Annotated in this window: 47 protein-coding genes, 3 pseudogenes and 1 riboswitch; of the genes and pseudogenes, 27 read left to right on the forward strand and 23 right to left on the reverse strand. The window is 68.2% G+C overall.

The window, feature by feature from the left end:
* Nucleotides 1-7: 7 nt before the first annotated feature.
* The 4 genes and pseudogenes from NS2_RS13965 to NS2_RS13980 all read right to left on the reverse strand — a co-directional run.
* Nucleotides 8-118: pseudogene (locus NS2_RS13965) on the reverse strand (hydroxymethylglutaryl-CoA lyase); the annotation flags it as partial.
* A complete protein-coding gene (locus NS2_RS13970) occupies nucleotides 115-1,332 on the reverse strand; it encodes a CaiB/BaiF CoA transferase family protein (protein WP_033090909.1) in 1,218 nt (405 codons plus the stop codon). The pseudogene NS2_RS13965 and the gene NS2_RS13970, both read right to left, overlap by 4 nt.
* 275 nt (nucleotides 1,333-1,607) lie before the next feature.
* Nucleotides 1,608-2,558: a TauD/TfdA dioxygenase family protein gene (locus NS2_RS13975; protein WP_036550773.1), complete on the reverse strand. Its 951-nt coding sequence runs from the start codon at nucleotides 2,556-2,558 to the stop codon at nucleotides 1,608-1,610.
* Nucleotides 2,559-2,683: 125 nt separating this feature from the next.
* Complete coding sequence (locus tag NS2_RS13980) at nucleotides 2,684-3,454, reverse strand: deoxyribonuclease IV (protein ID WP_033090911.1); 771 nt, start codon at nucleotides 3,452-3,454, stop codon at nucleotides 2,684-2,686.
* 225 nt (nucleotides 3,455-3,679) lie between these two features.
* Between NS2_RS13980 and NS2_RS13985 the strand changes: the two genes are divergently transcribed.
* The 8 genes from NS2_RS13985 (at nucleotide 3,680) to NS2_RS14020 (ending at nucleotide 13,801) form a co-directional block, all read left to right on the forward strand.
* Nucleotides 3,680-5,548 carry a serine/threonine-protein kinase gene (locus tag NS2_RS13985; protein ID WP_033090912.1) on the forward strand — a complete coding sequence of 623 codons (1,869 nt, stop codon included), beginning with the start codon at nucleotides 3,680-3,682 and terminating at the stop codon, nucleotides 5,546-5,548.
* 76 nt (nucleotides 5,549-5,624) lie between these two features.
* Nucleotides 5,625-7,346, forward strand: coding sequence for a serine/threonine-protein kinase (locus NS2_RS13990; protein ID WP_033090913.1), 1,722 nt, complete (start codon nucleotides 5,625-5,627; stop codon nucleotides 7,344-7,346).
* A 100-nt stretch (nucleotides 7,347-7,446) separates the two neighbouring features.
* Nucleotides 7,447-8,220, forward strand: a complete 774-nt coding sequence (locus NS2_RS13995; RefSeq protein ID WP_045439987.1) for an ABC transporter ATP-binding protein — start codon at nucleotides 7,447-7,449, stop codon at nucleotides 8,218-8,220.
* A complete protein-coding gene (locus tag NS2_RS14000) occupies nucleotides 8,220-10,751 on the forward strand; it encodes an ABC transporter permease (RefSeq protein ID WP_230464146.1) in 2,532 nt (843 codons plus the stop codon). Before NS2_RS13995 ends, NS2_RS14000 begins: the two co-directional genes overlap by 1 nt.
* A 100-nt stretch (nucleotides 10,752-10,851) precedes the next feature.
* Entirely contained in the window at nucleotides 10,852-12,021 is a 1,170-nt protein-coding gene (locus NS2_RS14005; RefSeq protein WP_045439990.1) for a serine hydrolase domain-containing protein, read from the forward strand.
* A 78-nt stretch (nucleotides 12,022-12,099) separates the two neighbouring features.
* On the forward strand, nucleotides 12,100-12,600 hold the full coding sequence (locus tag NS2_RS14010) for a hypothetical protein (protein ID WP_036550768.1): 501 nt from the start codon (nucleotides 12,100-12,102) through the stop codon (nucleotides 12,598-12,600).
* Between the two features lie 148 nt (nucleotides 12,601-12,748).
* The gene (locus NS2_RS14015; protein ID WP_143161446.1) at nucleotides 12,749-12,976 is read left to right on the forward strand and encodes a hypothetical protein; all 228 of its coding nucleotides are present in this window, start codon (nucleotides 12,749-12,751) and stop codon (nucleotides 12,974-12,976) included.
* Between the two features lie 492 nt (nucleotides 12,977-13,468).
* On the forward strand, nucleotides 13,469-13,801 hold the full coding sequence (locus tag NS2_RS14020) for a hypothetical protein (RefSeq protein WP_033090917.1): 333 nt from the start codon (nucleotides 13,469-13,471) through the stop codon (nucleotides 13,799-13,801).
* Nucleotides 13,802-13,853: 52 nt separating this feature from the next.
* On the opposite strand, the gene NS2_RS36010 is transcribed toward NS2_RS14020, so the two are convergent.
* On the reverse strand, nucleotides 13,854-13,994 hold the full coding sequence (locus tag NS2_RS36010) for a hypothetical protein (protein WP_155239206.1): 141 nt from the start codon (nucleotides 13,992-13,994) through the stop codon (nucleotides 13,854-13,856).
* Between the two features lie 241 nt (nucleotides 13,995-14,235).
* The gene (locus tag NS2_RS14025) at nucleotides 14,236-15,024 is read right to left on the reverse strand and encodes a DUF4254 domain-containing protein (RefSeq protein WP_306455144.1); all 789 of its coding nucleotides are present in this window, start codon (nucleotides 15,022-15,024) and stop codon (nucleotides 14,236-14,238) included.
* Nucleotides 15,025-15,056: 32 nt separating this feature from the next.
* Here NS2_RS14025 and NS2_RS14030 point away from each other — a divergent pair, with 32 nt between their 5' ends.
* Nucleotides 15,057-15,902, forward strand: coding sequence for a helix-turn-helix domain-containing protein (locus NS2_RS14030; RefSeq protein WP_033090919.1), 846 nt, complete (start codon nucleotides 15,057-15,059; stop codon nucleotides 15,900-15,902).
* A gap of 31 nt (nucleotides 15,903-15,933) precedes the next feature.
* Nucleotides 15,934-16,161 carry a DUF397 domain-containing protein gene (locus tag NS2_RS14035; RefSeq protein WP_033090922.1) on the forward strand — a complete coding sequence of 76 codons (228 nt, stop codon included), beginning with the start codon at nucleotides 15,934-15,936 and terminating at the stop codon, nucleotides 16,159-16,161.
* A gap of 1 nt (nucleotide 16,162) precedes the next feature.
* Here NS2_RS14035 and NS2_RS37450 read toward each other — a convergent pair whose 3' ends face one another.
* The 6 genes and pseudogenes from NS2_RS37450 to NS2_RS36790 form a co-directional block, all read right to left on the reverse strand.
* A complete protein-coding gene (locus NS2_RS37450; protein WP_230464151.1) occupies nucleotides 16,163-16,633 on the reverse strand; it encodes a hypothetical protein in 471 nt (156 codons plus the stop codon).
* A 184-nt stretch (nucleotides 16,634-16,817) separates the two neighbouring features.
* Nucleotides 16,818-17,486, reverse strand: a pseudogene (locus NS2_RS37455) (serine/threonine-protein kinase); the annotation flags it as partial.
* Nucleotides 17,487-17,644: 158 nt separating this feature from the next.
* On the reverse strand, nucleotides 17,645-18,808 hold the full coding sequence (locus NS2_RS14045; RefSeq protein ID WP_033089241.1) for a VWA domain-containing protein: 1,164 nt from the start codon (nucleotides 18,806-18,808) through the stop codon (nucleotides 17,645-17,647).
* Between the two features lie 133 nt (nucleotides 18,809-18,941).
* Entirely contained in the window at nucleotides 18,942-21,287 is a 2,346-nt protein-coding gene (locus NS2_RS14050) for a DUF5682 family protein (RefSeq protein WP_052086702.1), read from the reverse strand.
* Nucleotides 21,284-22,378, reverse strand: coding sequence for an ATP-binding protein (locus NS2_RS14055; protein ID WP_033089240.1), 1,095 nt, complete (start codon nucleotides 22,376-22,378; stop codon nucleotides 21,284-21,286). Before NS2_RS14055 ends, NS2_RS14050 begins: the two co-directional genes overlap by 4 nt.
* 2 nt (nucleotides 22,379-22,380) lie before the next feature.
* Nucleotides 22,381-25,488, reverse strand: coding sequence for an SWIM zinc finger family protein (locus tag NS2_RS36790; RefSeq protein ID WP_036546790.1), 3,108 nt, complete (start codon nucleotides 25,486-25,488; stop codon nucleotides 22,381-22,383).
* Between the two features lie 188 nt (nucleotides 25,489-25,676).
* Here NS2_RS36790 and NS2_RS14065 point away from each other — a divergent pair, with 188 nt between their 5' ends.
* Nucleotides 25,677-25,967, forward strand: a complete 291-nt coding sequence (locus NS2_RS14065; protein WP_033089238.1) for an Rdx family protein — start codon at nucleotides 25,677-25,679, stop codon at nucleotides 25,965-25,967.
* On the opposite strand, the gene NS2_RS14070 is transcribed toward NS2_RS14065, so the two are convergent.
* Nucleotides 25,964-26,188, reverse strand: a complete 225-nt coding sequence (locus NS2_RS14070) for an FmdB family zinc ribbon protein (protein ID WP_033089237.1) — start codon at nucleotides 26,186-26,188, stop codon at nucleotides 25,964-25,966. The genes NS2_RS14065 and NS2_RS14070 overlap by 4 nt on opposite strands.
* Before the next feature lie 165 nt (nucleotides 26,189-26,353).
* On the opposite strand from NS2_RS14070, the gene NS2_RS14075 reads away from it, so the two are divergent.
* Nucleotides 26,354-27,871, forward strand: a complete 1,518-nt coding sequence (locus NS2_RS14075; protein WP_033089252.1) for a carboxylesterase/lipase family protein — start codon at nucleotides 26,354-26,356, stop codon at nucleotides 27,869-27,871.
* 10 nt (nucleotides 27,872-27,881) lie between these two features.
* On the opposite strand, the gene NS2_RS14080 is transcribed toward NS2_RS14075, so the two are convergent.
* The 3 genes from NS2_RS14080 to NS2_RS14090 form a co-directional block, all read right to left on the reverse strand.
* A complete protein-coding gene (locus NS2_RS14080) occupies nucleotides 27,882-29,180 on the reverse strand; it encodes a cytochrome P450 (protein ID WP_033089251.1) in 1,299 nt (432 codons plus the stop codon).
* 131 nt (nucleotides 29,181-29,311) lie between these two features.
* Nucleotides 29,312-30,028: a TIGR03089 family protein gene (locus NS2_RS14085; RefSeq protein ID WP_033089250.1), complete on the reverse strand. Its 717-nt coding sequence runs from the start codon at nucleotides 30,026-30,028 to the stop codon at nucleotides 29,312-29,314.
* Nucleotides 30,016-31,389, reverse strand: coding sequence for an LCP family protein (locus NS2_RS14090; RefSeq protein ID WP_155239209.1), 1,374 nt, complete (start codon nucleotides 31,387-31,389; stop codon nucleotides 30,016-30,018). The genes NS2_RS14085 and NS2_RS14090 overlap by 13 nt, the downstream gene beginning before the upstream one ends.
* 328 nt (nucleotides 31,390-31,717) lie before the next feature.
* Here NS2_RS14090 and rfbD point away from each other — a divergent pair, with 328 nt between their 5' ends.
* From rfbD to NS2_RS14125, 7 genes are all read left to right on the forward strand, one after another.
* A complete protein-coding gene (gene rfbD, locus NS2_RS14095; RefSeq protein WP_231992933.1) occupies nucleotides 31,718-32,638 on the forward strand; it encodes a dTDP-4-dehydrorhamnose reductase in 921 nt (306 codons plus the stop codon).
* The gene (locus NS2_RS14100; protein ID WP_045438302.1) at nucleotides 32,635-33,555 is read left to right on the forward strand and encodes a glycosyltransferase family 2 protein; all 921 of its coding nucleotides are present in this window, start codon (nucleotides 32,635-32,637) and stop codon (nucleotides 33,553-33,555) included. Before rfbD ends, NS2_RS14100 begins: the two co-directional genes overlap by 4 nt.
* 59 nt (nucleotides 33,556-33,614) lie before the next feature.
* Nucleotides 33,615-34,706, forward strand: a complete 1,092-nt coding sequence (manB, locus tag NS2_RS14105; RefSeq protein ID WP_033089236.1) for a mannose-1-phosphate guanylyltransferase — start codon at nucleotides 33,615-33,617, stop codon at nucleotides 34,704-34,706.
* Between the two features lie 104 nt (nucleotides 34,707-34,810).
* Nucleotides 34,811-35,407, forward strand: a complete 597-nt coding sequence (locus NS2_RS14110) for a Uma2 family endonuclease (RefSeq protein WP_033089235.1) — start codon at nucleotides 34,811-34,813, stop codon at nucleotides 35,405-35,407.
* A 43-nt stretch (nucleotides 35,408-35,450) separates the two neighbouring features.
* A complete protein-coding gene (locus NS2_RS14115; protein WP_033089234.1) occupies nucleotides 35,451-36,029 on the forward strand; it encodes a TetR/AcrR family transcriptional regulator in 579 nt (192 codons plus the stop codon).
* A gap of 47 nt (nucleotides 36,030-36,076) precedes the next feature.
* Entirely contained in the window at nucleotides 36,077-37,558 is a 1,482-nt protein-coding gene (locus NS2_RS14120; RefSeq protein ID WP_033089233.1) for a phytoene desaturase family protein, read from the forward strand.
* Nucleotides 37,559-37,574: 16 nt separating this feature from the next.
* Nucleotides 37,575-37,976: a hypothetical protein gene (locus NS2_RS14125; protein WP_033089232.1), complete on the forward strand. Its 402-nt coding sequence runs from the start codon at nucleotides 37,575-37,577 to the stop codon at nucleotides 37,974-37,976.
* Here NS2_RS14125 and NS2_RS14130 read toward each other — a convergent pair whose 3' ends face one another.
* The 5 genes from NS2_RS14130 to NS2_RS14150 all read right to left on the reverse strand — a co-directional run bounded on the left by NS2_RS14130 (nucleotide 37,977) and on the right by NS2_RS14150 (nucleotide 43,286).
* Nucleotides 37,977-38,903 (reverse strand): cation diffusion facilitator family transporter, encoded by a 927-nt coding sequence (locus NS2_RS14130; protein ID WP_033089246.1) that lies wholly within the window; start codon nucleotides 38,901-38,903, stop codon nucleotides 37,977-37,979.
* A gap of 69 nt (nucleotides 38,904-38,972) precedes the next feature.
* Complete coding sequence (gene manA, locus NS2_RS14135; protein ID WP_033089231.1) at nucleotides 38,973-40,202, reverse strand: mannose-6-phosphate isomerase, class I; 1,230 nt, start codon at nucleotides 40,200-40,202, stop codon at nucleotides 38,973-38,975.
* On the reverse strand, nucleotides 40,202-41,413 hold the full coding sequence (locus NS2_RS14140; protein WP_033089230.1) for a hypothetical protein: 1,212 nt from the start codon (nucleotides 41,411-41,413) through the stop codon (nucleotides 40,202-40,204). The genes manA and NS2_RS14140 overlap by 1 nt, the downstream gene beginning before the upstream one ends.
* A gap of 73 nt (nucleotides 41,414-41,486) precedes the next feature.
* Nucleotides 41,487-42,863 (reverse strand): phosphomannomutase/phosphoglucomutase, encoded by a 1,377-nt coding sequence (locus NS2_RS14145; RefSeq protein WP_033089245.1) that lies wholly within the window; start codon nucleotides 42,861-42,863, stop codon nucleotides 41,487-41,489.
* A gap of 24 nt (nucleotides 42,864-42,887) precedes the next feature.
* Nucleotides 42,888-43,286, reverse strand: a complete 399-nt coding sequence (locus NS2_RS14150; RefSeq protein WP_096490703.1) for a DUF3499 domain-containing protein — start codon at nucleotides 43,284-43,286, stop codon at nucleotides 42,888-42,890.
* A 233-nt stretch (nucleotides 43,287-43,519) separates the two neighbouring features.
* On the opposite strand from NS2_RS14150, the gene NS2_RS14155 reads away from it, so the two are divergent.
* Complete coding sequence (locus NS2_RS14155) at nucleotides 43,520-43,999, forward strand: metallopeptidase family protein (protein WP_071812126.1); 480 nt, start codon at nucleotides 43,520-43,522, stop codon at nucleotides 43,997-43,999.
* 57 nt (nucleotides 44,000-44,056) lie between these two features.
* On the opposite strand, the gene NS2_RS14160 is transcribed toward NS2_RS14155, so the two are convergent.
* On the reverse strand, nucleotides 44,057-44,317 hold the full coding sequence (locus NS2_RS14160) for a WhiB family transcriptional regulator (RefSeq protein ID WP_167659837.1): 261 nt from the start codon (nucleotides 44,315-44,317) through the stop codon (nucleotides 44,057-44,059).
* 599 nt (nucleotides 44,318-44,916) lie between these two features.
* On the opposite strand from NS2_RS14160, the gene cofD reads away from it, so the two are divergent.
* The 4 genes and pseudogenes from cofD to NS2_RS14180 all read left to right on the forward strand — a co-directional run bounded on the left by cofD (nucleotide 44,917) and on the right by NS2_RS14180 (nucleotide 48,527).
* On the forward strand, nucleotides 44,917-45,876 hold the full coding sequence (gene cofD, locus NS2_RS14165; protein WP_033089243.1) for a 2-phospho-L-lactate transferase: 960 nt from the start codon (nucleotides 44,917-44,919) through the stop codon (nucleotides 45,874-45,876).
* On the forward strand, nucleotides 45,873-47,237 hold the full coding sequence (locus NS2_RS14170) for a coenzyme F420-0:L-glutamate ligase (protein WP_033089227.1): 1,365 nt from the start codon (nucleotides 45,873-45,875) through the stop codon (nucleotides 47,235-47,237). Before cofD ends, NS2_RS14170 begins: the two co-directional genes overlap by 4 nt.
* Before the next feature lie 26 nt (nucleotides 47,238-47,263).
* Nucleotides 47,264-47,783, forward strand: a pseudogene (locus NS2_RS14175) (NUDIX hydrolase).
* Between the two features lie 50 nt (nucleotides 47,784-47,833).
* Nucleotides 47,834-48,003: riboswitch (FMN riboswitch) on the forward strand.
* Nucleotides 48,004-48,080: 77 nt separating this feature from the next.
* Complete coding sequence (locus tag NS2_RS14180) at nucleotides 48,081-48,527, forward strand: 6,7-dimethyl-8-ribityllumazine synthase (protein ID WP_033089226.1); 447 nt, start codon at nucleotides 48,081-48,083, stop codon at nucleotides 48,525-48,527.
* Nucleotides 48,528-48,607: 80 nt separating this feature from the next.
* Here NS2_RS14180 and NS2_RS14185 read toward each other — a convergent pair whose 3' ends face one another.
* Nucleotides 48,608-49,948 (reverse strand): cation:dicarboxylate symporter family transporter, encoded by a 1,341-nt coding sequence (locus NS2_RS14185; protein WP_033089225.1) that lies wholly within the window; start codon nucleotides 49,946-49,948, stop codon nucleotides 48,608-48,610.
* A 105-nt stretch (nucleotides 49,949-50,053) separates the two neighbouring features.
* Between NS2_RS14185 and NS2_RS14190 the strand changes: the two genes are divergently transcribed.
* From NS2_RS14190 to NS2_RS14200, 3 genes are all read left to right on the forward strand, one after another.
* On the forward strand, nucleotides 50,054-51,610 hold the full coding sequence (locus NS2_RS14190) for a sensor histidine kinase (protein ID WP_033089224.1): 1,557 nt from the start codon (nucleotides 50,054-50,056) through the stop codon (nucleotides 51,608-51,610).
* A complete protein-coding gene (locus tag NS2_RS14195; RefSeq protein ID WP_228102638.1) occupies nucleotides 51,607-52,320 on the forward strand; it encodes a response regulator in 714 nt (237 codons plus the stop codon). The genes NS2_RS14190 and NS2_RS14195 overlap by 4 nt, the downstream gene beginning before the upstream one ends.
* Nucleotides 52,321-52,565: 245 nt before the next feature.
* Entirely contained in the window at nucleotides 52,566-53,723 is a 1,158-nt protein-coding gene (locus tag NS2_RS14200) for an alkane 1-monooxygenase (RefSeq protein ID WP_033089223.1), read from the forward strand.
* The last annotated feature ends 4 nt before the right edge of the window (nucleotides 53,724-53,727 follow it).

Consider the following 53,727-nt stretch of genomic DNA (forward strand, 5'->3'; position numbering starts at 1 on the left):
AGTATTAGGGCACGCCCAGCGCGAGCAGACGGCGCGCGATCTCCACCTTGCGCTCGGTGGGCAGCACCTTCCCGGTGAGCTGCAGCCCGTCGCGCAGTGTCACATCCCGCAGACTCATGAGTTCGCCTCCAGCGCATCGATTTCGGCATCGGTCATGCCGAGCAGTCCGGTGAGCACCTCGCGGGTGTGTTCGCCCAGGTCGGGTCCGACATTGCGGATGGGCAGCGACTGCCCGCCGATGACCGGGACGATGCCGGGGAACCCGACCTCCTTGGGCTCGGGCTCGCCCACGTCCACCCGGAAGGGCTGGATCATATTGCGCGCCTTGTACTGCTCGTCGTCGACGATATCGGCGGCGGTGTAGATGGGCCCGCACGGAATCGCGGCCTCCTCGAGCACCTTCAACGCCTGTTCGCGGGTGCGCAGCCGGGTCCACTCCGCGATCGAGGCGTCGAGCCGTTCGCGATTGCGCCAGCGCCCGGCATTGTCCTGGAGTTCCGAGTCGGCGGCCAGGTCCGGGCGCTCGATGACGGCCATGTAGCGCTGGAAGATGGCGTCGCCGTTGCCGCCGATGATGATGCTGTAGCCGTCGCTGGTCGGGTAGGCGTTGCTGGGCGCGATGCCCTCCATTCGCCCGCCGACCCGCTCGCGGTTGATGCCGTAGGCGAGATAGTCGGGCACCAGTGATTCCATGACCGACAGGATGGACTCGTTGAGCGCCACGTCGATGATGCGCTGCTCCAAGGGAACCCGCGCCACCCGCTCCCGCTGGAACAGGGCCATCACGGTCCCGAACGCCGCGTAGATCCCCGCGATCGAGTCGCCGATCGAGACGCCCACCCGCACCGGCGGCCGATCCGGATCACCGACCAGCTCGCGCAGCCCGCCGACCGCCTCGGCCACGGCCGCGAATCCCGGCCGCTGTGAGAGCGGCCCGGTCTGCCCGTAGGCCGAGATCCGCGTGATCACCAGATTCGGATTGACCGCGTTGAGCACCTCCGGCCCGAGTCCCCACTTCTCGAGCATCCCCGGCCGGAAGTTCTCGAGCAGCACATCGCACTGCTCGATCAGCTCGAGCACGATCTTGCGCCCCGCCTCGCTCCGCAGATCCAGCGTGATCGACTTCTTGTTCCGGTTGACGGTCCGGTACAGCATCGAGGTATCCCCGCCGTACAACCGCCAATTTCGCAGCTCATCACCGCTTTTCGGCCGCTCCACCTTGATCACCTCGGCCCCGAAGTCGCCGAGCATCCGCCCCGCCGTCGGCGCGGCGACGTAGTTACCCAGCTCCAGAACGCGCACGCCATCGAGCGGCCGAATCGCTGTGTCCAATTTGCCCTCCGCTTCGCTACGGGCGGGTTCGCGGCCCTGGAGGTCTCGTTCTTCCCTCCCTCCGCTCCTCCGCTTCGCTCCCCCGCTCCGCTCAGTCCAGAACGAGACGGGCCGCGAACCATTATGGTGCAGCACACAATGCCGTCGGTTGGAGGGCTCAAGGGCGACAAAGTGTGTGAAAACGACAAAGCCGGTGCGACGGACGAGAGAGGTGTCCGTCGCACCGGCCGGGCCGTCGGTCACGGTGTGCGTAAGTGCACCGCGACCAACGGGACTCAGGCGGCGCGGGGTGCGACCTGCTCGATGATCGAGTAGTGCTCGGCATTGCCCGTGATGACGGTGCTGGGGTTGCCGTGCACGTCGACCGGGACGTCGCCCGCGAGGGTGATGCGGGTGAGGCGGCGGGGTTGGCCGTCGTAGTCGTCGATGGCGTAGTGCTGGGTGGCGCGGTTGTCCCAGATCGCGACGTCGCCGAGCTGCCAGTTCCAGCGGGTGGTGTTCTCCAGGCGGGTGACGCGGTTCTGGAGGAGTTGGAACAGGGCCTGGGATTCGGCGGCGGAGAAGCCGACGAAGTTCTTCACGAAATGGCCGAGCAGCAGGGCGCGTTCGCCGGTGACCGGGTGCACGCGCACGACCGGGTGCTCGGTCTCGTAGTAGGAGGATTCGAATTCCTCGCGGTAGGCCTTGATGTTCGCGGTCACCTGCGAGTTCTCGCCCCGCGCGACCTCGGTGCGGTCGGCGGCGTAGTCGTAGGCATTGGTGTGCCGCGCGCGCAGATTCTCGACCAGCGCCTTCAGCGGCTCGGGCAGCGAGTCGTAGGCGGCCACGGTGGAGGCCCAGGTGGTGGAGCCGCCGTAGGGCGGCAGGTGCACCGCGCGCAGGATGGACGCCTTCGGAATCCGGTCCACGAAGGTGACATCGGTGTGCCAGCTGTTGGCGCGCCCGTATTCGGAGTCGATGGGCAGCGTCTTGACGCCCTTGGAGGTGACCGTCGGGTGCGGGGTGGTGGGCGCGCCGAGCAGCCGCGCGAATTCGTACTGGCCGTCCTCGGTCAAGTGCTCCTGGCCGCGGAAGAAGATCACCTTGTGCTCGTGCAGCGCGTCCTGGATGGCCTGGACCGTCACCGAATCCAGGTCGCCGCCCAGCCGGACGCCGTCGATCCGCGCGCCGATCTTGCTGCCCAGCCGCACGGCGGTGATTTTGGAAGTTGCGTAATCGACGGACATGCAATGCCTTTCGCCGGGTTGGTGTGGGCCTGTCGCCCGATGGAGTGGCCCGGATTCGAACCACCCCAAGGACACCAGCGCCGCGCCCGCCGAAACAGGTTCAGGATCAGCCGGATCGCAAAGGATCAGCCGACGTGCTCGCGCAGGTAGGCCAGATCCTCGGCGACACCTTCCGCGGGCGTCTCCAGAATCACCGGCGCGCCCGCGGTCCGACATACCTCCGCCAGCAGCTGCGGATCGATGGTCCCGTCGGCGAAGTTGGCGTGCCGGTCGGCCCCGGAGTCGAAGGCGTCGCGCGAGGAGTTCAGGTGCACCAGGTCGATGCGCCCCGTGATCGCCTTGATCCGCTCCACGATCCCGACCAGTTCCTCACCGCCCGCCCAGGCGTGGCAGGTGTCCAGACAGAACCCGGCCCTGAAATCCCCGACCGCGTCCCACAGTCGCCCGATATCGTCGAAATACCGTGCCATGGCGTGGTTTCCGCCGGCGGTGTTCTCGATCAGGATGGGCACCGCGAACCCGCCCTTGTCCTGCTGCCGCTCGAACAGCTTGCGCCAGTTGACGAAGCCCTCGACCATCTCGGCATCGGAGCGCACGTGCCCGCCGTGCACCACCAGCCCGAACGCGCCCAGCTCGGCGGCGGCCTCGGCCTGCTGTGCCACCGCGTTGCGCGAGGGCATGCGCAGCCGGTTGTTCAGGCTGGCCACATTGATCTGATACGACGAGTGCACCACCACGTCGATAGCGCTGGCCTTGATCTCCTCGGCCTTGGGATGCGGGGCAGGCTTGTCCCAGCTCTGCGGATCCACCACGAACATCTGAATGACATCGGCCCCCAGCTTCTCGCCGAAGCCGATCGGGTCGCTGTCCTCGCGGACGTGAGCTCCAATACGCATTGCGCCAGCCTAGCCCCGGCCACCGACAGGTTGGGCGGGTCACCTGCGACGACAAGCAAACGTTCAGTGTTGCGTTAGCGGACGATGCGTAGATAGTTCGGTAGGCCGCGAATCGGCTACAGTTTCGGTGTTTTCGGGTCGGCCCTTGCACGATCCCGCCGATCGTCTGTAGTACCTCGCGCGCTGGTGGGTCCTGGCACGCGGAGTGGAGAGTGGGAGATCGTCATGCTGTCCGAAGGTGACGTTTTTGCTGGGTATGTCATCGAACGGCAGCTCGGTCGGGGTGGCATGGGTTCGGTGTATCTGGCCAAGCATCCGCGGCTGCCGCGCCTGACGGCGCTCAAGCTGCTGAATCGGGAGATGGTCTTCGACAAGGAGGTCCGCGCCCGCTTCGAGCGTGAGGCCGACCTGGTCGCCCAGCTGGACCACCACAATATCGTCACCGTCTACGACCGCGGGCTCGAGGACGGGCAGCTGTGGATCTCCATGCAGTACATCGACGGCATCGACGCCGCCAGCGTGAATCCGCAGACGCTGCCGCCGGAACGGGCCGTGCAGATCGTCTCCGAGATGGCCGACGCACTCGACTACGCGCACCGCAACGAGGTGCTGCACCGGGACGTGAAGCCCGCCAATATCCTGCTGGCCCGCTCCACCGGCGGCAAGGGCGAGCGGGTGTACCTGACCGACTTCGGCATCGCGCGGCTGCGTGACGACAGCGGTCACCTCACCCAGACCGGCACCTTCACCGCGACCCTGGCCTACGCCTCGCCCGAGCAGCTGACCGGGTCCGCGCTGGACGGGCGCTCCGATCAGTACTCGCTGGCCTGCACCCTGTTCTGGCTGTTCACCGGCAACGGGCCGTTCTCGGCCACCAATCCGGCCGCCGTCATCCAGGGGCATTTGCAAAGCCCGCCACCGCTTTTGGGGACCACGCGGCCCGGGCTGCCGCCGACGTTGGACCTGGTGATCGCCACGGCCATGGCCAAGCGGCCCGAGGACCGCTTCGCGAGTTGCAGCGATTTCGCGGCCGCGGCCCGGCGCGCCCTCGCGAATCCGAGTGCGCCCGCCATGCCGCTGGTCGGCCGGACCGCGCCGCCGATGCCGGTGGCACCGATGCCGACCGGCGGCGGTATGCCGACCGGGATGCCGATGTACACCGGCGGGCAGATGCCGACCGGGGCGCCGATGCCGACCGGTCTGCCGCAGACCGGCGCACCCATGCCGACCGCAGCACCCATACCGACCGCGGTGCCGCGCCCGCAGACCGGCCCGGCCATGCCGTATCCGGCTCCGACGCAGCTCAATCCGGTCAATCCGGCCCCGCCGAAGCCGGTGACCGGCAATTACACCGGTCGCGGCACCAACCAGTACACGCAGCCGCCGTCCTACGCCTACCAGGCTCCGGGGCAGCCCCAGCCGCCGCAGCGGCCGCCGGTCGCGCCGGTCGCCGCGCATCGGTCCGGGCCGCCGAAGAAGTCCAATACCGGGCTGATCATCGGGATCATTCTCGCGGTGGTGGTGCTGCTCATCGTGGTGGTCGCGGTGGTGGCCGCCGCGGGCAAGGGCAAGTCCGGCAATACCAAGAGCGCGCCCACCATCTCGGCGGTCCAGGATCCGGGCGCGGGTGGCGACAAGCAGATCGACTGGGCCGCCGCGGCCAAGGAGTTCCCGAAGCTGCTGCCCGCCACCAAGACCGGTGGCAAGGGCTACAACGGCGCGACCTGCTGGGTGGCCGACTCCCCGGTCTCTTCCGATGCCACCGACGGCACCCCGGACTTCGGCGACTGGACGGTGCAGTGGCGTTGCTACGGCGGCAACAACAACAGCGACCCCTTCTACCGCGTCTTCGCCTACTCCTCGGCCACCGACGTGCAGTCGGTGCTCAGCGGGCTGACCCCGGACAACAAGTCGACCGACGCCAACGGCGGCAAGTCCTACACCAACTACCAGCTCAGCGATGACAGCCACCCGCGGCTGGTGACCGCCTTCACCAGCGACAACAAGCGCACCCAGTACCTCATGTACACCGACGGGATCAGCGGCAGCATGGACTCGGTCCTGAAGTGGTGGAAGAACGCCCCCTTGAACTGAGTTGACCTGGCCATATGACAGCCCCGCGCCGGGCACGTAGGGTCGCGAACCGAAGGAGTCGGTCGAAAGGGTCTTTGTGCTGCGAGTCGGGGAAGTGTTCGCCGGGTACGAGATCGAACGCGAACTCGGCCGGGGCGGCATGGGATCCGTGTACCTGGCGCGGCATCCCCGACTACCCCGGCTCATCGCGCTGAAGCTGCTCAATCGTGAGGCGTTCGACGATATCGAGGTGCGGCGGCGGTTCGAGCGCGAGGGCGATGGGATCGCCCGGCTGGACCACCCGAACATCGTGCCGGTCTACGACCGCGGCATCGATGACGAGCAGCCGTGGATCGCCATGCGCTACATCGACGGTCCGGACGCCGCCCAGCTGGAGGCCGCGAATCTGCCGCCGCACCAGGCGATCCGGATAATTGCCGAGACCGCCCGCGCGCTGGATTTCGCGCATCGCCGGGGTGTGCTGCACCGGGATGTGAAGCCCGCCAACATCCTGCTCGAGCGCGTCGATGCCGAGGAGCGAGTCTTCCTGGCGGACTTCGGCATTGCCCGGCTGCGCGACGACGCCACCAAGCTCACCCAGACCGGGTCGTTCACCGCGACGCTGACCTACGCATCGCCCGAACAGCTTTCGGGGCAGCCGCTGGATCCGCGCTCGGATCAATACTCGTTGGCCTGCACGCTGTTCCGGCTGCTCACCGGCAATGTGCCGTTCACGGCCGAGCATCCGGTGGGCATCATCCACGGTCACCTCAATCAGGCTCCGCCGCCGGTCAGCGGGTTGCGGCCCGGACTACCGCAGGCGCTGGACGCGGTCCTGGCCCGTGCCCTCGCGAAATATCCCGAGGGACGGTTCGATTCGTGCACCGAGTTCGCGAATGCCGCTCTGCAGGCGCTGGAACATCCGGCGGGGGTGACGCAGGTCGTGCCCCACGCGCCGTTCGCGCCGCCGCCCGCCGCGACCATCAACGCGCCGTTCGAACCGAACTCTATTCCGGGACAGCGTCATTCCGGAACCGCCCGCTACACCGCGCAGGCCCCGGTGGCCACGCAGGCCCCGGTGACCGTCCAGGCCCCGGTGACCGCGCCGCGACCGGTTCCGCCTCCGCCACCGCGGCGCAAGAAGCGCTCGAAGCTGCGCGGCTGCCTGCTGGGCCTGGCGCTCGTCGTGGTGTTGCCGCTGCTGGCGATCGCCGTCATCGTCTCCGTGCTCGATGAGAACGCGAGCACTCGCACCCCCTCGACGACGGCCGAAGCGCCCGCCCCGATCACCACCGACGAGTCGACGCCGACCGAGACCACCGACCCGGCCGCCGGAGTCCCGGAGCACTCGGGGGCCGACGCCCAGATCCTGAGCCGGCGTTTCCCGCAGATGCTGCCGCAGGCCGACCCGAACGCCGACATCAACAACGGCACCGGCTACCAGGGCGCGGTCTGCTCGACCTACGAGCATTCCCTGCCCGACAGCGGCAACGGCGATCCGGACCTGGGCAATTGGGCCGTCGCCTGGAACTGTGTCGGCGGTGTCGGCCGCCCGACCTACCGCTTCGTCATGTACCGCTCGGCCGCCGACGCCGAGGACGCGCTGAACGCGCTGTCCGGCTACAGCCGCACCGACATCAAGGTGCACGGCACCACCTACACGAACTACCAGATCAGCGGCAGCGGCCTGTTGCGCCCGCGCCTGGTGACCGAGTTCCACTCGCAGGACGGCAAGCACGCGTTCCTCATGTACAGCACCGGTTTCCTGGCCACCGACGATCAGCTGCTGGATTGGTGGAAGTCCGCCCCCGTCAATTGAGGGCTGTGCGCGCGGGCGAATTGTGTGGACTCTGTGAGGAGACAGTCATCAGGGACATCCCGGATGGCACGACTCCCAGAACCTCGACACACTGGACATCATGACTTCGAACGTCTCGGATTCCGTGACCCTGGAGCAGGGCGCGAACGCCGTCGCAGCCCGCGCCACCGACCTGGTGAAGACCTACGGCTCCGGCGATACACAGGTCCGGGCGCTGGCCGGGGTGACGGTGGAGTTCGCGAGGAGCGAGTTCACCGCCATCATGGGTCCCTCGGGCTCCGGCAAATCGACCCTCATGCACTGCCTGGCCGGGCTGGACTCGGCCTCCGGCGGCGCGGTCCACATCGGTGACACCGATCTCACCCGGCTCTCGGACAAGCAGATCACCGCGCTGCGCCGCGACCGGATCGGCTTCGTCTTCCAGGCGTTCAACCTGGTCCCCACCCTGACCGCGCTGGAGAACATCACGCTGCCGCTGGATATCGCGGGCCGCAAGCCCGACGAGGAGTGGCTGTCCACCGTGGTCAAGCGGCTCGGGCTGGGCGACCGGCTCAGCCACCGGCCCAGCGAGCTGTCCGGTGGCCAGCAGCAGCGCGTGGCCTGCGCCCGGGCGCTGGCGGGCAAGCCGGAGATCATCTTCGGTGACGAGCCGACCGGCAATCTGGACTCGCACTCCTCGGGCGAGGTGCTCAGCATCCTGCGCGCCGCGGTCGACGAATTCGGGCAGACCGTGGTGATCGTGACCCACGATCCGCGCGCGGCCTCCTACGCCGACCGTGTGGTCTTCCTGGCCGACGGGCAGATCGTGGACGAATTGCGGGAGCCCACCGCGGAATCCGTGCTCGACAAGATGAAGTCGCTGGAGACGCTCTGATGTCTGCCTCCCCGATGCGCAAGGTCGCCTTGCGCAATCTCGCCGCGCACAAGGTGCGATTGGTGCTGACCGTGCTGTCGGTGGTGCTGGGCACCGCCTTCATCTCCGGGTCGTTCATCTTCACCGATACCTTGCAGAGCACCTTCGACGGCATCTTCGCCTCCCAGGCCAAGGGCGTGGATGTGCGGGTGGCGCCCAAGGAGCCGCAGTCGCTCGGGGTGCCGAACGATGTGGTGGACAAGATCTCCCGCATGGACGGCGTGAAGACCGTCGCGCCCAGCGTGAACGGTCCGGTCGTGCTGCTGAAGGACGGGCATGCCGTGCAGACCGGTGGCGCGCCGACCATCGGGCAGTCGTATCTGCCGCCGGGGAAGGCGGTGGCCGAGCCGGACAAGTACATCGCGGGCACGCCGCCGACGCAGCCGGGTGAGATCGCCATCAACAAGGGCGGTGCGGATCGGGCCGGGCTGAAGGTCGGCGATAACACCAAGGTGCTGGTGCCGTCCAAGGGCAATATCGATGTCACCGTGTCCGGTATCTACGACCTCGACGCCTCCAATACCGGCGGCTTCATCGCGCTCCAGTTCGACGACACCCAGGCGCGGCAGTTGTTCACCGACGGACTGCATGTCGCCTATGTCGACATTGCCGCGAATCCCGGTGTGCAGGCCGATGATCTGCGCGATCAGATCAAGAAGGCGTTGCCCGACGGCTACAAGGTGCAGGACGCCGAGCAGGTGCGCGACGACTTCAAGCAGCAGCTCGGCAATGCGCTGAAGTTCATCAACTACTTCCTGCTGGCCTTCGGATCGATCGCTTTGATCGTGGGCACGTTCATCATCTACAACACCTTCTCGATGCTGGTGGCGCAGCGGCTGCGTGAGCTGGCGCTGTTGCGGGCGGTGGGGGCCAGTCGCGGGCAGATCTCGCGGTCGGTGGTCGGTGAGTCGCTGATCGTCGGATTGATCGGCAGCGCACTGGGTCTGGCGGCCGGTGTCGGGCGGGCGTTCGGGCTGTCCGGGCTGCTGAACGCGTTCAAGCTGGGGCTGCCGACCGGGACCATGGCGCTGGAGCCGCGCACGGTGCTGGTCGCCATCGGCGTCGGGACCATTGTGACGGTGCTCAGCGCGTACGCACCGGCGCGGCGGGCGGCCAAGGTGCCGCCGGTGGAAGCCATGCGCTCGGAAGCCAATTCGTCGGGTGAGTCGCTGCGGGTGCGCACCATTATCGGTGCGGTGCTTGCAGTGGCCGGTGTGGTGCTGGTGGTGCTCGGGGCGCGCGGCACCGGTGGCACCGCGGCCTCGGTGGTCGGAATCGGCGCTGCCGCATTGATTCTCGCGGTGCTGTTCGCTTCACCGGCGCTGTCGCGGCCGGTGGTGGGCGGGCTCGCCGTGCTGGTGCGGCCGTTCGGTCCGGTCGGAAAGATGGCGCGCAACAACGCGATTCGCAATCCGCGCCGGACGGCGGCCACGGCCTTCGCGCTGACGCTGGGTTTGATGCTGGTGTCGGCCATCGGCATGCTGGGCGCTTCGGCCAAGGCGAGTGTCAGCGATCTGGTCGACAAGGGTGTGAAGGCCGATTACATCCTGGCGGGCCCGCCCGGCGGGATCATCGGTGTGCCCCTGGCTGCCACCGACACCATCGAGCAGGTGCCGCAGGTCAAGGATGTGGTGGCGTTTCACGGTGTGGCGCTCAAGGTCGACGGCAAGCAGGTCATCGGCACCGCGCCCGAGGGGCCGATGAGCAAGGTGCTCAACTACACCATGCGCCAGGGCACCGACCAGCTCGGCGACGACGACATCATGGTCTCGGAAACCTATGCCTCCGACTATGATTGGAAGCTCGGCGACAGTGTCGAGGTCACCAGCCTGGACTTCAAGAAGTACAAGGTCACCGTGGCGGGCATCTACAAGGACACCCAGTTGCTGCAGAACCTGGTCGTGCCGATGGCGCTGTACCAGAAGACCGTTCCGGTCAGCTATCAGAGCAGCTTCATCGTCCTGGTCGCGGCCGCGCCGGGTGCCGACCTGCCCGCCATGCGCACGAATCTGGAGAAGTCCACCGAGCAGTACGTGATCGTTCAGGTCCAGGACCGCAACGACTTCAAGGGCGCCCAGGGCCGCCAGATCGACACCCTGCTGGCCATCCTCTACGGCCTGCTGGCCCTGGCGGTGGTGATCGCCATCCTCGGCATCGTCAACACCCTGGCCCTGTCCGTCGTGGAGCGCCGCCGCGAAATCGGCATGCTCCGCGCGGTCGGAATGCAACGACCGCAGGTTCGTCGCAGCATCTACCTCGAATCCATGCTGATCGCCATCTTCGGCGCGATAGTCGGCGTCATCCTCGGCATCGGACTCGGCGTGGGCTTCCTGAAAACCCTTGCGGAACTGGGTATCGCGACCATTGCCGTGCCCTGGGGTCAGATCGTCCTGATGCTCTTCGCCTCCGGCATCGTGGGCGTCCTGGCAGCCCTGTGGCCCGCGATCCGCGCGGCCCGCACGCCCCCGCTGGCGGCCATCGTGGACGTGTAAGTCCTTGTCGCACTGGGGGATGTCCTGGGGGACATCCCCCAGTGCGATTCCGGGCCCGCGCCCGATGCCTCGAACCGGCTCGCGAATTTAGCGTTTGATCATGACTTCGACGCTGCGCACGCATCTCGCCCTGGCGCTCGGCATCGCCACCCTGCTCACCGCCGCGGCCTGCAACCTCGACGACGAGCCGTCCGCTCCCTCCGCCGCCGAGCAACTACGCCAGGACACCGAGGCCATCCACGCCCTCGGTATCAGCGGCGTCCAGGCCCGCGTAATCCTGCCCGACGGCCGGGAATTGGTCGCCACCAGCGGCACCGCCGACCTGACCACCGGCGGCCCCGTCTCCTCCGACGGCTACTTCCGCATGGCCAGCACCTCCAAAACCCTTGTCGCCGTCGTCATCCTCCAACTGGCAGCCGAAGGCAAGCTTTCCCTCGACGACACCGTCGCCCACCGGATCCCGAACCTGGTGCAGGGCAACGGAAACGACGGCACCCGCATCACCCTCCGCCAACTCCTTCAGCACACCAGCGGAATCCACGACGACCTCCCCGGCTACACCACCCCGGACGAGTACTACCAACAGCGCTACAACACCTACACCCCCGAACAACTCGTAGCCCGAGCCATGACGCACGCCCCCGACTTCCCACCCGGCGAGGGCTGGGGTTACTCCAACACCGCCTACATCCTCCTCGGCATGATCATCGAACGAGTCACCGGCAACCCCGCCCATCGGGAGATCGAAGACCGCATCCTCCACCCCCTCTCGCTCGACCAAACCCATTGGCTCGGAACCTCACCCACCCTCCCCACCCCCCACGCCCGCGCCTACCAACTCTTCACCCCCGAAACCCGCACCGACGTAACCGACCAAATCCCCCTCGCCCCCGAAACCCTCTCCTGGGTCACCACCACCCGCGACGAAAACACCTTCTTCCGCGCCCTCCTCTCCGGCCGCCTCCTCCCGCCCTCCCAACTGACCGAGATGAAGCAAACAACCCCCGTAACCGGTGACCTCCAACAGTTCTGGTCCAATGGCCGCTACGGCCTGGGCCTAGCCGAACGCCCCCTCGCCTGCGGCGGCACCTACTGGAGCCACGAAGGCGGCGACGCCGGCTACATCACCCTCAACGGCGTAACCCCCGACGCCACCCGAAGCGCCGTCGTCTCCATGTCCGAAGCCCTCGGCGACACCCCCACCCACATCCTCACCCAAGAATCCACCGCCTCCACCCTGATAGACCACGCCCTCTGCGGACTAGAGTGAGATCAACTCGGGAGGGGTGGATCGACTGCGCCGCTTTACTTCTCGATGCGTCGGCGAAAGTTGATCGGAGGAACGGGAATGAGGCTGAGCCGCATCATCGGGGCGGTTGCCGGGGCTGTTGTGGTGGGGTTGTCCGTCCCCGCGGTATCGGAGGCCTATCCCAATCTCTATGAGGGCCTGGAGATCGGCGGGTGCGGGTCGTACGACGCGGTGGGCAAGGTCGGGGCACCGGTCGCGTGCGATTCGGTGGCCGCCCAATACCGGCTGATCGAGCAGTATCAGCTGACCGCGGACACCCAGGATCAGCGGTGCGGACCACACGCCACCCTCCGCTACCACCACCGAACCGACGAGGGATTCCGCCTCGCGCTGTATTGCTTCACCTACAACATGACCATCGGCAGCTGCTGGGACCTGACAAATGTGAACGACCCACATCGCCTCGACTGCGCAGCGGGATCACCCGCCAGCGAGCGCATCACCGACATGATCGACGGCGTCACCACCGAAAACCCCTGTCCAAAAAAAGCGATCGTCTACCCAAGACTCGACATGACAGTATGCGTCGCCCCCAACTGATCCAGGTCCATCCGAGAGCACTCGGGAGTTGATACAGCGCGAACGCAGTCCGCCCGAGCCGAGCCGATCTGAAGCCAGCTGAACGTCCACGACTGCCGATGACCGCTCACCGGGTGCAGCCGATTGCGCGGCGATCCAGGGTGTGCTGATGGCCGAGTGGATCAGTGTGTACTGCCGCGAGCAGATCCTGCTGGATGTCGATGAGATCCGTCGGTGGATCGAGATGTCGGCTGCGGATTCCACATCCATGGGCGCGGTGCTCGGCGAGATAGTCGCGCTGGAGCTCGCCGCAGCAGGCGACGGCCTCGTCTGGTTCTTCGGTAAGGATTGGGTGTCACCCGAGGACCGCGCTGCAACCGTATGGACCAGCAGCTAACACCGGCAACCTAATTCGTCTGCCCAACCGCACTGATCCGCGCAGGTCACGCCGATCGCCCCGCCTGCACGGCACACCGGAAGTCCAAATCCCCCCACCGACCTATCGTCGGCAACGCACAGACCTGCCGAATGCCGAGTGGCACAAAAGTCGCGACGAAATCAGACGAAAGCCCCAGCATTGTGCCACTCGGTGATGAGGGGAAGGTTGTTGCTGGTGATTGTGGGCGCGGAGCGGCACTCGGCGCGACGGATGGTGGGCCGAGGGCAACCGACGCACTGGCGGGCGGGTGTGGGGTGTGCCTGAAGTTGTTGGCGGGGCTCGGGTGGTTCGAGTATGTATGAACGGCAGGCACTTTCACTTCTCTTGGGGGATATCGATGATCGAAGGCGTTCTGGGCGCGGTTAACGCTGGAACCACATCGATTTGCTGGTATCGGATAGTCGTAACCGAGGTTCGCAGTGCCACCAGCGAAAGCATCAAGGGGGAATCATGAAGCAGTACAGCGTATTTGGGTTGGGCGTCACTCTGATTATGGCGTCGGGACTGTTTGCTGCCCCGCCCGCACTCGCGCAGGAGTTCGCTCCAGGTGTCAACTGTGTGGCGCGCATGTGCACCAACGAAACCGATGATCCGTATCTGGTGCTTTGGCAAGTTACCTGCCTGAAAACCTCGCCTTCTCCTGGGGAGACCACTGGCATTGCGACCACCGTCACGGACCAGTTCAGCGAGACTGTCCCAGCGCACGCGACGTTGTCGGTTGACACGGATTGCAAACAGGGTGTGACGCTGTCGTATTTCATCACCGGAGTGCAGGTGGCGTAGGGCTTGGCTGCGGTGATTGATCGGCTGTTTCCGGCAGGGGATCGGTTCTTGGTCAGGTGAGGAGGGTTAGGCCCAGGATGATGGACCAGATCAGGCCGGGGAAGGCTGCGATGCGCTCCCAGAGGCCGAAGGTTTCGTGTCCGCCGACGCCGGTGAGGAGTAGGGCGAGTGCGGTGATTGCGGTCGCGCCCATGGTGATTCCGAAGTTGGCCAGGATCGGGGGGGTGGCCTGTGCGTCGCATCGCCAGCGCGGTGAGGATGGTGGCGAGTTCGCCGGTGGGAATCGAGATCATCGCGCCGGTCAGGTGAAGTGCGGTTCTGGTGTGTTCGGGAAAGAGGCCGACCATCGTCGGCCCGATTCTGAGATTCCCCGCGATTTACCGTACAAGGGATGTGCTCTGTGCGGCAGTGGTCGGGACCGGGCCCGGCCGGCATCACGGCGACGGTCTGTGAGATCTGCGGTGGATGGCGGGGGTGCTCGAGGGGCGGGGGCGGGTTGTCGCTGAGCGGCTTTCGCGTTCCAGGCGCGCCGTGATTGTGGCTACTGTGCACCGGGACTGCGGGAAAGTGTTGCTGTGGGCGGGTTTTGGGAGGGTGGGGAGGTGGTGGAGTAGCCAGGCGCAGAGGGCTGCGGTGGCTGCGCCGGTGAGGAAGGGGAGGAGGAGGGCGGTCATGGGGTGCTCCGGGGTGGCTCGGGGTGGGCGGGCAGGCGGCGGCGGCCCGAGGAGACTTCGAAGGCGAGGTCGGTGTATCCGATTGTGAGTTCGGCCAGGCGGTGCCAGGCGGTGCCAGGCGGTTTGGAGTTCGAGGTCGGTGAACTCTGGGCGCAGGGCGGCGTGGGCGGCTACGGAGAGTTCGGCGAGGCGGTCGACGACTGTGCCGATGGTTTCGGTGTGGAGGAAGGCCGCGGCGGCGGGGTCGGGGGTTGCGCCCGCGATCCAACGGTCGATTTCGTGCACCAATCGTGCTCGGCAGCAGTCGATTTCGGCGGTGTAGCCGGAATCCGCGGTTGATCGCGCCTCGTGCAGGCTGGCCAGTTCGTAGGCGGCCAACAGGATTGGGTGGGGCTCGTGGATGGCCCCGGAGCAAGCTTCGAGAATTAGGTCCTTCGACGGCAACAGCGTCATGGTGACCACTCCGGAATGAGGACTATGCCAACGGCTGAGGAGTTCAGTTTTCCTCGAGTTGTGCAATATTGCAAGGGATTTGCAATGTAGAATCATGCTGCTGGGCGCAACGCGGTGGAGGGTGTGAGATGGCGGGGAAAACAGGACCGACCCTTCGGTCACAATGGCTCGGGCAGCAGCTCCGCCGCTATCGGGACGAAGCTGGCATGACCTTGAAGGAAGCTGCGGCGTACCTGAAGCGGGACTCCTCGACGGTCAGCAGATTCGAGGCCGGGCTGTATCCGCCGCGCGAGGACGATGTGCGGGAGCTGTTGACGCTCTACGGCGTAGCAGACGGACGTGTGCGTGAGGCGCTTCAGAAGTTGAGCCTCGAAGTGTGGCGAAAGGGTTGGTGGGAGGGTTATGCCCAGGACATCGACCCTTCGATCGTGGATTACGCGTGGCTCGAGGCGCGGGCCGCGGAGATCAAGTCCTTCAACGTGGTTGTGGTGCCCGGTCTCCTGCAGACACCGGCCTATGCCGAGGCTGTGATCCGCGCCGTTGACCCGGACTCCGATGACGCGCAGGTCGATCGCTGGCTCGAGGTCAGGATGATTCGCCAGCAGGTGCTCACTCGACCGAGGCCCGTTCGCCTTACTGTCATCCTGGATCAATCGATCCTGCGCCGTCAGATCGGCGGAGCCGAGGTTCACGCCGAACAGCTTGCGCACCTTGCGAATATGGCTGACCGGTCGAATGTCACGGTCCGTCTACTACCCGAGGCGATCGGCGCGCACGCGGCTCCCGACGGATCCTTCAAGATCTTCGACCTGCCCGATCCGTATCCGACGCTGGCCTGTGTCGAAACGCCAGCGGGCGTCATCTACGTGGAAGCAGATGGAATCCAACGATTCACAGCGGCCTTCGATCGCCTCCGCGAGGTTGCCCTGAGCCCGGACGATTCCGCCGCTGTCCTGCGCGAGCAGCGCCGTTGAGATTGAAACGCACGTGCTTATGCTGGGTGTCATGAAGTACGAGTCTGAATGGCGGAAGAGCAGTCGCAGCGGAGACGGCGGTGGCGGCAACTGTGTCGAGGTTCTGCTCGCTGACGAGGCCGTGCTGATTCGCGACAGCAAGTATTTGCGGGATTCTGCGAACGATCCTGCCGCGCAGCCGATCATCGGGGTCTCCGGGGTGGAGTGGGATGTGTTTTTGGCTGGGGTTCGGGCGGGGGTGTTCGATTCCGGCCTGTGAATCAGAGGGGCAGGCGGAATGGGTTGTCGCTGATCGGGGTTTCGGGGGGCAGGTAGGCCGAGGTGACGATGGTGTCGGGGGGCTGGGGGGCGTCTGCCTTGGATTTGCTGCTCTTGATGATTACCGCGATCACGATGATGACGATTACCAGGACCGTGACGATGGCGGCGATCAGCCAGGCTGTGGTGTTGGAGTTCTTTTTCGGGGGTGTGTAGGTGGGGGGTCGGGATGGGTAGGACGGGGGCTGGTTGTAGGTGGGGGTTTGGTTTGTGAAGGGTTGGGGGGTGGGCTGATTCGGGTAGGCGGGGGTTGAGACGGGTTGGTTCTGGATCGGCTGGTTGGGGTAGGAAGGGGCCGAGGTGGGCGGGACGGGGTAGGACGGGCCCTGGTTGGTGTAGGCGGGACCCACCAGTGGGCGCGCGGTGGACGGGGTGGGGTTCGGGGGTTGTTGGATTACCGGCTGGGGGCGCACCGGCGTCGGCGGGCGTGGGGCGACGACCGGCTGGGGGTGCGCGGGAGTGGGTGGGCGCGGTGGGGTGGGGGTGCGGGGAGCCTGGAGGGCTCGTTCGGCGGCTGTCGCGAATTCGACGCAGGAGCCGGTAGCGGTCGGCGGGGCGTTTGGAGAGGGCCTTGGCGAGGACGGCGTCGATGGCCGGGGGGAGGGCCGCACGGCGGGGGCTGGCCAGCGGTGGCGGTTGCTGGAGGTGGCCGCGGATCACGGCGGCGGGGCGGGTGCCCTCGAAGGGGACTGCGCCGGTGAGGAGTTGGAAGAGGGTGCAGGCCAGGGAGTATTGGTCGGAGCGGCCGTCGAGGGGGCTCCGGTGAGTTGTTCGGGGGGAGGCGTAGGCGAGGGTGGCGGTCACCGTGCCGGTTTGGGTGAGGTGGCCGGTGTCGTCGCGGAGGCGGGCGATGCCGAAATCGGTGAGGTAGACGCGTTCGCCGGCGCCGGTTTTGGAGGAGGAGCGGGCCAGCAGGATATTGGCGGGTTTGACGTCGCGGTGCAGGACGCCCAGGCCGTGAGCGTAGTCGAGGGCCTTGGCGGTTTCGGTGATGATCTGGGCGGCGCGCAGCGGGGGCAGCGCGCCGGGGCTGATCGAGGAGGCGTTGACGCCGTCGATGAACTGCATGGAGATCCACAGCTGTTCGCCCTCGTCGCCGCGGTCGTAGACGGTGACGATATTCGGGTGGTCGAGCCGGGCGACGAGATCGGCCTCGCGGATGAAGCGGGCGCGAATCTCGTCGTCGGCGAACATCTCCTGATTGAGCAGCTTCAAGGCGGTCATCCGAGGCAGCCGCGGGTGCTTGGCCAAATACACCGAGCCCATACCGCCGCGGCCGAGCTCGCGTTCGATGACGTAGCCGGCGAACACATCACCAGAGCGCAAAGTTCAGCACCCGCTTCCCGAAAACAAATCTGTCGCGAGATGAAATCCGCTGGCAGCCTATCAGCGTCCCATGCTGCTCAATTGTCGCCGAGTTGGCGTCAGCCCGCGTTGCGATGCGCCCAAGCCTGCACGTCACCGCGGTCCAGCGCCACCGCCAGCAGGTCGGGAAAGCGGTCCGGCGTGCAGGCGAACGCGGGCACGCCGAGTGCGGTCAATGCCGCCGCATTGTCGCGATCGTAGGCCGGGGCCCCGTCGTCCGACAGCGCCAGCAGCACCACCACCTGAACCCCCGCCTCCTTCATGGACCGGATGCGCCGCAACATCTCCGCGCGCACCCCGCCCTCGTACAGGTCCGATATCAGCACGAACAGCGAGTCCGCGGGCCGGGTGATGAGCGACTGCGAGTACGCGATGGCCCGATTGATATCGGTGCCGCCACCCAGTTGCGTCCCGAACAGCACCTCCACCGGATCCGACAGCTTCTCGGTCAAATCGACCACGGCCGTATCGAACACCACCAGCGAGGTGCGCAGCGACCGCATGGACGCCAGCACCGCCCCGAACACCGAGGCGTAAACCACGCTCGACGCCATGGAACCCGACTGGTCGATGGCCAGCACCACATCCCGCTTGACCGCCTGCGCCTTGCGCCCGTACCCCACCAGCCGCTCGGGCACCACGGTCCGATACTCCGGCAGGTGATTCGCCAGATTCTTGCGAATGGTCCGGTCCCAGTCGATATCCCGCAGTTTGGGCCGTGACACCCGCGCCGCCCGATTCAACGCGCCGCCGACCGCCGCCACCGTCTGCGCCGCGATCCGCCGCTCGATCTCCTTGACCACCTTCTCCACCACCATGCGCGCGGTGGCCTTGGTGGTCTCCGGCATCACCCGGTTCAGGCTCAGCAGTGTGCCGACCAGATGCACATCCGGCTCGACCGCCTCCAAAAGCTCCGGCTCGAGCAGCAATTCGGTGAGATTCAGCCGATCCACCGCGTCCCGCTGCATCACCTCGACCACGGTCGACGGGAAGTACCGCCGGATATCACCCAGCCAGCGCGACACCTGCGGCGCGGAACCGCCGAGCCCGCCCGAGCGCCGCCCGCTCCCGCCCGGCCCGCCGGAGTCGTAGAGCGCCCCCAGCGCCCGATCCATGGCCTGATCGTCGGCATTGCCGAGCCCGCCACCGCCGAGCCCGGGTTCGCCCGCGCTGCCGAGCACCAGCCGCCAGCGCCGGGCCTGTGCCTCGTCGATCTCGCTCATGACATTCCCCTCGAACCGTTCCAGTCGTATCCCGCCCTGAGCGGCGAGAAACCCTGCGCCGCCTTCGATTCGGCAGCGCGCTTCCCGCGCGCGCCGCCGTGTCGGACCCGAGTTCGCCCGCCGCGATCCCGAGTCATCCCGCCACTCCGAGGATCTCGGCGGCCGCCCGCATGGCGAGCAGGCCGCGGGCGGGGTCGTAGTCGGCGCCGCCCGCGGCCGGACCCGATGGCGCGCCGTGGCGGACCGCCTGGCCGATGGCCTGGCGCTCACCGGATTCGAACGCGCCGAAGGTCCGGCGCAGCAGCGGGAGTGTCGCCACGAACTGCGCCTCGTCGAGGCCGCACAGCCAGTTGTCGATGAGTGCCAGCATGTTTCGGTCGTGCACCAGCAGCAGGCCGCGACCGCCCAGGAAGCCGTCGATCCAGGACGCCTTGTCGGGGGCCGTGCGGCCGACCGACAGGGCCGCCGATAGCCGACGACCGGATTCCTCGGAATCGATGCGCTCGGCATCGCAGAGCAGGCGGACGGCGCGCCCGACGATGCCGCCGTTGACATCGTCGCGGTCGGCCAGCGTCTCCAGGGTGGACAGCCAAGTGCCGGTGGCCCATTCGTTGTCTCGGGCCGCGAGCGCCAGGTGTACGGCGTCGATCTGGACGCGCAGCGCGTTGGCGGCGTCGGTGTCCAGGCCGGTGACAGCGCCGGGTAGTCCGGCGCAGGCGCGCACGAGCAGGCTGTCCGCCACCCGGGTCAGGGCGGCGCTGTCGGTGCCGCGCACGTCGCCGTAGCGCATGATGCGCAGCAGGCCGGGTAGCGCGGACAGCAGGTGCGTGACGTCGTGATCCAGTGCCGCAACCGATTCCAGCCGCGCGATCAACCCGTCGGTGGCTCCGCCCAGATCCGCGAGCAACGCCTCCTCCAGCACGGAAGCCACCTTGCCGACGGTCGCGTCCGGATCGGCCGCGGTATCGAGGACTTTCGCCTCGGCCGCCGACCGCAGCGTGGTGCCCCAGCGCGACGCCTCCACGATCGAGATGGCGAGTTCGGGCAGCCAGCGCAGCGTCCAGGGCTCCCGGAAGGTGCCGGTATTGCGCACCTGGCCCTCGGTCAGCTTCCCCCACCCGATGCCCAGCAGCCGAAGCCGGTGCAGCAGCTGCGATCTCGCCAGCCCGCCTTCGGTCCGCAGATCCAGGTCGAGGGTCTTCTCCAGGGCCTGCTGCTTCAACCGCAGCGTTTTGATCTGCGCCCGCAGATCGGCCTCCAGAGGCACGGTCGGCGTCCCGTCCGGCACCGTCCCCATCGCCTCGCCGACCACAAGTTCGGTGCTGACCAGCCGAAGCATGGTCTCGTCCCCGTCACACAGCACCGCGCGGGTGGCCTCGGTGACCTCCGACAGCCCGGCCAGCGGACGGCCGCGCAGGGTCGCGAGAGTGTCTGCCAGCCGGACGGATTCGATGATGTGCGCGCTGGACACCGGCAGATCGTGGGCGCGCAGCGTGCCCGCCACCTTGGTGAGCCAGCGCGCGATCGGCTGCTCGGTCTCGGTGAACAGGTGGTGATACCAGCCCGGCGAGGTGACGCCCGCACCGTAGCCGGACGAACTCGCCAGCCGCGAATGCGTCCACGGCACCCAGGTGAGCGTGGCTTTGACCTTGGGCAGGCCCTTCAGGATCCGGGCATCGGCGACCGCCGGACCCAGCTTGCCTTCCAGTGCGGGCGCGTGCCACGCACCGCACACCACGGCCAGCCGGGTCGCACCGTCCTTCAACGCCTTTCGCATGACCTGCCGCATGTGCGCCTCGCGCCGCAGCGTGTGCGCGTCCACCGTGATCCGCGCCGAGGCCGCGTCCAGCTCGTCCAGCTCATCCTCCGCTGTCCCGGACCCCTCGACCGGAACAACGGAATCGGACTCCTGATCGGCGTGTCCGCCGTCCAGGTGCTCGGCGTGCTCGCGCAGCGCACCCATGGCCTCGTTGACGGCGGCGAAAATATCGGCGTCCGACGAGGATTCGACGATCGCGTCCCACCAGCGCTCGGCGTCGTCGTATCCCGCCGCCGAGGCCAGAATTCCCAACGGGTCGGTCCGATCGCCCGGCTCGTCCTCCACGGCCAGCGCAACCGCCGCGGGCAGATCGCAGAACCCCACGGACACACCGTTTTCCGTCGCGTACCGCAGCGCCACCCATTCGGGCGAGAAGGTCGCGAAGGGCCAGAACGCCGCCTTGGCGGGCTGATCCGGCTGGTAGGCCAGCAGGGCGACCGGCGGCGACATCCCCTCGGCCGCAAGATATCCGACCAGCGGATCCGCGTCGGAAGGTCCCTCGATCAGGATGGCGTCGGGCCGGAACCGCGCCAGTGCCAGCGCCAGCGACCGCGCCGAACCCGGCCCGTGATGGCGGATCCCGAACACCCGGGTCTCGGCCGGTCCGGCGGTCTCGTTCGACACCGTGGCCCCGTTCGACACCGCGATCGCCGTGGTCATCCGTTCACCTCGCGGCAGGCCCGGTAGAAGTCGGCCCACTCGCTGCGCTGGCGCACCACGGCCTCCAGGTATTCGGTCCACACCACCTGGTCGGCGACCGGATCCTTGATGACCGCGCCCAGCACCGCGCCGGCGATATCGGCCGGGCGCAGCACCCCGTCGCCGAAGTGTGCCGCCAGCGCGATGCCATTGGTGATCACCGAGATCGCCTCGGCCGTGGACAGCGTGCCCGACGGCGACTTGAGCTTGGTGCGCCCGTCCTCGGTCATGCCCGAGCGCAGCTCGCGGAACACCCGCACCACGCGCCGGATCTCCTCGGCCGCGGCGGGCACGGTGGGCAATTCCAGTGCGGTGCCGAGCTGTTCGACCCGCCGCGTCACGATGGACACCTCTTCGTCCTCGCCCGCCGGCAGCGGCAGCACCACCGTATTGAAGCGCCGCCGCAGGGCCGAGGACAGCTCGTTGACGCCGCGGTCGCGGTCATTGGCGGTGGCGATCACATTGAAACCCTTGGCCGCCTGCACCTCCGTGCCCAGCTCGGGCACCGGCAGCGTCTTCTCCGACAGCACCGTGATCAGCGCGTCCTGCACATCCGAGGGAATGCGGGTGAGCTCCTCGAGCCGGGCGATGGAGCCCAGGCGCATGGCCGTCATGATGGGCGAGGGCACCAGCGCGGCCTCGCTCGGCCCCTCGGCCAGCAGCCGGGCATAGTTCCAGCCGTAGCGGATGGCCTCCTCCGCGGTGCCGGAAGTGCCCTGCACCAGCAGCGTGGAATGCCCGGCGACAGCCGCCGAAAGATGTTCGGACACCCACGTTTTGGCGGTACCGGGGACGCCGATGAGCAGCAGCGCGCGATCGGTGGCGAGGGTCGCGACCGCGACCTCCATCAGCCGCCGGGGCCCGACGTACTTGGGCGTGATGACGGTCCCGTCGGCCAGCGTGCCACCCAGCAGGTAGGTGACCACCGACCACGGCGACAGCTTCCAGGAGGGCGGACGCGGCCGATCGTCGGCGGCGGCCAGGGCCTTCAGTTCGTCGGCGAAGGCCTGTTCGGCGTGCGGGCGCAGCAGGGCGTCCCGTTCCTGAGTCATGGTCACTGCAACTCCTCGAGCATCGTCTTGCGTTCAATGAGGTCGTGGGCGAGCTGGTCGAAAGCCTGCTCCCAGTAGGGATCCCCGCACTTGCGGGCAATGCCGGACACGGTCGCGGCCACCTGCGTCGGGAAATGGGCGGACGCCGCGCGGAACAGCGTCCGATACGAGCCGGGCACCAGGCTGGGCGCACCCGGCCGGTCCGCGCTGAGCTGCGCGCGTTCCAGCAGCAGCCGCAGCACATGCTCGGCCAGCTGCCCGGGCCACGGATGCGGCATGGCGCGCAATAGCGATTCGATCTCCGCCAGCCAGCTGGAATCCAGGCCGCGCAGGTGGCGGATCTGTGCGCCCTCGGGTTGCAGCGCGAACAGCTCGCGCAGCTTCTCGGTGTCGGCGTCGCGGGCATTCGTTCCGGAGACCGCGCCGAACAGCGCCGCCGCCCACTCCGGATTCCGTTGCGCCAGTACGGCATCGGTCCAGCCCGCGAACATCGGACCGCGCACCGACTTGGCCATGGAAGCATGCACCGCCGCCTCCGGCGATCCGAGCAGCCGCTCCCAGTGCCGCAGCGGCGTGGCCGCGACCACCCGGTGCAGCCATTCGGTCGACAGGTCCGGCGCGCCGTCGGCGCGATAGGCGGTGTAGCCGAACGAATCTCCGACCCCGTCGCGCCGGGCCGCGTCATCGAGCACACCCGGCCCGGTGGTGACCAGCTGCGGCCGCACCAGCCGCGGCCCGAAGCTCAGCCAGGCCCCGGCCCGCTCCGCCATTCGTGCCGCGAAGGCCGAATCCGGTAGTTGCCCCAGCAGATCCGCGGCCAGCCGCCGCACCTCGGCCCGCCGATCGTCGAGCGCGATCTCCAGCAGCGCCTCATCGTCGATCGAGAGCCCATCGGCCAGCACGGCCAGCAATTCCGCCTTGCCCGGCCCGGACTCCTTGCCCCAGGATCCGGCCAGCGCCTCCCGCGCGGCCGCCGGATCGCGCTGCCGCAACTGGGTGAGCCACCCGCGCCGCTCGGCGGCCCGGCCGTGCGACCACACGCTCTCGTCATCGGCCGCGGCCCGCACCAGCGAACGCCAGCCCGGATGCTGCGCGGCCAGCCAGCGACCTCGCGCCCCCGCCAGCCGCAGCAGCGGTTCCCGATGCGGCGCAAGCGCCTTCGCCCGCTCCAGCAGCACACTGACCAGCCCGTCGGCGGCCCGGAAATCCCGCGGCGCGACCAGCGCGAACCACTCCTCCAGGAACGCCGAATTGTCGGCCAGCATGTCGAACAGCCGGGCCCCGGCCGCCGCGGGCAGCAACGGCCGCTCGTCATCGGACGCGACCTCGCTCCGCTCGGCCCGGTCCGCGCTGACCCCGCCACGCGCGAAACAATCTTGCAGCGCAACGGATTCCAAGAGGACTGCCGCCACATCTCCGGTCAGCCCGGCCGCGGCGGATCGAACCGACGCCGTGAGCCCGCCGGTATCGGCTCCTCGCCGAGCCGTACCGACCAGCGCGGTCGAAACCAGCTCGCCGCTCCCGGCATCCTCGACCCCGCCGCGCAATGGAATCGGATTCCCCTGCGCGACACCGACGTCGACCATGCTCCCGGCGGCCAGCGCCGCGACCGGCACCAGGCCGTCCACGGTCCACTCGCCGAGCACGGTCACCGGATATCCGCCCGAGAGCCCGAGCAACCGCCAGGGTTCGCCCTCGGTGGTCGATATCGGCAGCGCTCCACCCCCGGATTCCACTACATACCAGTTCTTTTCGCCCCGAACCGGAACGACCTCGGCGAGCAGCACCGGCCACGACCGCAGAAACGGGTCGGCCCCCAGTGCCCGAGCCTGCTCCGCCAGCGCGTCCGCGATACCGCCCGGCCGCCGCGCGGTCGCCCCGTCGGCGGTTGCTCCCGTCATCCGGGCTGCGCCACCGCGATCCGCTCCGGTCATCATGGCCTGTTCTGCATCGGAATCCACGGTCCCAGAAGCGATCTCGGCCACCTCCGCACCGGAATGACGGGCGAGGTCCGTGCTTTCGCCGTCGCCGGAGCTTCTGCCCGGGTCGTTCGCCGAGTGCTCGTCGGCGTGCATCCCCGTGGTCTCGCCGGTGGCGGCGGAGTTGTGCAGCGGAATGGTGGTGAAGGGCTCCGGCGTGCCGTGGCGCTCGCCCCAGAGGGCGCGCAGGGCGGCCGCACCGGGGTAGTAGTGCACGTCGGCATCCACCTGGAAGCCCGGGGCCGGGGTGTCGTTCGGGAAGGCGGGGCTGCCGTAGTGGTGGTCCACCAGCAGGGCCCAGCGGCCGGAGGTGCGGGCGCGCAACCAGACTCGGCGGGTGTAGAGGCCGTCCTCGGTGGTGGTGCGGACGCCCAGGACCAGCCAGTGGTCGCGGACGGCGGGCTCGGTGCGGACCGTTTCCGCCGGGGTGGGGTAGCCGATGTGGGTGCGCACGCTGGCCTGGAGCTCGGGGGAGAGCGTGTCGAGGCGGGCGTGGGCGGTGGCCAGCAGGTGCAGGCGAGCGTATTCGCGCAGCAATAACCGAGGCCATTCGGAATGGGTGGCGGCGAGCGGTAACTGGCGAATTGTCGAAGCAATTCCAGGAGCCTGCGCGTCGACCATTCGGGCGGCCACCGTTTCGAAGGCGCGCATCGAGCGGTCGGACTGCGCGAGGCCGGTGCGCACCTGGTCGGTGAGCCAGGTGTCCAGGTCGGCCAGGCCCGCGGTCACCCGGGCGCGGCGCTGGTCGGCGGTGGCCGTTCCGGAGCGGGCGGGCTTGGCCTCGGGCGCGGCCTTCTTCGCGGCCTTGGCGGCACGGCCGCCCAGCCAGTCGGCCGCGAAATCCGCGACCTCGGCCGCCTCGGCGACCTCACCCGCACTCCACGACAACAGCAGTGACAGTGCGTGTTTGCACGGAAACTTGCGACTTGGGCAGGTGCATTTATACGCGGGCCCCGACAGATCCACGATGGTCTGATACGGCCGGCTGCCGCTGCCCTGGCACAGTCCCCACAGCGCGGTGTCGTGAATTCCGGTGCCGCTCCACTTGCCGCGCAGCTTGCGGGCGGCGGTCAGCGACGCGGCGTCCGGTGCGAGCGAGCCGATGTGATCGGCGGTCCAAGCGGTGGTCATCCATCCCCCTTCCTCGGTTGATAAAAGTTGTATCCGAGGGCACCGACAGATTTCGGGCCCGCACGGCCCCTCAGGAAATGCCGAAAAGTAGCCAGCAATGTGAATCTGGAATTGCCGATATTTCGCTGAATGCGTTCGAAGAGCGTCGAATTGCGCGATATGACGCGATCGGCGGTAGGGTCGCGGGCATGTCCCGCGTCGCGATCGAATACTGCACGCAGTGCCGCTGGCTGCTGCGTGCGAGCTGGATGGCCCAGGAGTTGCTCAGCACCTTCGGCACCGACCTGTCGGCGGTGGCACTGATCCCCGGCGAGGGCGGGATCTTCCGCATCACCGTCGACGGCGAGCAGATCTGGGAACGTAAGGCGGACGGCGGATTTCCCGACATCGCCATCCTCAAGCAACGGGTCCGCGACCGCGTGGCCCCCGGCAGGTCGCTGGGGCACGCGGACAAGAAGGACACCGAACCGGCTGATTAGCCGCAGCAGCCGCCCCCGCAGCAGCCGCCACCCGACGGGGCGGGCGCGGGAGCAGGCGAGGGCGAGGACCCGCCGCGCGTCACCGTCCCGAAGGTGGTGAGCAGTTTCACGGTGTCGGCATGCCCGGCCGGGCACGCCGCGGGCGCGGACGCCTCGGCCATCGGGCGGGTCAGTTCGAAGGTATCGCCGCAGTCACGGCACCGATACGCGTAACTCGGCATGCCGACAGCCTAAACGACGTGGCGCGGCGCGCGGTCCGCTATCCCGCGGCCGGGCGCGCTCCAGTCGGTACCCTCGATTTACGAAGTACGAGGAGGTCTGGTGTGAGCACTCGGTTCTTCGACACACCGTCGGGAAGCAATGACACGCCGTCCGGCCGCGCGGGCGTGCCGGTCGCGAAAACCGGATCCGGTGAGGTTGCCGGATCGCTGGACGGCCGGATCGCCGTGTGGCGCGGCATTCCCTACGCCGCGAGCGTCGGCGGCCCCAATCGCTTCCGCACGCCGCAACCCCCGCTGGCCTGGACCGGCGTCCGCGACTGCACCGACTTCGGCGATGTCGCGCCGCAATCGCCGGGCTTCGTCCCCGTCGACGGCAGCCTGCGCATGGGCGAGGACTGCCTGTGGCTCAATGTCTGGGCCCCCGCCGATCCGAGCGACGAACTCCGCCCGGTCATGGTGTGGCTGCACGGCGGCGCGTTCTGCCTGGGCACCGCAGCCCAGGCCATCTACGACGGCAAACGGCTGGCCGAGACCGGCGATGTGATCGTGGTCGGAGTCAACTACCGGCTGGGTGCGCTGGGCTTCCTCGACCTGTCCTCGCTCGGTGACGAATTCGTGCCGAATCTGGGCCTGCACGACCAGATCGCCGCCCTGCGCTGGGTGCGCGACAATGCCGCGGCCTTCGGCGGCGACCCGGGCAATGTCACCGTCTTCGGCGAATCCTCCGGCGCGGGCTGCGTGACCGCGCTGCTCACCTCGCCGTTGTCGGCGGGCTTGTTCCACCGCGCCATCGCCCAATCCCCGCCCGCCACCACGGTTTTCGGCCCCGAACGGGCCGCGCTGGTGGCCAAGCGCTACCTGGAACTGCTCGAAATCACCCCCGATCGCGCGGTCGAACTGCTCACCATGCCCGTGGAGCGCATCATCGCCGCCGCGGGCACCCTGCTCGACGAGGTGCCGCTGCGCGAACCCGGCCGCCTGGCCGCCGCGCCGGTGGTGGACGGCAACCTGCTGCCCGCCTACCCGAGTGAGCGCTTCCAGCAGGGCCGTTCGCATCGGGTGCCGCTGATCATCGGCACCAACCGGGACGAGGCGTCGCTGTTCCGGCTGTTCCGCTCGCCCATCATGCCGGTCACCCCGGACGCGGTGAACGAGATGCTGCGGGGGGTGGCCGCCGAGCATCCGGGCCTGTCGCCGGAGCGGCTGGCCGAGATCGCCGCGGCCTACGAGGCGACCACGGCCCGCGGCGCGCTCACCATGTCCACCGACGCCGCCTTCCGCATGCCCTCGCACTGGGTCGCCGACGCGCACTCCGCGCACTCGCCGACCTGGATGTACCGCTTCGACCACGCCACCCCGATGCTCAAGGCGGCCCGGGTCGGTGCGGGGCACGCCACCGAATTGCCCTATGTCTTCGGCAATTTCGGCTCCTTCGAATACGACCCCACCTTCTGGCTGGGCGGACGCAAAGCGGCACAGGACGTTTCGGGCCGCATGATGCGCCGGTGGCTGGCCTTCGCGGGCTACGGCGTTCCGGCCGCCATCGACGGCTCCAAGCACTGGCGGCCCTACGACGCCGCCGCCCGGCCGACCCTGGTCATCGACGCGGTGGACCGCATGGTCGACGACCCGGACCGGGACCGCAACTCCATCTGGGGCGACGACGTCGTCGGCTTCTACTGACCGTCGGCCGCTATCGAACGGTCGCGGTGGCCCGATGCCCGAGCCGCGCGGGCATGTGCGCGTACCCGTGCAGGGTGTAGAGCGGACGGCGTTCGGGCGCACCGGCCAGGGCCAGATCGGGGAAGTTGTCGAACAGCGACCGCAGCGCGTGGACGCCCTCCATCCGGGCCAGGCTGGCACCGAGACAGGTGTGGATACCGCTGGAGAACGTCAAGTGCTCCTTGGCGTTCGGCCGGGTGATGTCGAACCGGTTGGGGTCCTCGAACTTGCGCGGATCCCGGTTCGCGCCCGCCAGCGACATCACCACCACGGTGCCCGCCGGTAGTTTGGTGCCCTCGATCTCGGTGTCGCACAGGGCGATTCGCGCGGTCATGGTGACCGGCGGATCGAAGCGCAGGATCTCGTCCACGGCCTGCGGCCACAGCTCCGGATCCTCCCGCAGCCGTGCCAATTGCTCCGGGTGCGAGAGCAATTGGACGATGCCGTTGCCGATCAGATTGACCGTGGTCTCGAAGCCCGCGCCCATGAGCAGGCTCGCGGTGGCCTTCAACTCCCGGTCGTCCAGATCGCCCGCGGTGACCAGGCTGGAGAGGATGTCCTCGCCCGGCTCGCGCCGCAACTGCGCCAGATGCCGGTCCAGATAGTCGTCCATGACCCCCATGGCGAGATAGGCGTCGCGCCAGGTCCGCCAGGAGATGCCGATATCCAGCAGCGGGCTGCCCGCGTCACCCCAGGCCAGGAACTCGTCGCGCTTGTCCTGGGGGAAGCCCAGCATTTCGGCGATGATGGCGATCGGCACCTGCGGGGCGAAGCTCGCGATCAGATCGGCGGAACCGTTCGGCGGCAGCGCGTCCAGCAATTCGGCGGTCACCGACTCCACCCGATCGCGCAGTCGGCCGATGGCCCGCGGGGTGAAGGCCGCCGACACCGACTTGCGCAGCCGCGTGTGCTCCGGCGGATCGATCATCAGCATGGACGGCGGCTCCACCGGATTGGGTGGCGTCTGCGCCTTCTTCAGCCGCGCGCGCAGCCACTCCGGCATATCGATGCCGTCGGGACCGAATGCCCCGAATCGGCTGTCGCGCAGCATCATCCGGATGATCTCGTAGTCGGTGGTCGCCGACGAGTAGGTGCTGTGCACCAGTCGGCCACGCGCGCGCAGCGCCTCGATCTGCGGGTAGGGATCCCGCAGCGCCTCCGCCGTGGCGATCAGGCGCGCGAACGGATTGTCGCGCCGCGCCTGCAACCGCAGGAACCACCGTGCGCCGCCCTGCTCGACCGCCCAGCGTGCCCAATACCGTGGACTCATCATCGCGAGACTCCCTCGTCGTCGGATGATTCCACGGTACGGAAACCTTTGGGAGGGCAAAACATCCCGCGGAGGGAAACCGGACTCCTACCCAGGTAGGAAACGGGCAACCCCCGGGGCCGCTGCCACTGCTACCGGCGCTCGGTGGTGACCCGCTCCGAGGCGACGCGACGTTCGTGGGCGGCCGGGTCGGGATTGGCCACCTGCACCAGCGAGGCTCCCGCCGCGAGCACGGCCACGAATCCGTCGATCAGCTCGGCCGGGGTCTGCCACGACCCGGTCGACAGCACCCGGTCCTCGCCGGTGAACCCTTGGCGTGCGGCCGATTTGCGGGCCTCCTCCAGCACCTCCGACACCGAGGAGCCGTCCAGCGCGCAGCCGATGCCGCCCGGCCGGAACTGGTCGCCGTGCACCCGCACCGAGGTCGCGTAATCGGTGATACCGACCGGAAGGTCCCGCACCGGCATGCCCATCGGATCCAGCGACAGCGCCGCCACCTCCGCGATACCGCCCGCCTCGTCGATCCGATCCGCGGTCACCAGCGCCAGCTCCGCGTCCTGATCGGCGTGCAGCACCACTTCCACGCCCGCCCACCAGCAGCCCAGCAGTACGGCCGCGGTCTGCCAGTGCGCGGGCAGCAGCACCGCGACGCGCGCGCCCGAGGACAGGCCGAACTCGTCGCGAATCATATTGGCGGTCTTGGCCGCCCAGGTGGCCAGCGTCAGCGCGGATAGCTCGATCCGCGCGCCGGTGGCGTCGTCGTAGAAAGTGATGCGCGGGCCCGCGGGATCACGGGCGAGGATGGGGTCGAGTACCGCTTCGGTGAGGGTCTCGTTCAGTTCACGCATTTCGGTCCATTCGTACCGGCGTCGATGGGTGGGGCGGGCGGCACCGGCGTCGCCGTCGTACTGCTTCCGGAGAAGTCGAACGTGGCGCTGCCCGTCGCCGAACCCGGACCAGCGTAGTCACTCGCCAGCACCACGCGGATCGCCCCCTCCGGCAGTCCGGATTGCGCCATCACCGGCAGCCCGCCCAGCGCCTGCGCCACCGCCCGCGCCCCGGCGTCGCCGCCGGACGCGGCCAGCACCCGGCTGCTCTGGATCGGCCCGCCGATCCAGTTGTCCACGGTGCCGGTGCGGAATCCCTTGGCCGCCAGCGCCTGCGCCGCCTGCGCGGCCAGCCCGCCGGTGCCGCTGGCGTTGTACACGTCCACGGTGACCTTGGCCGGATCCACCCCGCCGTCGTTCTCGTCCTCGCCGACCGCCTTGGCCACGAACTGCTGCACCGCGGCCGGATCCACCCGCACCACCGATTCGCCGTTGTCGGTCCAGCCGTTGAGGTCCTTGACCGGAATGGTCTCGAACTTCACCTCGCCGCCGGACAGGTTCTGCAACTGGTGCAGGAAGCTCAGCACGTCCCAGCCGTCGTCGAGCACCACCGTGCGGCCCACCGCGTCGCTGAGCTCCTTCAAGCGGGTCGGGCTGGTCAGCACCTTGGCGCTGAGCACCTGGCGCACCAGCTGCGCCATGTACACCTGCTGACGCACGATGCGGTCCAGATCCCCGCGCGGGAGATCGTGGCGCTGGCGCACGAAGCTCAAAGCCTGTGCGCCATTGAGCTTCTGCGGCCCGGCCGGGAAGTCCGCGCCCGAGAGCGGTTCGTTCACCGCATTGTTCAGGCACACGTCGACCCCGCCCACGGCATCGGTGAGCAGCACGAAACCCAGCAGCCCGACCTCGGCGTAGTGGTCGACGGTGATGCCGGTGAGGTTGGCCACGGTCTTGATCAGGGCCTGCCGCCCCGCGAGGGTGGCCTGGCGATCGGCCTCGGCCGGGGCCACGCCCTTGTCGATCAGCTTCTGCTGGGTGGTCGCCTTGGTGACGCCGTAGGCGGAGTTGATCTTTCCCATGCCCAGGCCCGGAATGTCCACGTAGGAGTCGCGGGGAATCGAGATGGCCGTCGCCGAACTGCCGTCATTGGGCACCCGGATGAGAATGATGGTGTCGGTGTTGAGCCCGCCCTCGCCGTCGTCCCCGGCGTGCAGCATGGCCAATTCGTCCTGGGTGAGCGGATTTCCGTGGGCGTCGGTGCGGGAGTCGATGCCGACCATGAGGATGTCGGTCGCCCCGTCGGCCTTGTCGCCGCCCAGGCCCAGATTGCCGATCCGCTCGATGCTGGACACCAGCTGATCCACGCTGTGCCAGCCCATCCCGGTCACCGCGAGCACCAGCACCGAGACCACCGCCACCAGCACCCGGCCCGGATGGACGCGGCGACGCGGGTGGGACGAGGGTCGCGGCACGGATGCCCAGGAACTCTCCGGCAACCGACTGTCCTTTCCGAAGCTCGGCCTGAAGGGACCCCGATGAGCGTGTTCACATGGAACGGGAGGCCCCCACCATGCAGGCTAGTAGTGGTAACCAGTATGTTGCCGTAGCGGGCTCAGTGAGTCGTGCGACCCCCGCCCGGAACCGTCGGAATCCCCAGGTCGCGACGAGACGGCGCGGTCGCCGGGGTGGCGTGCCACACTGACAGCCGTGACCGACCATGACGTGAGCTCGACCACCGGCCGATCGCACCCGGATCGCGCCCGGCTACTGGTGACCGGAGCGCACGGGCAGCTCGGACGGGCGCTGACCGTGCTGGCCCCGGACTCGATCGGCTATTCCCGCGGTGAACTCGACATCACCGACGCCGAGGCCGTGCGCAAGATCGTGAATCCCGGTGACGTGCTGATCAACTGCGCGGCCTACACCGCGGTCGACCGCGCCGAGTCCGAGGTCGAGGCCGCCTCCGCCGTCAATGCCACCGGCCCGCGGGTGCTGGCGCAGGTCTGCGCCGAGAACGGGGCCCGGCTCGTGCACGTCTCCACCGACTACGTGTTTCCCGGCACCGCGGCACAGCCGTACGAGCCGGACGATCCGACCGGTCCGTCCACCGTCTACGGCCGCTCGAAACTCGCTGGGGAGCAAGCCGTTCGGGAGTTCGCGCCCGACGCGCACATCGTGCGCACCGCGTGGGTCTACACCGGGCACGGCACCGATTTCGTCGCCACCATGCGCCGCCTGGAACGCGAGCGCGACACCATCACCGTCGTCGACGACCAGCTCGGCTCGCCCACCTACGCACCCGATCTCGCGGCGGGTCTGCTCGAACTCGCCACCGGTCTGCTGGAGGCGAACCCCGCGTTCGCCGCCGGGCGAATCTTGCACGCCACCAATGCCGGACAGGCCACCTGGTTCGATCTCGCCCGGGCCGTCTTCGCCGGTCTGGGCGCCGACCCGGACCGTGTACAGCCCTGCGGCACCGAGGATTTCCCCAGACCCGCACCGCGCCCGGCATATTCGGTCCTTTCGGGCAAATCGTGGGCCGCCGCGGGTCTGACGCCGCTGCGGCACTGGAAGCTGGCACTGAACGACGCACTGGCCGCCATCTCCGACTATCCTGGGCCCCCGTGAGCCCCTCGGATTCTGTCGACCAGCCCCCCGCCGCGGCGAAAAAACCGCAGCTGGCCGTCGTCACGGTGACCTACTCGCCCGGCGAGCACCTGGAACACTTCATCAGCACGCTGGCCACCGCGACCGGTGAGAAGCCCCAAGTCATCCTGGCCGACAACGGCTCGGTCGACGGCACGCCGGAACTGGCCGCCGAGGCCAATGCCCACGTGCGGCTGCTGCGCACCGGCGGCAATATCGGCTACGGCGGCGCCATCAACCGCGCGGTCGCCGAGCTCGACCCGGACATCGAATTCATCGTCATCGCCAACCCGGACGTGCGCTGGGGCACCGACTCCATCGACGAACTGCTGGCCGCCGCCCGCCGCTGGCCGCGCGCGGGCGCATTGGGCCCGATGGTGCTCGAGCCGGACGGCAGCCGCTACCCGTCCGCCCGCTCGGTGCCCGGCATCGCCGACGGCGCGGGTCACGCCATCCTGGGCAGCGTCTGGCCGGGCAACCCGTGGACCCTGCGCTACCGCCAGGACAACGAGGCGGCCTCCGAGCGTTCGGTCGGCTGGCTGTCGGGTTCATGCCTGCTGGTGCGCCGCGCCGCCTTCGACTCCATCGACGGCTTCGACTCTCGTTACTTCATGTACATGGAGGATGTCGACTTCGGTGACCGCATGGGCAAGGCGGGCTGGCACAATGTTTTCGTGCCATCCGCGGAGGTCACGCACGCCAAGGGGCACGCCGCGGGTCGGCACCCGGAAACCATGCTCCCGGCGCATCACGCCAGCGCCTACCGCTTCCAGGCCGACCGGCATCCGCACTGGTGGCAGGCTCCGCTGCGGGTCGCGCTCAAGGCTGGACTTGCGATCCGCTGCAGGCTTGCGGTTCGATCCGCACTGCGTGAACGTGATCGAAACGACGCCGTTTAACACGCGGCCGTTTAACATCGCTGGCGCGCATTCCTGACAACCTCACAACAGGGGAGAAAATGGCGAACAGCGGTAGTACCGCCGGGTCCACGGACGCGGTGATCCTGGTCGGGGGCCAGGGCACCCGACTGCGTCCGTTGACCTTGTCCGCCCCCAAGCCGATGCTGCCCACGGCCGGACTGCCGTTCCTGCAGCACCTGCTGGCCCGCATCGCCGACGCCGGCATCACCCACGTGGTGCTCGGCACCTCCTACAAGGCGGAGGTGTTCGAGGAACACTTCGGCGACGGCTCCGAGCTCGGCCTCGAACTCGAATACGTCACCGAGACCGAGCCGCTGGGCACCGGCGGCGGCATCCGCAATGTGCTGCCCAAGCTGCGCGCCGACACCGTCATGGTGTTCAACGGCGACGTGCTCGGCGGGACCGACCTGGGCGGGGTGCTCGACACTCACCTGACCTCGGGCGCGGACGTGACCCTGCACCTGGTGCGGGTGAGCGATCCGCGCGCCTTCGGCTGCGTCCCGACCGATGCCGACGGCCGCGTGACGGCATTCCTGGAGAAGACCCAGGATCCGCCGACCGACCAGATCAACGCGGGCTGCTACGTCTTCCGGCGCGAGTACATCGAGAAGATCCCCGCGGGCCGTCCGGTCTCGGTCGAGCGGGAGACCTTCCCGTCGCTGCTCGCCGAGGGCGCGCACATCCAGGGCCACGTCGACACCTCCTACTGGCGCGACATGGGCACCCCCGAGGACTTCGTGCGCGGCTCGGCGGATCTGGTCCGCGGCATCGCCCCGTCCCCGGCCTTGCCGGGCCAGCGCGGCGAATCCCTGGTCCACCCCGGTGCGGGAGTCGCCCCCGGCGCGCTCCTGATCGGCGGTACCGTGGTCGGCCGCGGCGCCGAGGTCGGCGCGGGCGCACGTCTCGACGGGGCCATCCTCTTCGACGGCGCCCGCGTGGAAGCCGGTGCCACCGTGGAACGTTCGATCATCGGCTTCGGCGCCCGCATCGGCCCGCGCGCCCTGGTCCGCGACGCCGTCATCGGTGACGGCGCCAATGTCGGCGCCCGCTGCGAACTACTACGCGGCGCCCGCATCTGGCCCGGCGTCGACATCCCCGACGGTGGCATCCGCTTCTCCACCGACGTCTGACGACACCGCGAACGGCCGCTCACTCCTGGGAGTGAGCGGCCGTTTCGCCGTTGCAGCTGCCATAATTGTCGCGTCACCCGATCACCTGCGTGGAGTGAGGACAGATGACCGCCGATCCGATGCCGAAGGGCGATCGCTCGCTGGCGGGCTGGCCGGTACCACCTCCGGACGGGTATTTCGCGGAGGATCTCGACCACATGCATGAAGTGCCCGCGCATACCGAGTTGATCGATGGGGGCCTCGTATTCGTGAGTCCGCAGGCGATGTTCCACATGTGGGTCATCGGATTTCTGGATCGCGAACTGATTGCGCAGGCACCGGAACATCTACGCGTATGCCGGGAAATATCGGTCACGTTGGGTCCTCGGCAACGCCCAGAGCCCGATGTGATGGTGGTGTTGGCCGACTCGATCATCGGGCCCAGGCAGACTTCATTTCGGCCCGAAGATGTTCTTCTCGCTGTCGAGGTGGTGTCACCGGACTCCATCGAGCGAGACCGGAAGCGAAAGCCCTTGCTGTACGCCGAGGCGGGGATCCCCCACTTCTGGCGAATCGAGAACTGCGACGATCGCGCGGTGGTCTACATCTATGAACTCGATCCGGCTACAAAGGTTTACGAACCGGCGGGCATCTTCCACGATCGGCTCGAGGTCAGTGTTCCATTCGCGATCAGTCTCGATCTCACCCAAGCGGTACGGTGAAGGAACCATCGGTAGATTGTCTAGCGGTGCTAGAGTTTTCGGTATGAGTGCCATTCAGGCTCGCAAGGAACGCGAGCGTGCGGAACGGCGGCAGCGGATCGTCGATACCGCGCGTGAGATCGCCGAGACCGACGGGTGGGACGCGGTGACCGTGCGCAAGCTCGCGGAACGGATCGAATACAGCCAGCCCGTGCTGTACAGCCACTTCGCGGGCAAGGACGCCATCGTCTCCGCGGTCGCCGAGGTCGGTTGCGCTGAATTGGCCGTCATCACCCGGGAACTGCGGGAATCGGCCGATACCCCCGAGGCTGCGCTGCGTGCGGTGGTTCAGGGCTATCTCGATTTCTCGCGCGACTCCGCCGCGCTCTACGACGCCATGTTCGTGCTGCACACCGACCTGAAATTCGGGCCGGACGCGCCGCAGGCGCTCAAGGACGCCTTCCGTGAACTGCTGCTCACCTTCGCACCCTTCGCGCCGCCGCACGATCCCGAGACCTTCACCGAGGTCGCCTGGAGCACCCTGCACGGTCTCGCCACCCTGGATCGGAGCGGTCGGTTACGGCCGGACTTTCGCGACGGGCGACTGGAAATACTGATCGCGCAATGGGTTCGCGGTGAGTGATCGCACGGTTGCCCCGGACCGGGAGCGGACCGGCCTAGGCTGAACCCATGGCTGACGCTGTGGTGGTCGGATCGGGTCCCAACGGGCTTGCGGCGGCGGTGATCTTGGCACGGGCGGGGCTCGAGGTCGAGGTGTACGAGGCCGGGGACACCGTCGGCGGCGGGTGCCGCACCGGTGCGGTGACCCTGCCCGGGTTCCACCACGATCTGTGCGCGGGGGCGCATCCCATGGCGGTGGCGTCGCCGTTCTTCCGGGCCTTCGATCTGAAGGCGCACGGGGTCGAATTGCTCACGCCGCAGGTGTCGTACGCGCATCCGCTCGACGGCGGGCGGGCGGGGCTGGCCTGGCTCGATCTCGAGCACACCGCCGACGGCCTGGGGCGCGACGGGAAGTCGTGGCGGCGGTTGTTCGGTCCGCTGGTGCGCAAGTGGGAGGACCTGGTCGGGCTGATCATGTCGGATCTGCGGCATCCGCCGATCGATCCGGAAATGCTGCTGCGCCTGGATCCGGGCATCGAACTGCGGTTGCTGCGCCGCATGCTCGAGCAGTCGACGGCCCTGTGGAACACGCGTTTCCGGGAGGATGTCGCGCCCGCCCTGCTGACCGGCGTTGCCGCGCACGCCATCCGGCCGCCGCGCAGCATCGCGGGCGCGGGTGTCTCGCTACTGCTCGGCACGCTGGCGCACGTCGGCGGCTGGCCGGTGCCGCGCGGCGGCAGTCAGGCCATCGTCGATGCCCTCGCCGAGGATCTGAAAACCCATGGCGGGCGGATCTTCACCGACCACCGCATCGACTCGCTCGACGATTTCGCCGATGTCCGGGCCGTCCTGCTCGACACCGCCCCGGCCGAACTCCAGCGCATCGCCACGCTGCCGGCGCGATACAACTTCGCGCTCAACAGGTTCCGTTACGGCGGCGCGGCCTGCAAGGTCGACTTCGCGCTCGCGGGGCCGGTGCCGTGGCGGGCGCACGGCTGCGAGCGGGCGGGCACGCTGCACCTGATCGGCAGCCGCGCCGAGGCGGTCGCCGCCGAAAACGCCGTCGCCGCGGGCAGACTCGCGGACCGGCCGTACGTTCTGGCCATCCAGCCCGGCGTCGTCGACGCCACGCGCGCGCCCGAGGGCACGCACACCTTCTATACCTACGCCCACGTCCCCAACGGATCCACCGAGGATATGACCGAGGCCATCACGGCCCAGGTCGAGCGCTTCGCGCCGGGCTTCCGCGACCTCATCCTCGCCACCCATGTCCGCACCGCGGCCACCATGCCCGCCCACAACCCCAACTACATCGGCGGCGATATCTCCGCGGGCGCGATGACCTTGCGCCAGACCATCTTCCGTCCGGCCCCGCGCTGGAATCCGTACTCGACCCCGCTGCCGGGCGTCTACCTGTGCTCCGCCGCGACGCCGCCCGGCCCGGGGGTGCACGGCATGAACGGCTACCACGCCGCGCGCCACGCCCTGCGCAAGGAATTCGGTGTCATGACCGACCCGCTCGAACTCCTCACCGACCACTGGCGCATCTGATAGCTAGGCTCACCGCATGGCGGGTTACTCGGGTACGCCGTTGCCGCGCAAGCTCGGGATCAAAGAGGAGAGCCGCGTCCTGCTGGCCGGGGCTCCGCAGGATTTCGAGCTCGGCGAGCTTCCGGTGGGCGTGGAGCTGCACCGTCGCGCCGGAGCCGGACCCTACGACGTGATTCTCGGGTTCTGCCCCGACCGGGCCACCATGGTCCGCCGCTTCGCGGCCTGGCGCGGGCGGACGGCGATCAATGGCGGTCTGTGGCTGGCCTGGCCCAAGAAGGCCAGCGGCGTCCCCACCGATCTCGGTGAGAACGCCGTGCGCGAATACGGCCTGGCTCAGGGCCTGGTCGACAACAAGGGGATCGCGGTCGACGACATCTGGTCGGGCCTGCGGTTCGTCATCCGCCTGCGCGATCGCTGATCAGTGCTGAACCGGCTGTGTCCGGTACAGATCCGGTTCCAGATAGATGACCCGGGCGGCGGGAACCTCGGTGCGAACGCGGGCCTCGGCGGCGTCGATGGCGGTCGCGATATCGGCGATCTCCAGGCCCGGGACAATGGAAACCTTTGCGGCCACCAGCATTTCCTCCGGCCCCAGATACTGGGTGCGCAGGTGGATGACCCGGTCGATGTGGCGGCCGTCCACCAGCGCCGCACGGATCTTGCCGTCCTCCTCGGGGGTCGCGCCCTCACCGATCAGCAGGCTCTGCATCTCGATGATGAGAATGACGGCGATGACGCCCAGCAGGATGCCGATGGCCAGCGTGCCGACGCCGTCCCAGACCGGGTCGCCGGTCACCATGCTCAGGGTGATGGCCGCGAAGGCGAAGATCAGGCCGATGAGCGCGCCGGAGTCCTCGAGCAGCACCACGGGCAGCTCGGGATTGCGCGAGTTGCGGATGAACCGCCACCAGCTCGCATTCCCCTTGAGCGGTACGGACTCCCGCATGGCGGTGGTGAAGCTGTAACCCTCCAACGCGATGGCCAGGCCCAGGATGACGATGGCGACGATCGGGTTGGAGAGTTCCTCGGGGTGCTGGATCTTGTGGATGCCCTCGTAGATCGCGTACAGCGAGCCGAGAGCGAAGATCACCAGCGCGACCACGAACGAGTAGAAGTAGCGATTGCGGCCGTAGCCGAAGGGGTGGAGCTCGTCGGCTTCCTGTTCGGCGCGGCGCTGGCCCAGCAGCAGCAGGCCCTGGTTGGAGGTGTCGGCCACCGAGTGCACGGCCTCGGCCAGCATGGAGGCCGAGCCGGTGATGGCCGCGCCGACGAACTTGGCCACCGCGATACCGGCATTCGCGCTCAGTGCCGCCAGGATCGCCTTCTTACCGCCACCCGCAGACAAGTGAACCATCCCTTCAGTGTCCGTTTTGTCCTGAAACGCGCTTGAACGGGTGAGCCTACAGTTCGCTTGCTACTCCTCGCCGACCGCGGCGCAGAACAGTTGGGCCGGGCCGTCCACGGCCTGCGCGCGAATTCCGCCGTCGGCAGCGGAGATCCACGCGGCGTGCCCGCACTCGACGATCAGAGCGTGGTTGCCCTGGTGCATCTTCACGCGGCCGTGGGTGACCAGCGCGATCACCGGGCCCGACCGCACCACCGGGACCGGATCCGCGCCCTCGGCCAATTCGAAACGGCTGAGCGCGAATTCGGGGGCGGGGGTGTGATAGCGGAAGACGTTGTCGGACACCTGCTCCGGCTCGAAGACCGGCAGGTCGAGGGGCTCGAAGTCCAGGACACGCAGCAGCTCGGGCACATCCACGTGCTTGGGGGTGAGGCCGCCGCGCAGCACATTGTCGGAGTTGGCCATGATCTCGACGCCCACACCGCGGAGATAGGCGTGCAGGTTGCCCGCATCGAGGAACAGGCCCTCACCAGGTTCCAGGGTGATGCGGTTGAGCAACAGCGCGGCCAGGACACCGGCGTCGCCCGGATAAGCCTCGGCCAGTTCCAGCGCGGTGCGAATCTCGGCCACGAATTCCTTGCCCGTGCCGCCGCTTCGGGCTTCGGACAGGTAGCGGACGCAGCCGTCGAGGACCTTGGGCAGCAGCATGCTCAGGCTCGCCTGCGGCAGCGCGATCCAAGTGGTGAACAGCGTGCGCAGACCGGCCGAATCGGGCTGGGCGGCCAGCAGTCCGGCGTACTGGCTCAGCTCCGGAACCTCCAGCGCCTCGAGCAGCCGGACGGTCTGGCGCGGATCGCGGAAGCCCGCGAGTGCCTCGAAACGGCCCAGCGCCACCACGAGTTCGGGCTTGTGGTTCTCATCGCGGTAGTTGCGCATGGGGGAGTCGATGGCGACCCCGGTCTGGGTCTCGCGCGCGAAGCCCGCCCGCGCCTGCTCGGTGCTGGGGTGCGCCTGCAGCGAGAGCGGTTCCTCGGCGGCCAGGATCTTGAGCAGGAACGGCAGCCGGCCGCCGAATTCGCCCGCCACCGACCCGAGTTCGTGTTGTGGGTCGGCGCTGACCAGCTCCAGCAGGGATTCGCTGTGACCGTTGATCTGCACGCGCGCGGGGTCGGCGGGGTGTGCGCCGAACCAGAGTTCCGCCTCCGGATGCGCGGATGGAACCGGTCGTCCGCACAGCTGAGCGAGCGCGGTGCGCGAACCCCAAGCGTAGGAACGCAGCGCACCAACGAGTTCGTGCACTAGTAATTGCCCCCGTCGTAGTGTCCCGGTCCGGTGGCCGGGCGGGAACCGAGTAGTCGAAGATATGCGGCGGCCATCTCGAGCCGAAGCGCCAGCACGGCAAGCTTTTCCAGTTCGCCGCCCCGGCCGGTCCGCTCCAGCTGATCTGGTTCGCCGACGGCGGTCGCCTCCCGGTTCCGCGCCGAAACGGACGGTCCGGCCACCTCGGCGTCGATGGTCACCAGGTCGGCGTCAACCAGGCCCGCGTCGGAGCCGAAGACGGCGATGCGGCGGCGCACCGCCACCTCGTCCGGATCGGCGCTGAGCACGAACACCCGGACCTGTTCCACCGGGGCGGGGCCGTCGAGTTGCTCATCGTGGAACAGCGGGTCGAAATCGGGCGACACCGCCGACTTGGCGGCCTCGATCAGACGGCCGTGCGCGGCAATGGCTTCCGGCAGCGTGACGGCAGTGGCGATCTGCCCGGACACGGCCAGCAGCACCTCGGCGCCGTGCTCGGCGACCACGGTGGCGGCGGCGGAATCACCGGTCAGCACCGTGCGCTTGCGCTGCTGCATGCGGGTGGCCAGGGTCTTGGCGGGATTGTGGAAGGCCTCGTTGAGCGGCCCGTCGCGCAGCGCCTCCTCGTCGAGCAGGTCTGCCAGCGCGTTCAATTCGGGCACCAGCGGGCCGACGCGATGCGGATCGATGGTGCTCAGCACGGCCACCCCGGCTGCCAGATAGCGCAGCATGCGGTTGTGGTCGAGCACCCGCACGCGCGGCGCGAGGATGGTGGCGCGTCCCGCGGCGGCGGCGCGGATGGGCCCCTCGTCCGGCGCGGCCACGACCACTTCGGCACCCCGTCGAAGTGCTCGGTCGACCGCCTCGGCCAGGCGCGGATCGCCCGCGTCGTCGCCCGCCACCAGCACCACGTCCAGCGGCCCGACCCACGGCGGGATCGAAGTCGCCGGAACCAGCGGCATACTCGTGCGGTCGCCGAGCGCGGCGATGAGTAGTGCGGCGGCGCGCGCGGCGCGGCCGCTGCCGGAAACGAGGACCAGGCTGCGCGGCCGCAGATCGGTCAATCTGCTCAGTGCGTCCTCGGCCAGTGCCGCGGCGGTCGCCCGTATCTGGGCTCCCCCCGATGCGGCGGAGCACAAAACACCCTCGGCGTCGGCCGCCTCCAGCGAGGCGACGTCATCGAGGTCGAGTACCGGTGTCCCAGCGCTCATCGGGCGTTGCCACCTCCCCTCATCGGGTCACCAGACGCTGGTGAATCCAAGCTCTGTGATTCCACTATTCCAGTCAGGCGCGGACGATGCTCAGGATCTCGGTTACGAGTGCGTCTACTTCCTCCTGCGATCGCGCCTCGACATTGAGCCGCAGCAGCGGTTCGGTATTGCTGGCGCGCAGGTTGAACCACGCGCCGTCGGCCAGCTGAACCGTCACCCCGTCCAGCCGATCGACCGATTTCGCCTTGGTGCCGAAGGCTTCCAGAACCGCCGTGGTGCGTTCCTTGGCATCCGCCACTGTTGAGTTGATCTCTCCGGAGGACGCGTACGTTGCATACGCGGAGCCCAATTCCGACATCGGGCGCTCCTTCTCGCCCAGCGCCGCCAGCACGTGCAGGGCCGCGAGCATGCCGGAGTCGGCGCCCCAGAAGTCGCGGAAGTAGTAGTGCGCGGAGTGCTCGCCGCCGAAGATCGCGCCGGTGGCCGCCATCTGCTGCTTGATGAACGAGTGGCCGACCCGGGTGCGCACCGGGGTGCCGCCGAGCTCGGTCACCAACTCGGGCACGGCCTTCGAGGTGATCAGATTGTGGATGACCGTCGCGCCCGGCTCCTTGGTCAGCTCGCGCTCGGCCACCAGGCCGGTGATCGCCGAGGGGGAGACCGGGTCGCCCTTCTCGTCCACCACGAAGCAGCGGTCGGCGTCGCCGTCGAAGGCCAGGCCGATGTCCGCGCCGGTCTTGCGGACGTAGTCCTGCAGATCGACCAGGTTCTTCGGATCCAGCGGATTGGCTTCGTGATTGGGGAAGGTGCCGTCGAGTTCGAAGAACAGCGGCTCGATGGTGAACTGCGGCAGTGTGCCCAGCACCGCGGGGACGGTGTAGCCGCCCATGCCGTTGCCCGCGTCCACCGCGATGCGCAGCGGGCGCGAGCCGCTCAGGTCGACCAGCTTGTGCAGGAAGTCGGCGTAGGCCTGGAGCAGATCCACGCGGGTCTCGCTGCCGCGCTCGCCGTCGAAGGCGGGAACTCCGGCGATGACTTGCTCGGTGATGGTGGCCAGACCGGTGTCCTGCCCGACCGGCAGCGCCTTGGCCCGGCACAGCTTGATGCCGTTGTACTTGGCCGGATTGTGGCTCGCGGTGAACATGGCGCCGGGGCAGTCCAGATGACCGGAGGCGAAGTACAGCTCGTCGGTGGAGGCCAGGCCGATGTGCACCACATCGAGTCCCTGGGCGAGCACGCCGTCGGCGAAGGCCGCGGCCAGTTCCGGTGAGGAGTCGCGCATGTCGTGCCCGATGACGATGCGGGCGGCGCCCTCGGCGCGCATCAGCCGGGCGAAGGACCCGGCGACGTCGCGCACGAAATCCGCGTCGATCTGCTCGCCGACCACTCCTCGAACGTCGTATGCCTTGATGACTGCTTGAACGGACTCGGCGGACCGGGCGACTGTCATGGGGACCACCCTAGTAGGTCGCTGTCAGCTGGGGGGATCCGGTAGGACGCGTAGATGGCCCCTCCGGCCGGTGCGGCCCTGGCGGGTCGGGCGCTGCGGGGCGGGGGCGTATTCGGGGTAACCGCGCGGGTCGGGTTCCGGTGTGCGGCGGCGCAATCCGGCCTCGCGCACGGCCTCGGCCAGCGCGGTCAGATCGTCGTCGTCGGGGGTGGAGCTGGAAAACCCGCCCTCGTGACGGACCAGCTCCCATCCCTTGGGCGCGGTGATCCGGGAAGCGTGCGTTTCGCACAGATCCCAGGAATGTGGTTCGGCGACCGTGACCAGCGGACCCACGACTGCCATCGAGTCGGAATACACATAGGTCAGCGTCGCGACGGCCGGGTTCTTGCAGCCTGGACGGCAGCAACGACGCATGGGGATCACGCCAAGCAGGGTAACCCCCCCTCACGCCCCGCCGGTAGCGGACACGCTCAACGAACCCTGTCTCACCGGGCTCGGACGCTTTCAGTTCGCGGCCCGTCTCGTTCTGGACTGAGTGGAGCGGAGGAGCGAAGCGGGGGAGCGGAGGGAGGGAAGAACGATACTTCAGGGGCCGCGAACCCGCCCGTAGCGGAGCGAAGGGCAATTCGATACAGCTAAGGGTTAGATTCAGAGGTATGACGCGTTCACGTAAGAGGCGGCCGCCCACCGCGCGGTCGGTCATCCGTCGTGGGCGCGGTGTGCGCGGGCCGATGCTGCCTCCGACCGTCCCGGCCCGGCGCACCCGCGGCCAGGAGTTCGACCGGCTGGTGCTGGAGGCGTTCGCACCGCTCGAGAGCCGCTGGCACGAGCAGCTCACCAAGCTCGATATCGCCGTCGACGATGTGCCGAAAATCCGCCCACTGCACCCGGATTCGGTGACCTGGCCCGACGAGGTGGTGGCCGACGGACCGGTGCCGCTGTCCCGGCTGATCCCGGCCGGCGTGGACCGCTACGGCATGGCTACCCGCGCCCGAGTCGTCTTGTTCCGCAAGCCATTGGAGCTGCGGGCGCAGGATCCCGACGATCTGGTCGACCTGCTGCGCGAGGTGCTCGTGCAACAGATCGCGACGTACCTCGGGGTCGATCCCGATATCATCGACCCCGAACCGGAGTAGTGGTCCCGGGCCTGCCCGGCCCGGAATTCCTCTCCGCTGCAACAGATTTCGTGTGAGCTAAATGATGCCGCGCTTGAGGCGGCGGCGCTCGCGTTCGGACAGGCCGCCCCAGATGCCGAAGCGCTCGTCGTTGGCGAGGGCGTATTCCAGGCACTCGTCACGGACTTCGCAGCCCAGGCAGATGCGCTTGGCCTCTCGGGTGGAGCCGCCCTTCTCGGGGAAGAACGCCTCCGGGTCGGTCTGGGCGCACAGCGCCCGTTCCTGCCATTGTTCGGCCTCGGTCATCTGGCGACCGCCGCGCGAGAAAGTGTCGAACATGTCCTCGGCACCGGTGACGATCAGGCTCAGCCGCGGTGGTTCGGGCTGGTAGGCGGCTCGCGCCCACTGTCCGCCCCCCGGTCGTGCAGTCGTCATCGGTTCACCCCCCTCGTATCCGTTCCGTTCATCGGCGCAGAAGTCAGGTGCTGCGCCAGTCGTGGAATCGGTTTGCGATACACCGCCCGGAATGTCCGACGGGGCCAGCTCTTCGGCCATCGCTCCGCCTCCTCACTGTGTGTTAGCGCAGAATGATTAATCCGTCGGAGCCGATCCCACCGACGGCCCAACACCGCGGCGTAGTCCCGCGGCCATCCCCGAGCTCAGCGTCACTCCGGTGCGAACAACTGTTCGAAAACCCGTCCGCGCCTTGCACTCTCACGCGGACCCGGAATGACATGCCTGTGATTAGACACGCCGAGAGCGGCGATGGTCAAGCTGCCGAAGCAATTCCGTTACCATCTGCGACCCCTTCTGGGGTCGTTACCGCAGATCAAACAGCAAATTTACAGCAAATGAGCTACCGCCTGCTCTCGCGGCTCGAACGCATAGGCTGTGCGGATGTGACTCGAGAACAAGCGGACACGGCGCCCGGCACCGGCCTGCGGATCGCCGTACTGGTCGGTGGAGTCGGCGGCGCGCGGTTTCTGATGGGCGTGCGCGAGCTGCTGCCCGGCGCCGACCTCACGGCCATTGTCAATGTCGGCGACGACGTCTGGATGCACGGGCTGCGCATCTGCCCTGACCTGGACACCTGCATGTACACCCTGGGTGGCGGCATCGATCCCGAACGCGGCTGGGGGCACGCGAACGAGACCTGGAACGCCAAGGAGGAGCTGGCGAAATACAACGCTCAGCCCGATTGGTTCGGACTGGGCGACCGGGATATCGCCACGCATCTCATCCGCACCGAAATGCTGCGCCAGGGATACCCGCTCTCGGTGGTCACCGAGGCGCTCTGCAATCGGTGGCAACCGGGTCTGAAACTGCTCCCGGCAACCGACGATCGGTGTGAAACACATGTCGTTATCGGCGACCCGGAGAACCCTGGCGAACGCCGCGCGATCCATTTCCAAGAGTGGTGGGTTCGATACCGGGCGAACGTCGAGACCCATGGATTCGTGACTATTGGGGCAGATGCTGCGAAACCGGCGCCCGATGTGACGGAAATCATAGAGTCGGCCGACGTGATCCTGCTCGCTCCGTCGAACCCGGTGGTGAGTGTCGGAGCCATCCTCTCGGTTCCGGGCATTCGCGGCGCACTGCGCACAACGGACGCCAAGGTGATCGGGCTGTCGCCGGTGATTGGCGGAAAGCCGTTGCGCGGCATGGCCGATGAGTGCCTGTCGGTGATCGGAGTGGAGACCACCGCGGAGGCCGTGGGCAACTACTACGGGGCGCGCTCGGGCACCGGAATTCTGGACGGTTGGCTTATCCATACGGGTGACACCGCGGACGTTCCCGGGGTCGAGGTGCGGGCCATTCCACTGCTCATGACCGACCCGGCCACCACCGCCGAGATGGTTCGCGAGGCTCTCGATATCGCGGGAGTCAAACCGTGACAACCGATTCCACGCCGCCGCTTCCGGATCACGCGATCGGCGGCGAACTGCGCATTCTGCCCATCACCGGCCTGCCCGAATTCCGGCCCGGCGACGACCTCGCCGAAGCCGTTGCGGCGCAAGCGCCTTGGCTGCGCGACGGCGACGTGCTGGTGGTCACCAGCAAGATCGTCGCCAAGGCCGAGGGCCGCATCGTGACCGTGTCCGGCGACCCCGAGGAGCGCGACGCCGCGCGGCGGCGACTGGTGCTCGAGGAATCGGTGCGGGTGCTGGCGCGCAAGAATCGCACCCTCATCACCGAGAACAAGCTCGGCATCGTGCAGGCCGCCTCGGGCGTCGACGGGTCCAATGTCGAACAGGGCGAACTGGTCCTGCTGCCCACCGATCCGGACGCCTCGGCCAAGGCGCTGCGCACCGCGCTCGCCGATCGGCTCGGCGTGCGGGTGGCGGTCATCATCACCGACACCATGGGCCGGGCCTGGCGCAACGGCCAGACCGACGCGGCCATCGGGTCGGCCGGCATCCGGGTCATGCACGACTACAACGGCGCGGTGGACGGACAGGGCAACGAACTGCACGTCACCCTGGTCGCGATCGCCGACGAGCTGGCCGCCGCCGCGGACCTGGTGAAGGGCAAGCTGGGCGGCGTACCGATCGCGGTGGTGCGCGGCTTCGAATACACCGACGACGGGTCCACGGCCGCGGACCTGCCGCGGCGCGGCGAGGACGATCTGTTCTGGCTCGGCACCGAGGAGTCCATCGAGCTGGGGCGCAAACAGGCGGTGCCGCTGCGGCGTTCGGTGCGGCAGTTCGATTCGCGGCCGGTGGAACCGGAGATCATCCGAGAGGCGGTCGGGGCCGGGCTCACGGCCCCCGCGCCCCATCACACCCGGCCGGTCCGATTCGTGTGGGTGCGCAAGCGCGGGCTGCGCGAGCAGTTGCTCGAGGCCATGGCCGAGCGGTGGCGGGCGGATCTGGGCGGCGACGGCAGGTCCCCCGAGAGCATCGAGAAGCGAGTCGCGCGCGGCCGCATCCTGTTCGACGCACCCGAGGTGATCATTCCGTTCTGCGTGCCCGACGGCGCGCACGACTATCCGGACGAGCGCCGGCGCGCGGCCGAGCAGACCATGTTCACCGTCGCGGTGGGCGCGGCCGTGCAGGGGCTGCTGGTGTCGCTGGCCGTGCGGGGCGTGGGCAGCTGCTGGATCGGGTCCACCATCTTCGCGCCGGAGATCACCCGCGATGTGCTCGGCCTGGCCGCGGACTGGAATCCGCTGGGGGCCATCGCCGTCGGATATCCCCTGGAAGAGTTCGCGGCCCGCGAGGCGCGCGAGCCCGGGATCGGACTGGTCGAGCTGTGAGCGAGCGCAGCGAGCGAACCGGAGGCATGACCGCCGAATCGCTGCTCGAGTCCGCGACCGAACTGCTCGAAACCTGTTCCCCGGCAACGGGGCCGGAGTGCTCGATCCGCGAAGCCATGCTCGGCCTTCCTGGGTTCGGCGCCGCGCGGATGCCTGCGCGAGCACGCGGCCGGGCACATCACCGCCTCGGCCATCGTGTTCTCCCACGACGAGCGCGAAGTGCTGCTGACGCTGCACCCGCGGGTCGGCCGGTGGATCCAATTGGGCGGGCACTGCGAGGAATCCGACGATTCGGTCGCGGCGGCGGCGTTGCGCGAGGCGACCGAGGAGTCCGGAATCGAAGGGCTGGTGCTCGAGCCGGGCCTCTACGGTGCGCAGGCGCACCCCATCAAGTGCTCGCTCGGCGTGCCCACCCGGCACCTGGATCTGCTGTTCAAGATCAAGGCACCGGAAGGTGCTGTGCCGGTGCGCAGTTCGGAGTCCGCGGACCTGGCGTGGTGGCCGGTGGACGGCTTGCCCGCCGACTCGGACGTCCTTTTACGCTGAGTGAGTGCATGCCTTCCCCGCCCTGAAACCCCGTGTTACTGTCCGGTAGTACACGTTCTCAGGGCGGGGTGGAATTCCCCACCGGCGGTAATGGCATCCGGACCGATCCGGAAGGCATGAGCCCGCGAGCGCCAGGCGGTCGGCGACGACCGGCTGGGTCGAGCAGATTCCGGTGTGATCCCGGAGCCGACGGTCACAGTCCGGATGAAAGAGAACGCGGCACCGGCACGTCCGCATGCTCGGACGGGTCTGTTCGCGTCTATGCCCTGGGTGACATCGCTAACAGGAGGAATCCCCATGTCACCCAAGCCGAATCGCATCGCCCTCGTCGCCGCGCGCTGGCACTCCGAAATCGTCGACAAGGCGGTGGAGCACGCCGAGGTCGGGCTCGTCGAACACGGTCATACCGAGATCGATGTGATCGAGGTGCCCGGCGCGTTCGAAATTCCGCTGCAGATCAAGCGATTGGCGACCAGTGGCCGGTATGCCGCCGTCGCGGGTCTCGCGCTGGTGGTCGACGGCGGCATCTACCGCCATGATTTCGTCGCCTCGACCGTCGTGGACGCCCTGATGCGGGTCCAGCTGGAGACCGATGTGCCGGTGTTCTCGGCCGTGCTGACACCGCATCACTTCCACGAGCACGGCGAGCATCTGGCCTACTTCGCACGGCATTTCGAGGTAAAGGGCGCGGAGCTGGCCCATGCCATCGCCGCGACCCTGGCGCTGGACGCGGTCGGCGTCTAGCACCAGGGTCTGTGCGGGTTCCGTCGGCGCATACGGGGGGTAGATGCGCCGGCGGTCCGGGTTCCGCCTGGGGGTTGGGTTCAGGCGGGAACCAGGTCCTTTTCGGTGGGCGCCGCGTGGTCCTCGACCATGGTCGACTCGTCGAAGGGGATCTCGCGATTCAATACCGCGGTCACGCGCTCCGGGTCGATGGTCTTGGTCCAGGTGCCCACCAGCAGCGTGGCGACGGCATTGCCCGAGAAGTTCGTCAGCGCCCGGGCTTCGGACATGAAGCGGTCGATGCCGACGATCAGGCCGACGCCGTCCAGCAGTTCCGGCCGGTGGCTCTGCAGGCCGCCGGCCAGGGTGGCCAGGCCCGCGCCGGTCACACCGGCCGCGCCCTTGGAGGCGACGATCATGAACAGCAGCAGGCCGATCTGCTCGTGCCAGGCCAGCGGCTTGCCCATGGCGTCGGCCACGAACAGCGTGGCCATGGTCAGGTCGATGGCGGTGCCGTCCAGGTTGAACGAATATCCGGTCGGCACAACCACGCCCACGGTGGTGCGGTCCACGCCGACGTGCTCCATCTTGGCGATCAGCCGCGGCAGCGCCGACTCCGACGACGAGGTGGCGAAGATGAGCAGGTACTCCCGGGCCAGGTAGCGGACCAGCTTGAAGATCGAGGCCCCGGCCACCACGCGCAGCAGCACGCCCAGCACGCCGAAGACGAACAGCACGCAGGTCAGGTAGAAGGCGACCATGAGCAGCGCCAGCTGCTTGACCGCGTCGAGCCCGGTGCGCGCCACCACATTCGCCATCGCGCCGAACGCGCCGATCGGGGCCAGCCACAGGATCATGGTCAGGATCCGGAAGACCAGTTTCTGGATCGAGGCCACGCCGCGCAGGATCGGCTCTCCGGCGGAGCCCATGGCCTGGATGCCGAAGCCCGCCAGCAGCGCCACGAACAGCGCCTGCAGCACCTTGCCCGAGGTGAGCGAGGACAGCAGCGTGGTCGGGACGATGTCCTGGAAGAACTGCCAGGTGCCGCCCGCCGCCTTGGCGTCGGAGGCGTACTTGGTGACCTCCTTGGCGTGGTCGGCCACGTTCAGCCCCGAACCCGGGTGCAGCAGATTGCCGACCGCCAGGCCGATGCCCAGCGCCACCGTCGACATGACCAGGAAGTAGCCCAGCGCCAGTCCGCCGACCTTGCCGACCTTGGCGGCCGCCCGCACCGAGCCGATGCCCAGCACGATGGTGCAGAAGATGACCGGGGCGATCATCATCTTGATCAGGTTCACGAAGATGGTGCCCAGCTCACCGACGCTCTTGCCGAAGCCCGGCGCCAGCCAGCCGACCAGGATGCCCGCGAGCACGGCCGCGATGACGGCCAGGTACAGCCAGTGGGTACGGTCGCGGCGCTGTGGTGTTGTGGTGTCGCTCATCTCGCTCGGTGCCTCCGGGTCGGGGTGGTCAGCAAGAATCTTGGATGGCGGAGTGACGGCGGTCACTGTTTCGTAAATTATGTTCATGAGGTACCCGGAGGAGTCGTGAGAGGTCGCAGAACCCGGATCCGGCGCACGCTGGCCGGACAGGTGTTCGTGGTGCAGGTACTGGTGCTGGCGGTGGTGATCGCCGCCGCGGCGGTGCTCGCCTTCCTGCAGACCCGTCGGGTGCAGGACGACGCCACCCGCGCGGAGGTCATCGACACCGCGGTCGCGGTGGCGTTGTCGCCCTCGACGCTGGCCGGGGTGCACAGCCCGAAACCGACCGATGTGCTGCAACCGATCACCGAGGCCACCCGCAAGGCCACCGGCATGGACTTCATCGTGGTGATGGCGCCGGACCGGACCCGCTACACCCACACCGAGACCGACCGCATCGGAAAACCCTTCAGCGGCAATATCGATCGCGCGCTGGCGGGGGAGACCTTCACCGAGACCTACACGGGAACGCTCGGCCCGTCCATCCGCGCGGTCACGCCGGTGCGCGATACCGACGGCCGCATCGTCGCGCTGGTATCGGCTGGCGTCACCCGCACCCACATCGGCGAGCAGGTGCGCGCCCAGCTGCCCTTCATCCTGACCGCTGCGGCGGGCGCGCTGGGGCTGGCCATGTTCAGCTCACTATTGTTGCGGCGCAGGCTGTTACGGCAGACGCACGGGCTGGGTCCGGGTGAGCTGCGGGCCATGTACGAGCATCACGACGCGGTGCTGCACTCGATCCACGAGGGGTTGCTGGTCTTCGACAGATCCGATGTGGACGCCGAGGTGGTCAACGATCAGGCGCGGCTGCTGCTGGACTTGCCGGACGGGCCGATCAAGCGCACGGATCTGCCGGTTTCACTGCAGCGCTTGGGAACCGGGGTGGTGCGCGACGAAATGCACGTCACCCCCGAGTGGGTGCTGGTGGTGAACCAGGACGTGGTGGAGCACGACGGCCGCCGCATCGGCAGCGTGCTGACCCTGCGCGATCACACCGAACTGCGGGATGTGCTGGGCGAATTGGATTCGGTGCGCGGCTTCGCCGAATCGCTGCGCGCCCAGGCGCACGAGGCCGCCAACCGGCTGCACACCGTGGTCACCATGGTGGAACTCGGCCGGCCGCACGAGGCGGTGAACTTCGCGACCGCCGAACTCGAACTGTCCCAGGTGCTCATCGACCGGCTCACCGGCGCGGTGGCCGAACCCGCGGTGGTGGCGCTGCTGCTGGGCAAGGTGGAGCAGGCCGCCGAGTACGGGGTGGAGCTGACCGTCACCGGCGACACCCTGCTCGACACCACCGATCCGCTCAGCCCGCACGAGATGGTCACGCTGCTGGGCAATCTCATAGACAACGCGCTCGACGAGGTCGGGCACGACGAGGACGCGTGGGTGGAGGTGACGGTGCGCCGCGACGAGGCGGAACTGTTCGTGCGGGTGGCCGACAGCGGGCCGGGCATGTCGGAGGAGCTGTTCACCCGGGCCACCGAACGCGGATACTCCACCAAGACCGACCATCACGGGCTCGGGCTCGCGCTGGTGCGCCGCCTGGTAGCGCGCTACGGCGGCGAACTGCGGGCGCAGCGGGAACCGGAATCCGCGGTGATCGTGAGGTTCTCGCGGTGAGCCCGGCGGGCCGGAACACGATCCGGGTGCTGATCGTCGAGGACGAGCCGAAAATCGCTGCGGCACACCGTTCTTACGTTGATCGACTGCCCGGTTTCCAAGTCGTGGGCGTGGTGCACACCGGACGTGACGCCATCTCGATCGCGAAAAGGTCACAATCTTCCGGCGTCCCCGTTGATTTGGTGCTGATGGATATCGGCTTGCCGGATATGAGCGGCCTCGCGGTCGCGGCGGCGCTGGCGGGGTTGCGGCCGCGTCCGGACGTCATCGCGGTCACCTCCGCGCGCGATCTGGCCATGGTGCGCGCGGCCGTCTCGCACGGCGTGGTGCTGTATCTGTTGAAGCCCTTCACGTTTGCGGCCTTCCGGGAGAAACTGGAGCGCTATCTCGAGTACCGGGCGGCCTTGCCGGCGGGGGAGACGGCGGTCTCGCAGCAGGACATCGACCGGGCCTTCGGCGTGTTGCGCACCCCCGATCAGCGCACCACATTGCCGAAAGGCATTGCGCCGCAGACAATGGACGAGGTGTCGCGGGCGGTGCGGGCCGCGGCCGAGGGGCTGTCGGCGGGCGAAGTGGGACGCGCTGTCGGCGTTTCGCGGGTGACGGCCTGGCGATACCTGGAGCGGATGGCCGAAGACGGCGTGGTGGAACGGCGAACCGACTACGGTCGGACCGGGAGGCCGCAGGTGCGGTACGTGTGGTTGCGGTGAGTCGTCCGGGCTGTTGCATCGAGCCTGTCCGGTTGCGCGGTACCAGGATTCGCCAGTGGTGTGCGCGTGCGGGGTTGTGACGTAAACCACATGGTCGGTTGCACGGGAACCGACTGCTCATGATGTAACGGTTGCCACCTTTCGGGGCTGACCGCGTGCTGTAACGGACGCTAAGTTTCAAGATATGTAGCTGCGAAGTTCTACGAGGTTCGAAGAGGTTTCCAATTAGCGGGGCAAACGTGCAAATGGTCGGCAAACGCTCGGGTTCACCGGACCCGAAACGCCACCTGTGGGTGCTGGGGCTCATCGCCCCCGGGAGTGCGTTGTTGCCGTCGCAGCTGGTGTTGCACACCAAGCTCACGGTGTTCTGGTGGATCGGACCCATCATCGTTCTGATCGTGATCCCGGTGCTGGACTGGGTCGTCGGGGAAGACGGCACCAATCCGCGCGACGAGGACTACGAACTACTCTCCAACGACCGGTATTACCGCTGGTGCACCTACATGTTCCTGCCCGTCCAGGTGAGCGGCCTGATCATCGCCGCCTACCTGTGGGCCGGGGCCGAGCTGTCGATCTGGAACAAACTCGGGCTGGCGGCCACGCTCGGCTTCGTCAGCGGCATCGGCATCAATGCCGCGCACGAACTCGGGCACCGGGTGGAGCATCTGGAGCGCTGGCTGTCGAAAATGGCGCTCGCGCAGTCGGGTTACGGCCACTTCTTCGTCGAGCACAACAAGGGTCATCACGCCCGCGTCGCGACGCCGGACGACCCGGCCAGCGCGCGCATGGGCGAGTCGCTGTGGGAGTTCCTGCCGCGCAGTGTGATCGGCGGCTTCCGCTCGGCAATCCGGCTGGAGGGCGATCGGCTGCGGCGCAAGGGGCACCGCTGGTTCAGTGTCCACAACCACATCCTGCAGGCGTGGGCTATGACGGTCGTGCTGTTCGGCGGGTTGCTGGCGGTGTACGGCTGGCGGATCCTGCCGTACCTGTTGCTGCAGGCCGTGATCGGTGTGGCGCTGCTCGAAACCGTGAACTACGTCGAGCATTACGGGCTGCTGCGGCGCCGGAAGCCCAATGGCGCCTGGGCCCGCTGCTCGCCGCGCGACAGCTGGAACAGCGACCGGCTGGTCACCAATATCTTCCTGTTCCACCTGCAACGGCACAGCGACCATCACGCCAATCCGGGACGCCGGTACCAGACCTTGCGGACCTCCGAAGTGGCGCCGCAGCTTCCGGCGGGGTACGCCACCATGATCCTGCTGGCGCTGTTTCCGCCGCTGTGGCGCTCTGTCATGGATCCCCGCCTGCTCGACCACTACGCGGGCGATCCGAGTCGGGCGAATATCCAGCCGCGCAAGCGCGAGAAGATCCTCGCCGCCTACGACTACCCGGCGGCCGCCTAGTACT

Origin of the sequence: Nocardia seriolae NBRC 15557, assembly GCF_007990715.1 — a bacterium.
Lineage (GTDB): Bacteria > Actinomycetota > Actinomycetes > Mycobacteriales > Mycobacteriaceae > Nocardia > Nocardia seriolae.

Coding starts and splice junctions, on each gene's coding strand:
- NS2_RS13975 (WP_036550773.1), bottom strand. CDS start 2,558: ATGTCCGTCGATTACGCAACTTCCAAAATCACCGCCGTGCGGCTGGGC.
- NS2_RS13980 (WP_033090911.1), bottom strand. CDS start 3,454: ATGCGTATTGGAGCTCACGTCCGCGAGGACAGCGACCCGATCGGCTTC.
- NS2_RS13985 (WP_033090912.1), top strand. CDS start 3,680: ATGCTGTCCGAAGGTGACGTTTTTGCTGGGTATGTCATCGAACGGCAG.
- NS2_RS13995 (WP_045439987.1), top strand. CDS start 7,447: ATGACTTCGAACGTCTCGGATTCCGTGACCCTGGAGCAGGGCGCGAAC.
- NS2_RS14000 (WP_230464146.1), top strand. CDS start 8,220: ATGTCTGCCTCCCCGATGCGCAAGGTCGCCTTGCGCAATCTCGCCGCG.
- NS2_RS14005 (WP_045439990.1), top strand. CDS start 10,852: ATGACTTCGACGCTGCGCACGCATCTCGCCCTGGCGCTCGGCATCGCC.
- NS2_RS14010 (WP_036550768.1), top strand. CDS start 12,100: ATGAGGCTGAGCCGCATCATCGGGGCGGTTGCCGGGGCTGTTGTGGTG.
- NS2_RS14015 (WP_143161446.1), top strand. CDS start 12,749: ATGGCCGAGTGGATCAGTGTGTACTGCCGCGAGCAGATCCTGCTGGAT.
- NS2_RS14020 (WP_033090917.1), top strand. CDS start 13,469: ATGAAGCAGTACAGCGTATTTGGGTTGGGCGTCACTCTGATTATGGCG.
- NS2_RS36010 (WP_155239206.1), bottom strand. CDS start 13,994: ATGGGCGCGACCGCAATCACCGCACTCGCCCTACTCCTCACCGGCGTC.
- NS2_RS14025 (WP_306455144.1), bottom strand. CDS start 15,024: ATGATTCTACATTGCAAATCCCTTGCAATATTGCACAACTCGAGGAAA.
- NS2_RS14030 (WP_033090919.1), top strand. CDS start 15,057: ATGGCGGGGAAAACAGGACCGACCCTTCGGTCACAATGGCTCGGGCAG.
- NS2_RS14035 (WP_033090922.1), top strand. CDS start 15,934: ATGAAGTACGAGTCTGAATGGCGGAAGAGCAGTCGCAGCGGAGACGGC.
- NS2_RS14045 (WP_033089241.1), bottom strand. CDS start 18,808: ATGAGCGAGATCGACGAGGCACAGGCCCGGCGCTGGCGGCTGGTGCTC.
- NS2_RS14050 (WP_052086702.1), bottom strand. CDS start 21,287: ATGACCACGGCGATCGCGGTGTCGAACGGGGCCACGGTGTCGAACGAG.
- NS2_RS14055 (WP_033089240.1), bottom strand. CDS start 22,378: ATGACTCAGGAACGGGACGCCCTGCTGCGCCCGCACGCCGAACAGGCC.
- NS2_RS36790 (WP_036546790.1), bottom strand. CDS start 25,488: ATGACCACCGCTTGGACCGCCGATCACATCGGCTCGCTCGCACCGGAC.
- NS2_RS14065 (WP_033089238.1), top strand. CDS start 25,677: ATGTCCCGCGTCGCGATCGAATACTGCACGCAGTGCCGCTGGCTGCTG.
- NS2_RS14070 (WP_033089237.1), bottom strand. CDS start 26,188: ATGCCGAGTTACGCGTATCGGTGCCGTGACTGCGGCGATACCTTCGAA.
- NS2_RS14080 (WP_033089251.1), bottom strand. CDS start 29,180: ATGAGTCCACGGTATTGGGCACGCTGGGCGGTCGAGCAGGGCGGCGCA.
- NS2_RS14085 (WP_033089250.1), bottom strand. CDS start 30,028: ATGCGTGAACTGAACGAGACCCTCACCGAAGCGGTACTCGACCCCATC.
- NS2_RS14090 (WP_155239209.1), bottom strand. CDS start 31,389: ATGGGCTGGCACAGCGTGGATCAGCTGGTGTCCAGCATCGAGCGGATC.
- manB (WP_033089236.1), top strand. CDS start 33,615: ATGGCGAACAGCGGTAGTACCGCCGGGTCCACGGACGCGGTGATCCTG.
- NS2_RS14110 (WP_033089235.1), top strand. CDS start 34,811: ATGACCGCCGATCCGATGCCGAAGGGCGATCGCTCGCTGGCGGGCTGG.
- NS2_RS14115 (WP_033089234.1), top strand. CDS start 35,451: ATGAGTGCCATTCAGGCTCGCAAGGAACGCGAGCGTGCGGAACGGCGG.
- NS2_RS14120 (WP_033089233.1), top strand. CDS start 36,077: ATGGCTGACGCTGTGGTGGTCGGATCGGGTCCCAACGGGCTTGCGGCG.
- NS2_RS14125 (WP_033089232.1), top strand. CDS start 37,575: ATGGCGGGTTACTCGGGTACGCCGTTGCCGCGCAAGCTCGGGATCAAA.
- NS2_RS14140 (WP_033089230.1), bottom strand. CDS start 41,413: ATGAGCGCTGGGACACCGGTACTCGACCTCGATGACGTCGCCTCGCTG.
- NS2_RS14145 (WP_033089245.1), bottom strand. CDS start 42,863: ATGACAGTCGCCCGGTCCGCCGAGTCCGTTCAAGCAGTCATCAAGGCA.
- NS2_RS14155 (WP_071812126.1), top strand. CDS start 43,520: ATGACGCGTTCACGTAAGAGGCGGCCGCCCACCGCGCGGTCGGTCATC.
- NS2_RS14160 (WP_167659837.1), bottom strand. CDS start 44,317: ATGTTCGACACTTTCTCGCGCGGCGGTCGCCAGATGACCGAGGCCGAA.
- NS2_RS14180 (WP_033089226.1), top strand. CDS start 48,081: ATGTCACCCAAGCCGAATCGCATCGCCCTCGTCGCCGCGCGCTGGCAC.
- NS2_RS14185 (WP_033089225.1), bottom strand. CDS start 49,948: ATGAGCGACACCACAACACCACAGCGCCGCGACCGTACCCACTGGCTG.
- NS2_RS14200 (WP_033089223.1), top strand. CDS start 52,566: ATGGTCGGCAAACGCTCGGGTTCACCGGACCCGAAACGCCACCTGTGG.